The sequence below is a fragment of the Streptomyces sp. A0592 genome, assembly GCF_004795115.1.
Taxonomy (GTDB): domain Bacteria; phylum Actinomycetota; class Actinomycetes; order Streptomycetales; family Streptomycetaceae; genus Streptomyces; species Streptomyces erythrochromogenes.
Genome location: NZ_SSBM01000026.1, coordinates 56,036 through 100,307, shown reverse-complemented (window position 1 = coordinate 100,307; position 44,272 = coordinate 56,036). Strand labels below are relative to the sequence as shown.

The 44,272-nt window shown below is 71.5% G+C and carries 38 protein-coding genes (1 of these 38 only partly in view); 22 read left to right on the top strand and 16 right to left on the bottom strand.

The window, feature by feature from the left end; translation table 11 throughout:
• The 4 genes from E6U81_RS29120 to E6U81_RS29105 form a co-directional block, all read right to left on the bottom strand.
• The coding region (locus tag E6U81_RS29120) for a condensation domain-containing protein (RefSeq protein ID WP_240804068.1) at nt 1–1,537 on the bottom strand (1,537 nt) is incomplete at its 3' end.
• Entirely contained in the window at nt 1,534–2,514 is a 981-nt protein-coding gene (gene sbnA / locus E6U81_RS29115) for a 2,3-diaminopropionate biosynthesis protein SbnA (RefSeq protein WP_136233022.1), read from the bottom strand. The genes sbnA and E6U81_RS29120, both read right to left, overlap by 4 nt.
• 21 nt (nt 2,515–2,535) lie before the next feature.
• Entirely contained in the window at nt 2,536–3,339 is an 804-nt protein-coding gene (locus tag E6U81_RS29110) for an ABC transporter permease (RefSeq protein ID WP_136233021.1), read from the bottom strand.
• On the bottom strand, nt 3,336–4,322 hold the full coding sequence (locus tag E6U81_RS29105; RefSeq protein WP_136233020.1) for an ATP-binding cassette domain-containing protein: 987 nt from the start codon (nt 4,320–4,322) through the stop codon (nt 3,336–3,338). The genes E6U81_RS29110 and E6U81_RS29105 overlap by 4 nt, the downstream gene beginning before the upstream one ends.
• A gap of 359 nt (nt 4,323–4,681) precedes the next feature.
• Between E6U81_RS29105 and E6U81_RS29100 the strand changes: the two genes are divergently transcribed.
• Nucleotides 4,682–6,934 carry an MMPL family transporter gene (locus E6U81_RS29100; protein ID WP_136233019.1) on the top strand — a complete coding sequence of 751 codons (2,253 nt, stop codon included), beginning with the start codon at nt 4,682–4,684 and terminating at the stop codon, nt 6,932–6,934.
• A gap of 56 nt (nt 6,935–6,990) precedes the next feature.
• Entirely contained in the window at nt 6,991–7,998 is a 1,008-nt protein-coding gene (sbnB, locus tag E6U81_RS29095) for a 2,3-diaminopropionate biosynthesis protein SbnB (protein WP_136233018.1), read from the top strand.
• Nucleotides 7,999–8,159: 161 nt separating this feature from the next.
• Here sbnB and E6U81_RS29090 read toward each other — a convergent pair whose 3' ends face one another.
• A complete protein-coding gene (locus tag E6U81_RS29090) occupies nt 8,160–10,085 on the bottom strand; it encodes a serine hydrolase domain-containing protein (protein ID WP_136233017.1) in 1,926 nt (641 codons plus the stop codon).
• A 176-nt stretch (nt 10,086–10,261) separates the two neighbouring features.
• Between E6U81_RS29090 and E6U81_RS29085 the strand changes: the two genes are divergently transcribed.
• The 5 genes from E6U81_RS29085 to E6U81_RS29065 all read left to right on the top strand — a co-directional run bounded on the left by E6U81_RS29085 (nt 10,262) and on the right by E6U81_RS29065 (nt 13,861).
• Nucleotides 10,262–11,509 (top strand): sensor histidine kinase, encoded by a 1,248-nt coding sequence (locus E6U81_RS29085; protein WP_240804067.1) that lies wholly within the window; start codon nt 10,262–10,264, stop codon nt 11,507–11,509.
• A complete protein-coding gene (locus E6U81_RS29080; protein WP_136233016.1) occupies nt 11,494–12,138 on the top strand; it encodes a response regulator transcription factor in 645 nt (214 codons plus the stop codon). Before E6U81_RS29085 ends, E6U81_RS29080 begins: the two co-directional genes overlap by 16 nt.
• Nucleotides 12,139–12,253: 115 nt before the next feature.
• Nucleotides 12,254–12,862: a DUF308 domain-containing protein gene (locus E6U81_RS29075; RefSeq protein WP_136233015.1), complete on the top strand. Its 609-nt coding sequence runs from the start codon at nt 12,254–12,256 to the stop codon at nt 12,860–12,862.
• 64 nt (nt 12,863–12,926) lie between these two features.
• The gene (locus E6U81_RS29070) at nt 12,927–13,307 is read left to right on the top strand and encodes a PadR family transcriptional regulator (protein WP_136233014.1); all 381 of its coding nucleotides are present in this window, start codon (nt 12,927–12,929) and stop codon (nt 13,305–13,307) included.
• Complete coding sequence (locus E6U81_RS29065; RefSeq protein ID WP_136233013.1) at nt 13,304–13,861, top strand: hypothetical protein; 558 nt, start codon at nt 13,304–13,306, stop codon at nt 13,859–13,861. Before E6U81_RS29070 ends, E6U81_RS29065 begins: the two co-directional genes overlap by 4 nt.
• 13 nt (nt 13,862–13,874) lie before the next feature.
• On the opposite strand, the gene E6U81_RS29060 is transcribed toward E6U81_RS29065, so the two are convergent.
• Nucleotides 13,875–14,930 carry an SMP-30/gluconolactonase/LRE family protein gene (locus E6U81_RS29060; RefSeq protein ID WP_136233012.1) on the bottom strand — a complete coding sequence of 352 codons (1,056 nt, stop codon included), beginning with the start codon at nt 14,928–14,930 and terminating at the stop codon, nt 13,875–13,877.
• A 125-nt stretch (nt 14,931–15,055) separates the two neighbouring features.
• Between E6U81_RS29060 and E6U81_RS29055 the strand changes: the two genes are divergently transcribed.
• Nucleotides 15,056–15,493, top strand: a complete 438-nt coding sequence (locus E6U81_RS29055) for a MarR family transcriptional regulator (protein WP_206310038.1) — start codon at nt 15,056–15,058, stop codon at nt 15,491–15,493.
• Nucleotides 15,494–15,600: 107 nt separating this feature from the next.
• Here the strand turns inward: E6U81_RS29055 and E6U81_RS40065 are convergent, their stop codons facing one another.
• Nucleotides 15,601–15,804, bottom strand: coding sequence for a hypothetical protein (locus tag E6U81_RS40065; RefSeq protein WP_168714762.1), 204 nt, complete (start codon nt 15,802–15,804; stop codon nt 15,601–15,603).
• 45 nt (nt 15,805–15,849) lie between these two features.
• Between E6U81_RS40065 and E6U81_RS29050 the strand changes: the two genes are divergently transcribed.
• From E6U81_RS29050 to E6U81_RS29040, 3 genes are all read left to right on the top strand, one after another.
• Nucleotides 15,850–16,884 (top strand): alpha/beta hydrolase-fold protein, encoded by a 1,035-nt coding sequence (locus E6U81_RS29050; RefSeq protein ID WP_240804072.1) that lies wholly within the window; start codon nt 15,850–15,852, stop codon nt 16,882–16,884.
• Between the two features lie 1,626 nt (nt 16,885–18,510).
• Nucleotides 18,511–19,590, top strand: coding sequence for an alpha/beta hydrolase-fold protein (locus E6U81_RS29045; protein ID WP_136233011.1), 1,080 nt, complete (start codon nt 18,511–18,513; stop codon nt 19,588–19,590).
• Entirely contained in the window at nt 19,587–20,378 is a 792-nt protein-coding gene (locus tag E6U81_RS29040) for a trypsin-like peptidase domain-containing protein (protein WP_136233010.1), read from the top strand. The genes E6U81_RS29045 and E6U81_RS29040 overlap by 4 nt, the downstream gene beginning before the upstream one ends.
• Before the next feature lie 58 nt (nt 20,379–20,436).
• Here E6U81_RS29040 and E6U81_RS29035 read toward each other — a convergent pair whose 3' ends face one another.
• From E6U81_RS29035 to E6U81_RS29025, 3 genes are all read right to left on the bottom strand, one after another.
• Complete coding sequence (locus E6U81_RS29035) at nt 20,437–21,375, bottom strand: EamA family transporter (protein ID WP_136233009.1); 939 nt, start codon at nt 21,373–21,375, stop codon at nt 20,437–20,439.
• Between the two features lie 44 nt (nt 21,376–21,419).
• Complete coding sequence (locus tag E6U81_RS29030) at nt 21,420–22,238, bottom strand: isocitrate lyase/phosphoenolpyruvate mutase family protein (RefSeq protein ID WP_136233008.1); 819 nt, start codon at nt 22,236–22,238, stop codon at nt 21,420–21,422.
• 233 nt (nt 22,239–22,471) lie between these two features.
• The gene (locus E6U81_RS29025) at nt 22,472–23,584 is read right to left on the bottom strand and encodes a threonine synthase (RefSeq protein ID WP_136233007.1); all 1,113 of its coding nucleotides are present in this window, start codon (nt 23,582–23,584) and stop codon (nt 22,472–22,474) included.
• Between the two features lie 198 nt (nt 23,585–23,782).
• Here E6U81_RS29025 and E6U81_RS29020 point away from each other — a divergent pair, with 198 nt between their 5' ends.
• From E6U81_RS29020 to E6U81_RS28990, 7 genes are all read left to right on the top strand, one after another.
• The gene (locus E6U81_RS29020; protein ID WP_136233006.1) at nt 23,783–25,360 is read left to right on the top strand and encodes a S8 family peptidase; all 1,578 of its coding nucleotides are present in this window, start codon (nt 23,783–23,785) and stop codon (nt 25,358–25,360) included.
• A 161-nt stretch (nt 25,361–25,521) separates the two neighbouring features.
• Nucleotides 25,522–26,697, top strand: a complete 1,176-nt coding sequence (locus E6U81_RS29015) for a DUF4190 domain-containing protein (protein WP_168714764.1) — start codon at nt 25,522–25,524, stop codon at nt 26,695–26,697.
• Nucleotides 26,698–26,834: 137 nt separating this feature from the next.
• Nucleotides 26,835–27,587, top strand: coding sequence for a GntR family transcriptional regulator (locus E6U81_RS29010; protein ID WP_136233004.1), 753 nt, complete (start codon nt 26,835–26,837; stop codon nt 27,585–27,587).
• Between the two features lie 469 nt (nt 27,588–28,056).
• Nucleotides 28,057–28,242, top strand: coding sequence for an SPOR domain-containing protein (locus E6U81_RS29005; protein ID WP_030664389.1), 186 nt, complete (start codon nt 28,057–28,059; stop codon nt 28,240–28,242).
• Nucleotides 28,243–28,281: 39 nt separating this feature from the next.
• Nucleotides 28,282–28,731 (top strand): (deoxy)nucleoside triphosphate pyrophosphohydrolase, encoded by a 450-nt coding sequence (locus tag E6U81_RS29000; protein ID WP_136233003.1) that lies wholly within the window; start codon nt 28,282–28,284, stop codon nt 28,729–28,731.
• Nucleotides 28,732–28,885: 154 nt separating this feature from the next.
• The gene (locus tag E6U81_RS28995) at nt 28,886–29,326 is read left to right on the top strand and encodes an ATP-binding protein (RefSeq protein WP_136233002.1); all 441 of its coding nucleotides are present in this window, start codon (nt 28,886–28,888) and stop codon (nt 29,324–29,326) included.
• A 197-nt stretch (nt 29,327–29,523) separates the two neighbouring features.
• Nucleotides 29,524–32,154 (top strand): SpoIIE family protein phosphatase, encoded by a 2,631-nt coding sequence (locus E6U81_RS28990; protein ID WP_168714763.1) that lies wholly within the window; start codon nt 29,524–29,526, stop codon nt 32,152–32,154.
• A 66-nt stretch (nt 32,155–32,220) separates the two neighbouring features.
• Here the strand turns inward: E6U81_RS28990 and E6U81_RS28985 are convergent, their stop codons facing one another.
• Nucleotides 32,221–32,937, bottom strand: coding sequence for a PspA/IM30 family protein (locus tag E6U81_RS28985; RefSeq protein ID WP_136233001.1), 717 nt, complete (start codon nt 32,935–32,937; stop codon nt 32,221–32,223).
• 59 nt (nt 32,938–32,996) lie between these two features.
• A complete protein-coding gene (locus E6U81_RS28980) occupies nt 32,997–35,069 on the bottom strand; it encodes a TPM domain-containing protein (protein ID WP_240804071.1) in 2,073 nt (690 codons plus the stop codon).
• Nucleotides 35,070–35,210: 141 nt separating this feature from the next.
• Between E6U81_RS28980 and E6U81_RS28975 the strand changes: the two genes are divergently transcribed.
• Entirely contained in the window at nt 35,211–35,450 is a 240-nt protein-coding gene (locus E6U81_RS28975; protein WP_136233030.1) for a hypothetical protein, read from the top strand.
• 49 nt (nt 35,451–35,499) lie between these two features.
• Here E6U81_RS28975 and E6U81_RS28970 read toward each other — a convergent pair whose 3' ends face one another.
• On the bottom strand, nt 35,500–36,270 hold the full coding sequence (locus tag E6U81_RS28970) for a succinate dehydrogenase/fumarate reductase iron-sulfur subunit (RefSeq protein ID WP_136232999.1): 771 nt from the start codon (nt 36,268–36,270) through the stop codon (nt 35,500–35,502).
• Between the two features lie 218 nt (nt 36,271–36,488).
• On the opposite strand from E6U81_RS28970, the gene E6U81_RS28965 reads away from it, so the two are divergent.
• Nucleotides 36,489–37,634 carry a transposase gene (locus E6U81_RS28965; protein WP_240804070.1) on the top strand — a complete coding sequence of 382 codons (1,146 nt, stop codon included), beginning with the start codon at nt 36,489–36,491 and terminating at the stop codon, nt 37,632–37,634.
• 13 nt (nt 37,635–37,647) lie between these two features.
• Here E6U81_RS28965 and E6U81_RS28960 read toward each other — a convergent pair whose 3' ends face one another.
• The 3 genes from E6U81_RS28960 to E6U81_RS28950 all read right to left on the bottom strand — a co-directional run bounded on the left by E6U81_RS28960 (nt 37,648) and on the right by E6U81_RS28950 (nt 40,725).
• The gene (locus E6U81_RS28960) at nt 37,648–39,564 is read right to left on the bottom strand and encodes a fumarate reductase/succinate dehydrogenase flavoprotein subunit (RefSeq protein WP_136232997.1); all 1,917 of its coding nucleotides are present in this window, start codon (nt 39,562–39,564) and stop codon (nt 37,648–37,650) included.
• Nucleotide 39,565: 1 nt separating this feature from the next.
• A complete protein-coding gene (locus E6U81_RS28955) occupies nt 39,566–40,390 on the bottom strand; it encodes a hypothetical protein (protein ID WP_136232996.1) in 825 nt (274 codons plus the stop codon).
• A gap of 110 nt (nt 40,391–40,500) precedes the next feature.
• Entirely contained in the window at nt 40,501–40,725 is a 225-nt protein-coding gene (locus tag E6U81_RS28950) for a hypothetical protein (protein WP_136232995.1), read from the bottom strand.
• Between the two features lie 348 nt (nt 40,726–41,073).
• On the opposite strand from E6U81_RS28950, the gene E6U81_RS28945 reads away from it, so the two are divergent.
• Both E6U81_RS28945 and typA read left to right on the top strand, forming a co-directional pair.
• Nucleotides 41,074–43,380, top strand: coding sequence for an ABC transporter family substrate-binding protein (locus tag E6U81_RS28945; RefSeq protein ID WP_240804066.1), 2,307 nt, complete (start codon nt 41,074–41,076; stop codon nt 43,378–43,380).
• 335 nt (nt 43,381–43,715) lie between these two features.
• Nucleotides 43,716–44,272: the 5' portion of a translational GTPase TypA gene (gene typA, locus E6U81_RS28940; protein WP_136232994.1), read on the top strand. The gene runs 1,348 nt beyond the window's last position; 557 of the gene's 1,905 nt are visible here — the first part of the coding sequence; its start codon is at nt 43,716–43,718; its stop codon lies beyond the right edge, outside the window.

Sequence of the window (44,272 nt, the reverse complement as noted above, 5' to 3'; positions counted from 1 at the left end):
CGGGTTCGCACAGCATCGCGACGCGTGATCCGGGACGGACCCCGGCCGCGACCAGTCGGCGGCTCAGGGCCGAAGCGAGAGCGACCAGCTCACCGTACGAAACAGAACCCTGCGGATCCTGCACCGCAGTCTTCTCGGGCTCGTCGACAGCCAGTGCCCGTACACGCTCCACCACCCCGGCGTATGTCTCGTCGATCACGGTGGCGTTCCATCCCGCGCGCAGCGCGGCCGACTCCTCCGGCAGCAGGATGTCGAGCTGGTCGACGACTGCGTCCGGCCCCGCCTCGGCCAGCGTCCCCAGCCAGCCGAACAGGCGGCGCTGGTGGAGTTCGAGCTCCTGCTGCGTGTAGCGCGAGGGGTTCGCGTCGAGGCGTACCGCGTAGCCGTCCTCGGCCGAGTCGAGATAGATGATCTGCATGTCCTCGACCGGCCCGGTCGACAGATTGTGCAGGAGTCCGGCGCACTCGCCGAACGCGTAGTCGAAGCCCGATTCGAGGACGTTGACGGTCGGCCCGAGCGAGCGTCCCGCGTCTCCGGTGAAGCCGAGGTCGCGACGGATCCGGTCACCCCGGTAGTTCTGGTGGCGCAGAGTGGCGCGCAGCTCGCCCGCGCTGTCGCGCAGGAAGTCCCCGACCGTACGGCCGGGCAGCACCCGTACGGGATGCGGCACGAAGTTGGCGCGCATCCCCGGAACGGCGCGGGCGGCAGCCGTGGCACGGGCCGGCACCGCGAGGGTGAGCAGGGCGCGGTCCACGCCGGCCGCCCGCTGGACGTACGCGCCGGTCGCGGCGATCAGCAGCGTCTGCCAGGTGATGCGGGAGTCCCAGGCCAGTGCCCGCAGCCGCTCGACCGCGGCCGCGGGCAGTACAGCCTCGCACCGCAGCGAACTGCGGGCAGGCCCGCCGGGGCGCGGCGAGAGGCTCACCGGCTCGGGCTGCTCCTCGAAGCGGCCCCGCCAGAACTCCTGCTCCTTGGCGTACTTGGCGGTCGCGGCGTACGAGGCCTCGTCCTCGGTGAGCGTATGCGGATCGGGGAAGGCGCCCCCGTCGTCCGGGTCCGCGTACAGCGCGGCGAGCCGGTTGTAGATGAGGACGCGGCTGAACCCGTCGACCAGGATGTGGTTGACCCGGATGTAGAACAGCAGGTGGTCCGGGCCGAGCCGCAGGAGTACCGAACGCAGTGTGCCCGCGGTCAGGTCCGGTGGCGTGAGCAGATCCTGGCGCATGAACGCCTCGGCGGCGTCGCGCGGTTGCGGCTCCTGGGACAGGTCGAGCGTCTCGACGGGGAAGTCCCCGACGGCGGCGAGCTCCTGGCGCGGCTCGCCGTCGAGCTCGGTGAACAGGGCACGAAGGGTGCCGGCCTCCCACAGCACCCCCTGCCACGCGGCCGTGAACCGGGCGGTGTCCAGGGGGCCGCGCAGCTCCAGGAAGTCGCCCATGGTGAAGACGGGGTTGCCCGGGTCGGCCTGCTGCCCGTACCACATCTCGCGCTGAGCCTCGGAGAGCGGCAGCTGCCGGGCGGGGGGTGCGGGGATCATGACTGCACTGCTCCAGTGGGAAGTTCGGACGATTCGATGCCGTACACGTCACGCACCCAGCTCGGCTGGTAGACGGTGTCGACGTAGCGCTCGCCCAGGTCCGGGGCGATGGCGACCGCCGTGACGTTCTGGCTCGGACGGTGCTCGGCGAGCCAGCGCAGCGCACCGCTCACCACCGTCCCGGTGGAGCCGCCGAAGAGGAATCCCCCGCGCGCCAGGGTGTTGCAGGCACGCACGGTGTCGACCTCGGGGACGTGCACGACGTCGTCGACGTACGAGGTGTCGAGCAGCGCGGGCCGTACCCCCGTGCCGAGTCCGGGGATCATGCGCGTGCCCTCCGGGCCGCCGAAGGTCACGGAGCCGACGCTGTCGACCGCGACGACCGTCACCGGCCTCGGCAGCTCCTTGAAGTAGCGGGCGCAGCCCATCAGGGTGCCCGTGGTGCCGGCGCCGATGAACAGCAGCTCCAGGTCGGGGAACTGCTTCTCGATCTGCGGGGCGGTGGTGCGGTAGTGCGCCCGCCAGTTGTCCGGGTTGGCGTGCTGGTTCAGCCACACGACCCGCGGGCTGCGGGCGAGCAGCGACCGTACGTACTCGAGCCGCGCCGCCAGGAACCCGCCTTCCGCGGCGGGCTCCGTGACGGTGTGCACCTCACTGCCGAGCGACTCGATGAGCTTGCGCGTCGCGAGGTTGGTCCGCGAGTCGACCACGCAGATGAAGTGGTAGCCCTTGGCCGCGGCGATCACGCTGAGCGCGACCCCGAGATTGCCGGACGAGGACTCCACCAGCGTCGAGCCCTTGGTGAGCCGTCCGCTGCGCTCAGCCGCCTCGATCATGCTCGCCGCAGCTTTGAGCTTGATGGAACCGGCGAAATTGAACCCTTCGCATTTGAGGTGCAGCGGATACCCGTACATCTCCCGGAGATCTACGTAGAGATCCTCGGTGTTGAATTCGTGCGGTGCCGAGATAACCGGCATGATCCCCCCATCAAGACAAGGCTATCGCGTGGCCGATGTGCGGTACACACGCAGGCTCAGAGGTATGAGAATGGCGATGAGCAGCCCGATGCTGGCCAGCGAGACAATCACCGGATGCTCCACCGGGAAACTTCCGGATGCGGCGACGTCGGTATTTCCCCACAGTTGCCGGCAGGCCTCCGACACCGCACTGACGGGATTCCACTCGGCGAGGACCTGCAGCCAGCCCGGAAGCCCGGTCAGCGGCATGAACGAGCTGGAGAGGAAGGAGAACAGGACCAGGAGCAGGGCGGCCACGCCGCTGATCGCCTCAAGGTTGCGCATCACCATGCCGAGGAGCGCGCCGACCCAGAGCATGGCGTAGGCAAAGGCGAGCAGCAGCAGGAAGCCGGCCGCGGTCTCGGCGACCGACCCGTGCACACGCCAGCCGATGGCGAGCCCGGTGACGGCCACGAGCACGATGCTCAGGGCCGCGGCGGCGAGATCGGCGAGCGTATGGCTGACGAGGACGGTGGCCCGGCCCATCGGCAGTGAGCGGAACCGGTCGATCAGCCCCTTCTCCAGGTCGCCGGCCACACCGATCGCGGTGATGCCGATGCAGGAGAGTCCGATCTGCGCGAACACCCCGGCCATGATGTATTCGCGGTAACTGCCGCCGGTGTTCTTCACCTCGACGACGGTCGCGAAGAGATAGCCCAGGATCACGACCATCGCGACGGGCGTCAGCGCCACACCGATGATCTTCTCCGGGGTGCGCCGCAGATGGCGCAGATGCCGGCCGGTGAGGGCCGCGACGTCACCGCCGTGGGCAAGCACCGAGCTCATAGGGACGCCTCCGCTTTCGCTGCGCCGGGGTGCGAGGCCGGCGCGCCAGTCGGCTCGCCGGTCAGATGGAAGAAGACGTCGTCGAGCGAGGGCCGCCGCAGGGCGAACTCCTCGACGGTGACGCCCGCGTATTCGAGCGCGGTCGCGGCGGACGCCAGCGCGCCCATCCCGTCCGGCAGCTGTACGTGGAGGGTGCGCTGCCGCTCGTCCAGCTGCGGCGGGCCAACCGCGAGCGGCGCGAGGACGGAGGCGGCCTGCGCGAGCGCGGCCGCGTCGGCGACGGCAACCTCCAGGCGCTCGCCCCCGACCTTCCGCTTCAGCTCGTCGGAAGTGCCCTCGGCGATCACCCGGCCCCGGTCGACGACCAGGATCCGGTCCGCGAGGAAGTCGGCCTCCTCCAGGTACTGGGTGGTCAGCAGGACCGTGACGCCCTGGTCGACCTGGTCCTGCACCATCCGCCACAGCGTGGCCCGGCTGGCCGGGTCGAGTCCGGTGGTGGGCTCGTCGAGGAACAGCACCTCGGGCGACGAGATCAGGCTCGCGGCCAGGTCGAGGCGGCGCCGCATGCCGCCCGAGTACTCCTTGGCGGGCTTGTCCGCAGCGGCCTCCAGCTCGAACTGCGCGAGGAGTTCGGCGGCGCGAACCCCTGCGCCCCTGCGGCCGAGCCGCAGCAGCCTGCCGAGCAGGATGAGGTTCTCGCGGCCGGTGAGGAGCTCGTCGACGGCGGCGTACTGCCCGGCGAGACCTATCCGGCGGCGCACTTCGCGCCGCTGCCGCACGATGTCGAAGCCCGCGACGCGAGCCGTGCCGGCGTCGGGTTCGAGCAGGGTGGCGAGCATGCGGACCGTGGTGGTCTTGCCCGCGCCGTTGGGCCCGAGCAGACCGAGCACCGTGCCCGCTTCGACCGACAGGTCCACGCCGTCCAGGGCGCGGTGGCTGCCGTACTGTTTCGTCAGGCCGGCGACCTCGATCGCGGTGTTCACGGAATCCCCCCTTTCCTGTCCCAAGTGAATTGGCAAAACATTTGGCTGGTTCCCGATTGGGGAGTTGTTCGGTGGGCAGGCATGCTGCGGGTTGCGTGGTGACTACAACGCAGTCCTTCTCGCCCCGTAACTCCCTACGAGAAGGAACCTAACTGGCGACTTGGCCGGATCGCGTCGTTCCCGGTGGCCACAGACTGCCGCGGCAGCATGCTGCCGACGCCGGTTTTTCCTGCGCGCTGGCAGGATGCTGCAGCCGCATTGAGCTGACATGCCGAGGAGGGGGTTCGTCGGCACCGAATATCTACAGTGAGAGACGTCGCTCATGAACGCTTACCGCAGACGTCCCACTGGGAGAGGCAATGGCAAGGCAACGAAATCTGGCGGCTTCACTGGGAGCCTGGAGCGCCCGGCACCGCAAGACCGCACTTTTCGGATGGCTCTTCGCCGTCATCGCGCTCACAGTCCTCGGAGGTCTGACGGGGCAGAAGAGCCTGACCGAGGCCGACTACGGCACGGGGGAGTCGGGCCGCGCCGCCCGGGTCCTCGTCGACGCCGGCATCAAGACCCCGGCGCCCGAGATGATCCTCGTCCACAGCGACCGACTGGCCGCTGAGGACCCCGAGTTCAAGAAGGCCGTCGCCGCCGCGATCGCGGCCGTGGACGGCACCGGCCTCGCGCAGAACATCGGCGACCCGTACGAGACCGGCGCCTTCTCCGAGGACAAGCACGACGCGCTGGTCCAGTTCGCGGTGAAGGGCGACCCGGACACGGCCGCCGACCGCATCCAGCCCGTCGTCGACGCGCTGGCCAAGGCGGACGAGGCACACACGGACGTCACGTTCGGCCAGTACGGCGCCGCCAGCGGACTCAAGGGCATCAACGACTCGCTCGGCGAGGACTTCACCCGCGCCGAGTTCACCGCCGTGCCCGTCGCGCTCGGCATCCTGCTCGTCGTGTTCGGCGCGCTCCTGTCCGCCGTCCTGCCGCTGGTTCTCGCGATCACCGCGTGCGTCGCCGCCATGGGCCTGCTCGCGCTCTCCAGCCAGCTGGTCCCGGTCGACGCGATGACCAACTCGGTGCTGCTCCTGATGGGCCTCGCCGTCGGCGTCGACTACTGCCTCTTCTACCTCCGCCGCGAGCGCGAGGAGCGCGCCGCCGGCCGCGACAGGGAGAGCGCGCTGCGCATCGCCGCCGCGACCTCCGGCCGCTCGGTGCTGATCTCCGGTCTGACCGTGGCCGTCGCCATGGCCGGCATGTTCCTCTCCGGCCTCACGGTCTTCGAGGGCTTCGCCATCGCCACGATCGAGGTCGTCCTGATCGCGGTGCTCGGCTCCATGACGGTGCTGCCCGCCGTGATGGCGATGCTCGGCGACAAGATCGACGCCGGCCGGATCCCGGGCCTGCGCCGCAAGACGCGTGTACGCACCGTGGGCGAGAAGCCGGGCCGGCTGCTCGGCGCCGTCCTGAAGGCGCCCGCCCTGTCCGCCGTCCTCGGGTTCGCGTTCCTGCTCGCTCTCGCCGCGCCCGCGCTGTCCATGAAGACCGAGAAGCTGGGCTTCGACCAGCTGCTGCCCGCCGACAACGTCACCGCGCAGACCGCCCGGCGGATCGAGAAGGCCTTCCCCGGCGCCCCGGCACCGGCCCAGATCGTCTTCAAGACCGGGAACGTCACCTCGGCCGAGGCCACCGGCGCCATCGCCTCCTTCAAGGAGCAGGCACTCGCCTCCGGCCACGTCAAGAACCCCATCGAGATGACCGTCCACAAGGACGAGAACATCGCGGTCATCAACGCGCCTCTCGCCGGTGACGGCCGCAACGCGACCTCGGTCCGCGCCCTGGAGCAACTGCGCGATGTGATCATCCCGGCCACCCTGGAGAAGGACGGATCCAACCAGGCGCCCGTGGGTGGCGACCTCGCGTTCTCGACCGACTACAACGACCAGCTCAAGTCGTCGATCCTGCCCGTCTTCGCCTTCGTGATGGGCATCAGCTTCCTGCTGATGCTGCTCTGCTTCCGTTCGCCGGTCATCGCGATCACCTCGATCATCCTCAACCTCCTGTCGGTGGCCGCCGCCTACGGGGTGATGACCGCGGTCTTCCAGAAGGGCTGGGGCGACGAGCTGGTCGGCACGACGGCCGTCGGCGCGATCGAGTCCTGGATGCCGCTGTTCGTCTTCGTCGTCCTGTTCGGCCTGTCGATGGACTACCACGTCTTCGTGGTGTCCCGGATCCGTGAGGCCTACGACCAGGGTGTGGGCAACCGGGCGGCCGTCGCCCACGGCGTCCGCTCCACCGCCGGGGTCGTCACCAGCGCCGGCCTGATCATGGTGGCCGTCTTCGCGGTCTTCGGCACCTTGTCCATGCAGGACTTCAAGCAGCTGGGCGTGGGTCTGGCCATCGCGGTCCTCCTCGACGCCACGCTTGTCCGCGCCGTCCTGCTGCCCGCCGTGATGGTGCTGCTCGGCCGGTCCAACTGGTGGCTGCCCTCCTGGCTCAAGTGGCTGCCCGAGCTCTCGCACGGTGCGGACGAGCCGGCTCCGGTACGGCAGCACGCCGCCCCCGCCGGGCACCGGCGGACCGAGCCGTCCCAGCACACCCTCGCCGGCCGCTGAGCGGCCGGAGGCCCTCACCCCCCGCATCCGCTCACGATTGGCAAGGATCCTTCTCCATGTACGAGTTCAGCGTCATCGGCGGCAAGACCGCACGGGAGATCATCTCGGCCTCCCGGCAGGACATCGTCGACGTCGTCCGCGACACCTACCTCGCCCACGAGGCGGGCGACTCGGTGAACCCCGACAGCTACTTCCTCCGCTTCCCCGAGAAGCCCGACGCCCGCATCATCGCGCTTCCCGCGCACCTGGGCGCCGGCGCCGACATCTCCGGGATCAAGTGGATCAGCAGCTTCCCGGCGAACATCGAGCGGGGCATCCCGCGTGCGTCGGCGGCCCTGCTGCTCAATGACCACGAGACCGGTTACCCCTTCGCATGCCTGGAGGCCTCGCAGATCAGCGCCGCCCGTACGGCCGCTTCGGCGGTGCTCGCCGCGGAGCAGCTGACCGGCGGGCGCACCGCGGGAAAGCTGGCGGTCGTCGGCGCGGGCATCATCGCGCGCAACATCCTGGAGTTCTTCACGTCCCGTGACTGGCAGTTCGGTTCGGTCACGGTGCACGACAAGAGCGAGGAGTACGGCTCCGCGCTCGCCGCCCACACCGCGAACGTGCTCGGCTACCCCGCCGACACGGAGCACGACCTCGCCGCGGCCCTCGCCGGCGCCGACGTGGTGGTCCTCGCGACGACCGCCGCCGAGCCGTACATCCTCGACCCGGAGGCCTTCGCACCCGGTCAGACCGTGCTCAACATCTCGCTGCGGGACATCGGCCCGGAGCTGATCGAGGGCGCGTACAACATCCTCGACGACGTCGAGCACTGCATGAAGGCCAACACCTCGCCGCATCTCGCGGAACAGAAGTACGGTGACCGGCACTTCGTCACCGGCACGCTCGCCCAGTTCATCAAGGGCGAGGTGACCACCGGCGGCGACAAGCCGGTGATCTTCTCACCGTTCGGCCTGGGCGTCCTCGACCTGGCGGTCGGCCTGCACGTCTTCCGCGCGGCACGGGCCTCGGGCGGGGCCGTGGAGATCGCGGACTTCTTCGGCGAGACGACCCGCTGGTAGTCGCCGGTCCCAACGAACGCGGCCCGGGCAGGAGGAGCTCCTGCCCGGGCCGCCCCACGTCCGACGGAGGAACGATCGTGACCCCTATGCCGTGGGGCAGCCGCCCCCGGGGCCGACCCCTTCGGATCCTGCCGGTCCCGGCAGGATCCGAGAGGGACGGCCTAACCCACCAGCCGGTACGAGGCGCACACCCCGAGGAAGATCAGTGCGGCCAGCGTGCTGCACGAGTAGTGGAGCCGGCCGGACAGGTGCCACCAGCGCCGCCGCCAGGAAAGGAACGCGCACACGACCATGGCGCCCGTGGTCGCGAGCGCGATGCCGGTCAGAGCCGGCACCGCGGTCAGGAGCGGCGAGTCACCCACGATGATCGTGCGGTTGAGGGCATTGGGGTCGGCGGACAGCAGCAGGAAGCAGACCGTCGCCGCGGTGATCAGCGCGCCGGACGTCCACAGCAGCAGCTTGGCGGCGCGCGCCCCGGCCGTCGCACCCGGCGAGCGGCGGCGCACCAGGGCGAGCACCGGCAGCGCGAGCACCGTCAGGGCGAGGAACGCGAGCGAGCCGAGCAGCACCCGCTGGTGCAGCGTGGGGGAGAGGTACCAGGGCAGCAGCTCGTACGCGACGGAGACCTCCGAGGCTACGGAGAGGCGACCGTCACGGAAGGCGATCCGGTCCTGGCCGCCCTCCTCCTGGAAGAGCCCCGGGCTCAGCTGCACCCAGTGGCGCTCGGTCACGTCCGGGTCGCGCGACAGCCCTGTGGTGGTCAGCGTCGCCCCGTCGCCCGCGCTCACCCGTACCGAACCGGTCAGCGCGCTGACCCGGGTCAGCTCCGAGGAACTGGTGCGCGTGGAGCGGTAGTCGCCCTCGTACTGCCCGACATCGGCGAGCGAGGTGGAGCGCTGCGCGGTGACGGGCCCACCGAAGTGGTCGGCGACGAGGTCGGCCAGCTCCTGCCCCGCGTGGATGGCGCGCCCGTTCTCGCCGTCGCCGTTGTAGACGACGTACACCGCGGCGTTCCGTTCGGGCAGCAGTGCCAGATTGCCGTGGAATCCGGGCAGGTCGCCGTCCTTGACCAGCATCCGCTGTCCGCCGCGGACGCGCTCCTCGAGGATGTAACCAAGGCCGGGCAGCCGGTCGTCGTTGCCGAACTGCCGTGCCAGCAGGGCGGAGTCGGAGCGTTCGCTCAGGATCGGACCGCCGCCGCCGAGCAGGGCGCGCAGCAGCTCCCCCATGTCCGCCGCCGTGGTGACGGCGCCGGCGCCGGTCGGGGACCAGTCGCCGTACTGACCGTCCTGGACGCGCTGGTGCCCACCGTCCGGGCGGTGGCCGCGTGCGAGGCCCTCCTCGATCGCGGGGGCGTGCGGCTGCGCGAAGCTCGTCCGGTCCATGCCGAGGGGCCGCAGGATCGACTGGTCCACGTACGCGGCGAAGGGGGTGCCCGTCACCGTCTCGACGAGGTGACCGGCGAGCGCCACACCGTAGTTGTCGTAGCTGGCGACCTCGCCCGGCGGGCGCACCCGGCGCGGCTGGTGGTCGGCGAGGCTCTCGCCGAGCGGGCGCACGTCCTCGGGCCGGGTGGCGGCCCGCCCGATGATGTTGTTGTCGAAACCCGCCGTGTGCGTGAGGAGATCGCGTACGGTCACCGGGTGTCCCGGATACGTGTCCTTCACCTTGAAGGAGGTGAGGTAGCGGTTGACGTCGGATCCCAGGTCGAGACGTCCCCGCTCGACCTGCTGAAGGACCGCGATCGCCGTGAACAGCTTGGCGTCGGAGGCCATGAAGAAGCCGGTGCTCCGGGGGTCCACCGGTGTCCCCGAGGTGGCGTCCGCGACGCCGTACCCCTGGGTGAGGACCGGCTTGCCGTTCTCGACGACCACCACGGACGCGCCGGGGATGCGGTAGTCGGTGAGCTGCCGGCGCACGAGGGTGTCGACCGCACCCGACAGCCCTGGCAGTTCGGACGGCCCGGCCGCGGAGCGGGCCCCCGTCCGGTGTGCCGGCCCCGCGGAGGCGGCGCTGGTGCCACCCGCCAGGAGCAGCAGGACACACAGCGGAAGGAGCAGGAGCCGCAGTCGCAGTCGCATCGTCATGTATACAGTCAAGTCGCCACGACAGCGCCGAAAAAGACACCTCGGTGGCGTCCGAGGGGGGACCTAGGTACACCACCGCACACGGCACACACGTCCCGTGTGTGCCGGGCCGGCACCGAGAAGACTAGGGACATCACCACGGCAGCGAGCCGTGTGCAGAGGGGAATGGGACGATCGTGAACAACCTGGATGTACGTACTGGCTTCCGCGCCCTCGGCAGAGGGCTGCCCGTTCTCTTCCTCGCGATCGGGGAACTCGTCCTGTTCTGCCTCTTCGTGACGGCGGTCTCCCTGATCGGCATCGGCCTCGGCGTCCTGCTCGTCCCGGCGCTCGCCGTCGCCGTACGGGCCGTGGTGAACAACTCCCGCAGGACCGCCGCACGGTGGTCGGGCCGCGCGGTCGAGGAGCCGTACCTTCCCGCGCCGGCCGCCGAGCCGGGTCTGAAGGGGCAGTGGCAGCGCACGCACTGGGTGCTGACCGACCCGGCGACCTGGCGGGACCTGGCGTGGATGCTGGTCAACCCGGTGGTGGGGGTGGTGCTCGCGCTGTCGCCGCTCGTCCTCGTCGTCGGCGGACTCGGCGGCATGCTGATGCCGGCGATCTACCGGCCCATCGCCGACGCCGGCGAGAACTACTACCTGTGGGTCGAGATCAGCGACCTGACCTCCGCCTGGTACGCCGCCGCCCTCGGCCTCGTGACCCTGCTCGCCGGTCTCGCCGCCGGCCCCGCGCTGCTGCGCGCCCATGCCTCCCTGGCCCGCACGCTGCTCACCCCGAACCGCACCGCCGAGCGCGTCCGCCGCCTCACCGACAGCCGCAGCGACGCGGTCAACAGTTCCGCAGCCGAACTGCGCCGCATCGAGCGGGACCTGCACGACGGCGCGCAGGCCCGTCTGGTGGCCCTCGGGATGAACCTCGGCGTCGCGGAGCAGCTGCTCGCCAAGGACCCGGAGGCCGTACGAGCGATCCTGGCCGACACCCGCAAGGCCTCTGCCGCCGCGCTGACCGAGCTGCGCGACCTCGTCCGCGGCATCCACCCGCCGGTGCTCGCCGACCGGGGCCTCGCCGACGCGGTGCGCGCCCTGGCCCTGGACAGCCCGCTCGACGTCACCGTCAACGCCGACCTGACCGGCCGGCTGGAGGCGCCCGTCGAGTCCGCGATGTACTTCGCGGTCGCCGAAGCCCTCACCAACGCCGCCAAGCACGCCTCGCCGACGACCGTGAGCATCGACCTCTGGCACGAGGGCGGCGCGCTGCGCAGCCAGGTCATCGACGACGGCCAGGGCGGCGCGGACCCCTCGCGCGGCACCGGACTGCGCGGCATCGAGCGCCGCCTGGCCGCTTTCGACGGGCTCCTCGCGATCAACAGCAAGCCGGGCGGACCGACCACCCTCACCATGGAGCTGCCGTGCGCGTTGTCCTAGCCGAGGACCTGTTCCTGCTGCGGGACGGTTTGGTCCGCCTGCTGGAGTCGTACGACTTCGAGGTGGTCGCCGCCGTGGACAACGGGCCCGGACTGCTCCAGGCCCTCCTCGACCACAAGCCGGACGTCGCCGTCGTCGACGTCCGGCTCCCGCCGACGTTCACCGACGAGGGACTGCGGGCCGCCCTCGAGGCCCGGCGCCAGGTCCCCGGCCTGCCGGTCCTGGTCCTCTCCCAGTACGTGGAGCAGCTCTACGCCCGCGAACTCCTCGCCGACGGCAGCGGGGGTATCGGCTACCTGCTCAAGGACAGGGTCTTCGACCCCGACGGCTTCGTGGACGCGGTACGCCGGGTCGCGTCCGGCGGCACCGCCATGGACCCCGACGTCGTCGCCAAGCTCTTCGCCAAGGAACTCCACCGCGACGGCCCCCTCTCCCGCCTCACCCCGCGCGAGCGCGAGGTGCTCGGCCTGATGGCCGAGGGCCGCTCGAACGCCGCGATCGCCCAGGAGCTGGTGATCACCGAACGCGCGGTCATCAAGCACACGTCGAACATCTTCGCCAAGCTCGACCTGCCCCCGTCGGACGCGGACAACCGGAGGGTGCTCGCGGTCATCGCGTACCTCAAGTGAGACGGCGGCCGCCCAGGGCTTCCGAGCCGCCGGGGTACGTCCAGCCGGAGCCGCGCGTTGGTGCGTATCGGCATAAAGTGGGTGTAAAGGTACTCCAGGTGGTCCGGGAGGCGTGATGTCCGTACATCCCGACGCGGCACCGCAGCGCGCGCAGCATGACCCCGAGGACACGCTCAAGCAGCTCGGGAGCTCCTGGCACTGGGCGCTCGGCGTCGCTCTCGCGACCCTGATCCCCGGCATCCTCGTGCTCGTCTGGCCCGACGAGACGCTGCACGTCCTGGCCGTGATCATCGGCTTGCAGCTCCTGGTGGCGGGCGGGTTCCGCTTCGTCGCCGCCTTCTCGCACAGCAACGACGCCGGCGGCAGCAGACTGGCGAGCGTACTGATCGCGATCCTGGCCTTCCTGGCCGGCGTCCTCGTGCTGCGGCACCCCATGCAGACGATCGGCGCACTGTCCCTGATCATCGGCGTGTTCTGGCTGATCACCGGAGTGCTCACGGCCTACGTCGCGATCGCCGACCGGCTCCTCGTCCACCGGGGGCTGCTCTTCGGCCTGGGCGCCCTCGGCGCGGTCGCCGGGATCGTCGTGCTCTGCTTCCCGGTGGATTCCGCGGTCGCCCTGACGCGGCTGCTCGGACTGTGGCTCGTCCTGCTCGGCGTGTTCGAGGTCGTGATGGCCCTGGTGATGCGTTCCGCCACCCGCCGGGTCGCCGCTTCGAGATGACGGGCCACGCCGGCCGCACCCATTGCCTTGCGGCGCAAGGTAGTCCCTGACTATCTTGTGCCGCATGACAAAGGAGCCGCCGGCGACCGGTGACCAACGGCGCAGCCAGCTCCTGCGCGGAGTGCTCGACCTCTGCCTGCTGTCCCTGATCGCCGAACGACCCAGGTACGGCTTCGAGTTCGCCGAGGCGCTCGCCGCCGGCGGCCTGGAACTGGTCAGCGACGGCAGCATCTATCCGCTGCTCGCCAGGATGGAGCGGGCGGGGCTCATCTCCTCGTACCGCGCCCCGTCGCCGAGCGGCGGCGCCCCGCGCAAGTACTACCGGCTGACCGACGCAGGGCACGCCGAGCTCGGCCGCGGCCGGGCCGACTGGCTCGCCTTCGCCGGACCGGTGGGCCGGATCCTGACCGCCACCACGCCATCCACGGGGGAGAACACGGCATGACGAACGCGCAGATACTCGCCGCCTGCCGCAGCAACTGGGAGTACCGCGGGATCGACGACGCGTCCATGCGCGAGATGCTCGACGAGCTCTCCGCGCACCTGGAGGACGCGGAGGCCGCCGGCCGCACCGCACAGGACGTCGTCGGCGGGAACGTACGCACCTTCGCCGCGGCCTGGGCCCGGGCGCGCACCCCGCTCCCGCGCCGCATGCTGCGCTCCGCGTCCATCGGCTGCTATTTCGCCGGCTGGGTCCTGCTGATCCCGTACCTGACCCGGTGGACCACGCAGCTGGACGTGACCCCCGGCAACCTCGCCTTCTGGGTGGTCCTCGCCGCGGTCACCATCGCCTGGAAGCTGCGCCGGGGCAGCCTCGGCTTCCGGCGGAGCTGGGCAGTGGCCCTCTTCGTCGCGCTCCCCGCGGGGATCCTCGTCGACCGGCTGGCCGGTGACGGGCCGCTGTTCACGCTGCCCCTGTGGGCGCCGCCGCTCCTGCTGCTGCCCGGGCTCCCGTACGCCGTCGCCGACCTGCGGGCCCGGAGGAGCGGCGCCGCCTGAAGCGCGCGCCGGGTCAGAGGCCGCGCACCGAGGCCACCGTGAAGGTGGTCGGGGTGCCCGTACCGGGGTTCATGGGGCCGCCCTTGTCGAACTGTGAGCGGACCACCAGGGTGCGTCCCGGTACGTGCGCCAGCGTCGTGGGGATCTGCAGGGACGGGTCCGTGATCGTACGGGTCAGCCCGGCCCGGGTGCCGTCCGCGCAGAGCTGCCACCGGGTCAGCGTGTTGGTGACGTTGTGCGCCACGCGCAGGGTGCCGTCCGGGGCGAGGTCGAGGCCGTCGGCGTCCTTCAGGTCCCCGCCGGTGAGGGCGACGCGGCGGACGGCGCCGGTCCGCAGGTCGACGCGGTAGAGGTCGCCCGCCGTCATGTCGACGGTGAGGAGGTAGCGGCCCGCCCGGTCGGAGGTGATGCCGTTGAGGCTGAAGGTGCCGGCCGGACGGGGGCGCAGGGCCGGGGCGAGGTCGTAGGCCTCGGTCAGGACGCCGCTGCCGGCGGCCAGTTGCCGCGGGGTCACGCGGTAGATCACGCCCCGGATGCTGTCCGTCAGGTACGCGGTGCCGTCCGGCGTGATGGTCAGGTCGTTCACGAAGCGGGCGGAGGCCCCCGCGGCCACCTCGAAGTGGGCCAGCCGGGTCCCGGTCGCGGTGTCGTACACGGCCACGCCCGCGGTGGAGTCCGTGACCCACAGCCGGCCGAGCGCGTCGACCCGCAGGCCGTTGGCCGTGCGGCGGCCGTCGGTACCGGAGGGCAGGAACACCTCGGCCTCGGCCCGGCCCGGCCGGGCCCGGTAGACCGTGCCGTCCGCGTACGAGCCGACGTAGACCGTGCGCGTGCGGGGGTCCGCGGCTATGCCCTCCGGGTAGACCTTCGCCCCGGGCAGGGAGAAGGCGGTGGATATCCGGGCGTCGCCCGACGCGCCCCCCGTCCCGGCCAGGGCCGGGGCCGGAGCCGCCGCACCGAGGGCGAGCGCCCCGGCCAGGGCCGCCACCAGGAACGACTTCTTCGCAGCCGCCTTGTTGGCCGTCTTCGTCGCCGTCTTCGTCGCCGTCTTCGTCTTCGTCGTCTTCATGGCCGTCTCCACCGTCTCCACCGTCCTCCGCGACACCGCATGGCTCACCGGATGTCCTCTACTGATCAAGTGAAAGCGAATGTATGTTAGAGCTCTAATGCATGCAAGGGTCGTAGGATGCCGTCATGACCTCCATGGCCCCCGAGGAGCGCATCGGCTCTCACGTCAAGCGCGCCGAGCAGGCACTCCTCGCGGCGAAGAACGCGGCCTGCAAGCCGGCCGCAGTAACGGTTCCGCAGTACGCCGCGCTGCTCTGGCTCGCCGAGAAGCCCGGCATCTCGGCCGCCGCGCTCGCGCGCCTGTGCGGGGTGACCCCGCCGACCATGAACACCGTGCTGAAGAACCTCCAGGAGCGCGGGCTCATCGAGCGGACCCCGCACGAGTGGCACCGCAACGTGCTGGAGACCCGGCTCACCGTCGAAGGGCGCGCGGTCATGGAACTCGCGGACGCGGGCGCGGTCCGGGTGGAGCGGGCGCTCGCCGCCGCCTTCACCGGGGAGGAGCGGGCACAGCTCATCGAGCTGCTCGGGCGGTGCGCGGAGGTGCTCGACGCCCAGCGGTGAGTCCCCGCCCGCACGCCTCCCCCATGTTTTTGCTCGAATTTGGAACTGTGCGGGTGGTTTGCTCATCAGGACTTAGGGGAGACCAGCCGTTCTGCCCTCGGGGGCAGTCAAGACCGTTCGGAGCGAAGTTCGTGCACCAGTACCCGCAGCGCCCGCGGCCTGACGACCAGCCGTCGTACCAGGACCACCCGCCCCAGGGGCATGGCGGTCACGACCAGCAGTACCCGCAGTACCGGCAGGAGCAGCCGTACCAGGGGGGGTACGGCCGGCCCCCGTACGGCGAGCCGCCCGCCCCCGCCGGGTACCCGCACGACACCGAGCCCCCGCGGCCCGGGCGGTCCCGGCGCCGAATATGGATCAGCGCCGTGGTTGCCGTCGCGCTGCTCCTCGGCGGCGGCGGGTTCGCCGCCTGGAAGCTCGACTGGTTCTCGGGCAACGGCGAGGCCGTGACCTTCGGCAAGAACCCGCCCCCGGCCGCAGGCACGTCGGAGGCGGGCACACCGGCCGCCGAGGCCAAGCCCTCAGGCGACCCCGACGTGCTGATGCCGACCGGACCGAAGTCGGACTTCAAGCAGACCACCAAGCTCGACGACGGCACGATCATCGCGAAGACCCGCCTCACGGGTGCGAAGTCCGGCTTCGAGGGCGATGTGTGGGTGTGGGCGCCCAAGCAGTACGACGACCCGAAGTACGCGAAGAGCGGCTTCCCGGTGCTCATCGCGCTGCCCGGCGGCAACGGCTTCCCGAACAACTACTGGTCCGACCGCAGCCTGGGCCTGCAGAAGGCCATCAGCGAGGGCGCCCAGGCCGGCACCAGCCTGCCGTTCATCGTGATCATGCCGGTGCTCAACCCGGACGCGAAGTACTACTACGACGGCTCCGACATTCCCGGCCAGGCCAAGATGGGGACGTGGATGGCCGAGGACGTCCCGGACTTCGCCAAGGCCAACTTCCGCACCTACAAGTCCCGTGACGGCTGGGCCTTCATGGGCTCGTCCTCGGGTGCGTTCGTCGGTATGAAGACGGTCCTCCAGCACCCGGACAAGTTCAAGGCCGTCATCGCCAGCGGCGGCGAGATCGTCCCCGACTCCCCGCTGTGGAAGGGGCACCAGGCGGAGATGGACGCGAACAACCCGGAGAAGCTCGCCCAGAAGCTGATCGACACCAAGGGCCCCGAGGTCTACATCAACTTCCAGATCGGCACCAAGGAGTCCGGGAAGGAGCGGATGACGAAGTTCCAGCAGCAGTACGGCAAGGGGCCGATCAAGATGACCATCCGCGACATCCAGAACGGCGAGCACAACGGCTGGCACTACGTCCGGGGCATGAAGGAAGGCTCCCTGGAGTGGATCAGCAAGGTCCTGAAGGCGCCGAAGCCCGAGGCGGGGTGATCGGGGGCGGGGTTCCAGCCCCCTCGGCCCCCCACACCGGACCGGTGGTTGCCCACCCGCCTCGACGGCCGTGACCGGCCCGGCCGGAAGCGCGAGGCGGCGGGCACGACAAAGCGCGGAGCCCTCGGCGGGCCGGGGCCGGCAGCACGCGGGGAGGCGTGGGGGAGCGGTGCCTCGGCGGGCCGGGGTCGGCGGCGCGCGGGGTGGTGGTGTGGGGCGGTGTTTCGGTGGGGCGGCATCAGTGACGTGCTGGGGGTTTCCCGTCCGTCCTATCGTCTTCCGTGTCGGGCCGGTCCCTCAAGGGCGCTCCTTCGTCGCGTCGCTTCGCGATGTCGCTGCGCTCCACCCTTGACCGCCCGTCCCGCCCCGGAAAATCGAGGACAGCCGGGAAGCCCCCAGAAGAACGGGCCGGGGGAGAAGACACCATCGGGGCGTCGGAGAGGCCCGGGCAGAGCCCGCGCGCCTCAGATCGCTACACGGTCCTGCCCGACGGCGTCCGCAGGCCTCTTGGGCTGGACATAAGCTGCCATCGATCGTCACGTGCTTCTCCGAGACGGCGTCCGCCCCTTGTTCGGGGCGGGGAAGGGCGGATTCGAGGGACGGGAGGGCCCGTCCATCGGCCCAGCCGATGCCAACCCCCATCAAGACCAAGGCAAGGTCACAACCACACGCCCAAACAAGGGCAATTGGTGCAAATGGAAGCCCCTTTGGGGTCCCTGCCCGCCCAGACCTGGATGGGCATCGCCTCAGCCGTCATCTGACGCCTTTCCTCCCCCCCCAAAAAAACTGCCCGCAGACGCCGTCCAAGGCGGGCGCATCAGAGCGTCTGCGGCTTATGACCAGCCCCAGACGGTCTGCAGTCGCGTGATCCAGAAGCACGTACCGATCTGAGGCGGCCTATGCCCAGCCACAGAGGCCCGCAGACGCCGTCCGGCAGGACCGCGTAGCGATCTGAGGCGTCCCCCCGACCACCCCGCGCCTCGCTGATGTGCCCGTCCCTCTGTCTCTCCCCCGGCCCGTTCTTCTGGGGGCTTCCCGGCTGTCCTCGATTTTCCGGGGCGGGACGGGCGGTCAAGGGTGGAGCGCAGCGACATCGCGAAGCGACGCGAGGAACGAGCGCCCTTGAGGGACCGGCCCGACACGGAAGACGATAGGACGGACGGGAAACCCCCAGCACAACTGTGATGCCGCCCCGCTCAGACACCGCCCACCCGAAGCCCCCGCGCCGCTGTCCACTTCGCCCCGGCTCGGTCGCCCCGGGACGGCCGCCTCGGCCGCCTTGCCCCGCCGTCGGCCGGAACCTCGCCCCGCTCCGCCGTCTGCCCCGCGCCCGCCCGCACCCCGCTCCGCCGTCTGCCCCGCGCCCGCCCGCACCCCGCTCCGCCGTTTGCCCGCGCCCGCCCGCACCCCGCTCCGCCGTCTGCCTCGCGCCCGCCCGCCGCTCGAACCTCGACCCGCCTCACCCCCCCGCCCCCGCGCCCCCGCGCCCCGCGTGGTGCTCGACACGTCACTGCCGTCCCAGGCAACCCGTACCGTCGTTCATACCTCTGTAAAGGGTGTAAGGGGGACCGATCGGTCCGGCCCGCGCTCCGAGGTGAGCGCCGGAGAAGGAACGGGACAACAACCGTGCAGCATGACCAGCAAGGCGACGGCAGCCCCATGACCACGGGCCGCCGCCGCCCCCACCGCCTGCGCCTGCTTCTGATCAGCGGCGGTCTCGCGCTCACCCTCGCCGGGGGCGCGGCAGCGTACAAGTTCGGCCTCTTCTCGGACATAGGGGATCCGGTCTCCTTCGGCAAGGTCCAGGAGAAGACGGCCACCGCCTCCGAGGCCCTGCCGGAGGTGCTCATGCCCACCGGCCCGGCGGCCTCGTTCGTCCGCACCAGCCGGCTGCCCGACGGCACCCAGATCGGCAAGGCCACCCTCACGGGCAAGAAGTCCGGCTTCACGGGTGACGTGTGGGTGTGGGTGCCGAAGGAGTACGACGACCCGAAGTACGCCAAGAGCGGCTTCCCGGTCCTGATCTCCCTGCCCGGCGGCCGCGGCTACCCCACGAACTACTGGGGGACCGGCCCGGGCCTCGGCCTCCAGCAGGCGGTCAGCGACGGGGCCGCGTCGGGCAAGAGCCTGCCCTTCATCCTGATCATGCCGGTGACCAACGCGGACACCAAGCACCACTTCGACGGATCGGACATCCCCGGCCAGCCCAAGATGGGCACCTGGATGGCCGATGACGTCCCCGATTTCGCGAAGGCCAATTTCCGCACCTTCACCTCCCGCGACGGGTGGGCCTTCATGGGCTCCTCGGCCGGCGGATTCAACGGGTTCAAGCAGCTCCTGAAGTACCCCGACCGGTTCAAGGCGGCCATCGCGAGCGGGACCGACATCGTCCCCGACTCCCCGCTCTGGAACGGGAACACGCAGGCCATGGACCAGAACAACCCGGAGAAGCTCGCCGCGAAGCTGATCGACACGGGCGGCCCCGAGGTCTACATCAACTTCCAGATCGGCACCAAGGAGACCGGTCGCGAGCAGGCCGAGAAGTTCATGAAGGAGTACGGCAAGGGCCCCGTGCACACCTCGCTCCAAGTGATCCAGGATGGTGAGCACAACGGAAAGTCGTACGTGCGCGGCATGAGGGAGGGCTCCCTGGAGTGGATCAGCAAGGTGATGAAGGGACCGACACCCGATCCCGGCGTGCGATGAGCACGGTGGTGAAGGGGGCATCGGCGGCCGCCGCCGCGGGCATCGCGGCGGTGTGCGCCATGGCCTTCATGAAGGCGCCCGGCGAGCGGCCGGTGCTCCCCTTCCCCACCGTCGGAGTGCTCATGGCGGGCGGCGAGCACTGGTGCACCGCGAGCGTCGTCGACAGCCCGAAGGGCAATGTCGTCGCCACCGCCGCGCACTGCGTCGCCCCCGCCGGCGAGGACGGACAGCCGGGTGAGGTGGCACACGACGGCCTGGCCATCGGCGAGCTCTCCTTCGCCCCGGCCTTCTCCGGCGAGGGCGACGGCACCCAGCCGCTGGGCGTGTGGAAGGTCAAGGCGATCCACGTGGACGACCGCTGGAGCAAGTGGGGCGAGGACACCGCCGACTTCGCCTTCCTCACCATCGAGCCGGACGAGGACGGGCGCAGCGTCCAGGAGGCCGTCGGCGGTCGCACCGAGGCGCCCAGGCCCGAATGGACCTCCGGCTACGAGCGGGACGTCACCGTCGTCGGCTACCCGGAGTCCGAGCACAACCCGGAGAACAGGCCCGTCTCGTGCACGACGCAGACCCGTCACGACGATGACGACCCGGACATGCTCTACATGAGCTGTGCGGGTTTCTGGACGGGTACGAGCGGCAGTCCCTGGATCGCCGACCGGGGCGGGGCGGATCCCGCCGGGCACCTGATCGGGGTGCTGAGCGGCGGCGACACCGACGTGGACTCAACGGCCGCGCTGTTCGACGAGCGTGCGAAGGCGCTGTACGAGCGGGCCGCCCGGGACTGAGCGTCCCGTCCCGCCTCCTTCTCCGCAGCCCCCCGCCCCCGCCACCGCCCCCGCCCCGCTACCGCTTCCTGCGCTCCGTGCTGACGATCACGACCACCGCCGCCACGACGATCGCGCCGCCGACCAGGATCGGCCAGGTCAGGGCCTCGTCGAGGATCAGCGCGCCGAGGGCTACGGCGACGACCGGGTTGACGTACGCGTACGTGGCCACCAGGGACAGCGGCGCGGCCTGCAGCAGCCACACGTACGCGGTGAAACCGACGAGTGAGCCGAAGACGACCAGGTAGCCCAGGGCCAGCCAGGAGGCGGTGGAGAAGGCGGCCGGGTCCAGGCCGCGGTGCTCGCCGCGCAGTAGGCCGACGACCACGCCCGCGATCCCGCCGGCGAGCATCTGGTAGGCGCTGCCCGTGAAGGGATTGCCGGGCAGCGACAGCTTCGAGGCGGAGAAGGAACCCAGCGACCACAGCACCGACGCCACCACCACCAGCAGCACGCCCGACAACCGCACGGTGCCGCTCAGTCCGGGGCTGGTCAGCACCGCGAGCCCGGCGAGGCCGACGAGCACCCCGGCCAGGGTGCGGGCCGGGGGCCGGTCGCCGGTGGCCGTTCGCAGCACCACCACCCACATGGGCACCGCGGCCACCAGCAGTGCGGCCAGGCCGGACGGCACGGAGGTCTCGGCGAGCACGACCAAGCCGTTGCCGCCGAGGATCAGCAGCAGGCCGACCAGGATCGCCGAGCCGAGCTGCGCACGGGTGGCCCGGAGCGCGGCCGGCCCGTGGCGCCAGGCGACGATGGCGGCCAGCAGCAGGCCTGCGGTGATGAAACGGGCCCCGGCGGAGAGGAAGGGCGGCATCGTCTCGACGACGATCCGGATGCCGAGGTAGGTCGAGCCCCACACGACGTAGACGAGGGCCAGCGCGGTCCAGACCGCTCCGGTGATCCTGCCGTGCGAGGTGGCTGCGGCTCTGCCGTCCACCGGGGTTGAGGTGCTCATGCCCGGATCCTATGGTCGTTGGCCCATGCAGGCATCTGGGTGTCTCAGCCCTTGAGCAGGTTGTTCAGCTCGCCGTACGGGAGCGAGCGCGCGAGCGATCCGTAGGTCCCGTCGGTGACCAGCTCCTCGGCGGCGCGGCGGACGAGCGCGTACGCGGCTTCGGCCACCCACGAGTCGAGGCTGACGCGGGAGACGCCGAGGGCGCCGAGGGCGGCGACGGTCGGGGCGTCGGGGCCGAGGAGGATGTTGAGGGGGGCGTCGATGCCCTTGGCCAGCTCGGCCACGACGGCCGGGTCGAGGACGCCGGGCACGAAGACGCCGGTGGCTCCCGCCCGGAGGTAGGCGGTGGCGCGGGCGAGGGTCTCGTCGAGGCGGTCGGCGGGCTCGCCCAGGCCCTTGAGGAAGGTGTCGATCCGGGCGTTGATGTAGAGCGGGACCCCGGCGGCGTCGGCCGCGGCGCGGGCGGCCGCCAGGCGCTCGGCCTGCTCGGCGGGGGCGCGGGTGCCGTCCTCGATGTTGATCCCGACCGCGCCTGCGGCGACGACCCCCGCGACGGTCTCGCCGACGGCGGCCGGGTCGGCGCCGAAGCCGCCCTCGATGTCGGCGGTGACCGGCACGGACACGGCGGCGGTCACGCGGGCGATCAGGTCGAGGGCGCGGTCGCGGGCGAGCGCGTCGCCGTCCGGGGAGCCGAGGGACCACGCGACGCCCGCGCTGGTGGTGGCGACGGCGGGGGCGCCGGTGGCCTCCACGATGCGGGCGCTCGCGACGTCCCAGGCGTTCGCCAGGGCGAGCGGGGCGGCGGGGGTGTGCAGCGCGGCGAAGGCGGTGGCTTTGGCGGCGAGGCCGATGTGGGTGCTCATGCCGTCAGTTGACCAGATGGGGTGGGGCGGGGGCTCGCGGATTTCCGACCTCTGCCTTTGCGCTGCGCGGGCTCGGCGGATTCGGGGCCTGCCGGTGCGTTGCCGGGTGCGGCCCCCGTTGCGGGGGGCTCTGCCCCCGGACCCCCGCGCCTCAAACGCCGGCGGGGCTGAAAGATCGGGGCTCCGCTCGGACCCCGCGCCTCAAACGTCGGCGGGGCTGCGATTCGGGGTGGTTACGGGGCCAGGCCCGTTTTGGCGCCCGCGCCGCAGAGGGGGATGACGGCCGTGCGGCCCTGCAAGGGGTCGGTCGGGGACGTGGGGCCCACCGCCGCCCAGCAGGCCGCCGCCGTCGGTTCCACGAAGAGGCCGCGCCGGGCCAGGTCCCGCTGGGCCTCACGCAGCCGGTCGTCCGGGACCGTCACGAAGGTGCCGCCGGAGGCGCGGACCGCGGCCAGGATCTGGCGGGCGCGCGGCGGTGCCGGGATCGCGATCCCCTCGGCCAGGGTCGGCCGCTGTTCCACCGGAGCGGCATCCTCGGCGCCCGCCGCGAACGCCTCCGCGAGCGGGGCCACCGCCTCCGACTGGACCGCGATCAGGGCCGGCGGCCTGACGCCCCGTCGGGCCAGCTCCTGCGTCGCCAGCGCGGCCCCGAGCAGCAGCGTGCCGTTGCCCACCGGGACCACCAGCGCCTCGGGCAGCCGTCGGCCCATCTCCTCCCACACCTCGTACACGTAGGTCTTGGTCCCGTGCAGGAAGTACGGGTTGAACACGTGGCTCGCGTAGAAGACGCCGGGGGCGTCGGCCTCCTTGCGGGCGGCCAGGGCCGCGGCCTCGCGGCCGCCGGGGACCACGCGGACGGCCGCCCCGTGTGCCCGCATCTGCTCGGTCTTCTTCTCCGATGTCCCCTCGGGCACGAAGATCTCGCAGTCGAGTCCGGCCCGTGCGCAGTACGCCGCCACCGACGTCCCCGCGTTGCCGCTGCTGTCCGCCACGACGCGCTGCGGCGCGAGCCGGCGGGCGAGCTCCACGAGCATCACGGCGCCCCGGTCCTTGAAGGACAGGGTCGGCATCAGGAAGTCGAGCTTGGCGTGAACCCGTTCCCCCAGCGGGATCAGCGGAGTGTGCCCCTCCGCCAGGGAGAGGGAGAACGCCCCCGGCAGCGGCAGCACCGGCCCGTACCGCCACAGCGAGTTCGGTCCGGCCGACGGTTCGAGCGCCGCGTCCGGGTCCGGCGTGAAATCGAGGTCCCAGGGTCCGCCGCACAGAGGGCACCCCCAAGGCGCGGTCCGGACGTCGGCGCGTGTACCGTCCTCGGAGCAGACGTAACCGGGGGGTGCGTGCGTCATGTGCGGAGCGCCTTTGGTCGGTCATGGCCGGGGTATGGCACGGATGTTACGCGTTCGTTGTCCTCTTGTCGGGTCGCGCCGAGGGTGGGTCAACCTTTCGGAGGCGACCGCCCGTTGGGCCATCTGCGTTGTCATGGCCACGCTTGCGAGGCTTCGCCGCCCCCCCGCAATGCACCACCTAAGAGGAGGACCCGTCACATGCCAGTGATGCGTCACAGACGCCGGAAGATCGCCGGTATCAGCGCGGCCGCGGTCGTGGCCATCGCCCTGGGTTCGGCCGCCGCCGCGCTGCCCGCCTCGGCCGCCGACGGCGGCGCGCGGGGTGTGGTCCAGAACGCCGGGGCCCCCGGGACCGTGCCCAACAGCTACATCGTGACGCTGAAGGACACCGCGCCCCGCTCGACCACGGCGAGCGGCAAGCTCGTCGCCAAGAAGTACGGCGCGAAGATCGACCGGACCTACAGCGCGGCCCTCAACGGCTACTCCGTCGAGGTCTCCCAGGCGCAGGCCGAGAAGATCGCCGGGGACCCGGCGGTCCAGTCGGTCGTGGCCAACCGCACCTTCACCGTCAACGCCACGCAGCCGGGCCCGCCGTCCTGGGGCCTGGACCGCGTCGATCAGCGCGCGCTGCCGCTGAACCAGAGCTACACCTACCCGGACAAGGCGGGCGAGGGCGTCACCGCGTACGTCCTCGACACCGGTGTCCGCATCACGCACCAGGACTTCGGCGGACGCGCCTCCTACGGCTACGACGCCATCGACAACGACAACACCGCCCAGGACGGCCACGGCCACGGCACGCACGTCGCCGGCACCGTCGCGGGCGGGTCGTACGGCGTGGCGAAGAAGGCCAAGATCGTCGGCGTCCGCGTCCTCGACAACGAGGGCTTCGGCACGACCGCCCAGGTCGTCGCGGGCATCGACTGGGTGACGCGCAACGCCGTCAAGCCGGCCGTCGCCAACATGTCGCTCGGCGGCGGCGCCGACACCGCGCTCGACACGGCCGTCCGCAACTCCATAGCCTCCGGCATCACCTACGCCGTGGCCGCGGGCAACGAGTCGGCCAACGCCTCCACCAAGTCCCCGGCGCGTGTCGCCGAGGCCATCACCGTCGGCGCCACCACGAACACCGACGCCAAGGCGAGCTACTCCAACTACGGCCCGGCCCTGGACCTCTTCGCGCCCGGCTCCGCCATCACCTCCGCATGGGGTACGGGCGACTACGCGACCAACACCATCAACGGCACCTCGATGGCCACGCCGCACGTCGCGGGCGCGGCCGCCGTCTACCTGTCGCAGAACCCGGCCAGCACCCCGGCCCAGGTGGCCACGGCACTGATCGGCTCCTCGACCCCGAACGTGGTGGGCGGCCCCGGCACCGGTTCGCCGAACCGCCTGCTCCACGTCACCGCCCTGGGCCCCGTCCCGCCGGGCAAGCGCTTCGAGAACACCACCGATTACGCGATCAACGACCAGGCGACCGTCGAGTCCTCGATCGCCGTCAGCGGCGTGGTGGGCAGCGCCCCGACGACGCTGAAGGTCCCGGTCGACATCAAGCACACGTACATCGGTGACCTGAAGGTCGACCTGGTCGCGCCCGACGGCACCGTCTACACGATGCACAACCGTTCCGGCGAGGGCGCCGGCAACATCATCCGGACCTTCACCGTGAACGCCTCCTCCGAGACGGCGCCGAACGGCACGTGGAAGCTCCGGGTGAACGACAACTCCACCGGCGACACCGGGAAGATCGATTCCTGGGCCCTGCAGTTCTGAGGGGCGAAGCCGGCGGCCGTGACTGAGCCGTGAGGAAACAGCGGGGGCGACCGATTGACGGTCGCCCCCGCTGCGTACTATTCGCGCATCCGTCCGCGCCCGCCGTGGTGCCTCCTGGCACCCCGCGATGCCCTCTGCCACCTGCGATGGAGTCCGACCCCTTGAGCATCCCGCCGAGTCCTCCTCCCGGACCGGGCCACTCCTGGCCCCCGCCGTCGCCGCAGCCGGGGTGGGGATGGGGACCGCCGCTCGGCCAGGGGTCGCAGCCGCCGGCGCTCAACGGCTTCGCCCTCGCCTCGCTCCTCGCCGGACTGCTCTGTTTCCCGCCGCTCGGCATCGCCTTCGGCATCGCGGCGCTCGTGCAGATCGCGAAGAAGGGCGACCGGGGCAGGGTCCTGGCGATCACGGGGCTGGTGGTCTCCGTCGTGATGACCGGTGTGATGGCCCTCGCCCTCGGCCGGCTGGTGCAGGCGGCTCCCGCCCGGTTCGACGGCCTGACCGAATACACCGAAGTCGACGGCGAGCTGCGGGACATCGGCGACCTCAAGGCGGGCGACTGCTTCAACGTCCCCGGCGGGGACCTGTTCGACGAGCGGCCGCTCATGTACGCGGTCGACTGCTCCCGCGTGCACCATGGCGAGGTCACGGCGTCGACGGCGGTGGGAGCCGCGGACGCCCCCGATTCGAGCGAGGGCGACCGGGCGTCGGAGGACGCCTGCTGGAAGGCCCAGGACGAGTACGCGATGGACACCTGGGCTCTGCCCGACTTCGCGGAGATGTTCTACTACGCCCCCTCGTCCGAGTCCTGGCGGGAGGGGGACCGGCAACTGCTCTGCGTGATCGGCACGACGGAGGAGGAGTGGCGCGGCAGCCTGCGCCGGGACGCGGGCATGCTGAAGCCGGAGCAGGCGGCCTTCCTGCGGGCGGCCAACGGCGTGGAGTTCGTCATGAGTCGGCCGCCCGTGGAGGAGGTCGACGACGCGCTCCAGAAGTACCAGGCATGGGCGCGCGAGATGCACGCGGTGCTGGGCGAGGAGGCGAAGGTCCTCCAGCAGGACGCGGCCCGGCCGGGGCTGGAGAAAGCCGTTCCGGCCCAGCTCAAGGAGATCGAGGTGGCCCGCGCGGCCTGGCAGCGCGCCTCCCAGGCGAGGACGGGGACGGAGTTCGACCGGCTGTGGGACCGGGCGCTGGCCGCGATGTCCCTGGAGACGGAGAAGGCGCTGCGCGGCGCGTACGGGCTTTCGACGGAGGTTCCGCGGTGGCTCCAGGACAGCCCGGAGGGCACGGAGGACCCGGAGGCCGGGCCCGCCCGGATGCCCTCGTCGCGGTCGGTGTGACGTCTCCGGGGTAACGCGCGGTAACGGGTTTGAGTGACCTGGCTTCATCACTTCGGGTGAAACTCTGGCCCTTGCTTGCGGTCTTTAACCATCGGTTGCCAGGGTGTAGCTGTCTGTCAACCTGATGGGAGTGGCCAGTGACTTTCGGTGAGCAGCCGGCCTATCTGCGCGTGGCCGGGGATCTTCGACGCCAGATCGTCGACGGTTCTCTGCCCCCGCACGCCCGGCTCCCCTCCCAGGCACGCATCCGCGAGGAGTACGGGGTCTCCGACACCGTGGCCCTGGAGGCGCGCAAGGTCCTCATGGCGGAGGGACTGGTCGAGGGCAGGTCCGGGTCCGGTACGTACGTGCGCGAGCAGCCGGTGCCGCGGCGGGTGGCCCGTTCCGGCTACCGCACGGGCGGCTCCTCGACGCCGTTCCGCCAGGAGCAGGCCGACTCCGGCGCGCGGGGGACGTGGGAGTCGAGCAGCGAACAGGCGGGCGCGCCCGCGGAGATCGCGAAGCGGCTCGGCATCGAGCCGGGCGAGCGGGTGATGAGGACGCGGTACGTCTACCGCGACGCGGGCGAGACGATGATGCTCTCGACCTCCTGGGAGCCCCTGGCGGTGACCGGGCGGACCCCGGTGATGCTGCCCGAGGAGGGCCCGCTGGGCGGCTCCGGGGTCGTCGACCGGATGGCCGCGATCGACGTCGTCGTCGACAACATGGTGGAGGAGGTCGGCGCACGGCCCGGCCTGGCGGAGGAACTCCTCCTGCTCGGCGGGGTCCCGGGGCACGTGGTGCTGGTGATCGGCCGCACCTACTTCGCCTCCGGCCGCGCGGTGGAGACAGCCGACGTGGTCGTCCCGGCCGACCGCTACCGCCTGGCGTACCACCTCCCGGTGCGCTGACAGGCCGACGGCCGTCCGTACGGCCGTCGGCCCCCGACCCGCCGGGGCTTCGCCGGATCCGGCGACCCGGCGGGTTTCGGCGCGATGGTGATCGCCCCCGGCCGCCCCGAACTGCGCCTTCCGCGGGCCGGCCGGGCGGCCGCGCCGTCCCGGGGTGTGCCGTAGCGAAGGCCGGAACCCCCCTCTTCCCGGGCCCTCGGGCCGCCCGGGCGACCGGTCCCCCCGAAGCTACCTGCGGGTATACCCCTCCGTAGGAAGGCCGGGGGCCGTGGTCGCGCTTCCCGGCTGCCCGTATGCGCCCCGGTTCGGACCGGCGCGCGCGGCGCACTCGTACGCATGGCCGGATGCGTACGCCTGCCAGGTACCTCTTCGTGAAAAACCGTATCCGCTCCGTAAAGGTCGGGCGTAAGGTCGGGCATATGCGCAATGCGGTTTCCCGGGCAGATACGTCGGCGGAGGGTGAAACGCGATGAACGACAGCGGTGCACTGCTTCCGTGGCTGGTCATACGTCAGGACGACAACGGCAACCGCTACCGGGTGGGCCGGTACGCCACCCGGGCCGAGGCCCAGAAGGTCGCCGACAGCCTCGACGACCGAGGACACAAGCAGCTCTACTGGGTCGAGCGGATCGGTCAGACCGCCACGATGAACTGAGCTGAGCGGCGCCTCACGGCGCTGGCATAGGCTCCGCCCATGACGGTACGAGTGGTCGTGGGCGGAGCCCTTTGTCATGAGGGGCGCCTGCTGGCCGCCCGCCGCAGCGCACCGCCGGAGCTCGCCGGACGCTGGGAGCTGCCGGGCGGAAAGGCCGAACCGGGTGAGTCCGTCCCCGAGGCGCTGGTGCGCGAACTGCGCGAGGAGCTCGGCGTGGAGACCGAGCCGCTGGAGCGGATCCCGGGGGAGTGGCCGCTGAAACCCGGGCTGGTCCTGCACGTGTGGACGGCGCGGCTGCTCTCCGGGGTGCCGGCGCCGCTGGAGGACCACGACGAACTGCGCTGGCTGGGGCCGGAGGAGCTGGAGTCGGTGGACTGGCTCGACCAGGACCGCCCCGCCGTCGCCGAGGCAGGCCGCCGACTGCGCGACGCGGACGGCGACGGGAGCAGCGGGAACGACGGGAGCGGCGAAGGCGGCGGGGGCGCGTGACGCTCGCGTTCTAGGCCGTCTGCGCCACAGTGCGCCGGTGGGTTCGGGATCGAGTGGTACGACGCCCTGAATATCGGGTATGTCGCTATTAATCCCTATCTCGTCCCCCTTTCGTCCCAGACGAACCGGACTGGGGTCGCTGCTGGCCCGGGAAGTGATCGGCGTGATCGACACAGACGGTGAGTGCGCCGAGTGGGCCTTCCCCGCCGAGCCCGGCGCCGTCCGCACCGCCCGCCACGCCGTCCGCGGAACCCTGCACGAGTGGGGCCTCGAAGCCGTCGGCGATGTGACCGTCCTGCTGGTCAGCGAGCTGGTGACCAATTCCCTGCGCTACGCCTCCGGCCCCATCGGCGTCCGCCTGATACGGCGCAATCCGGCCGCCCAGGGCCCCGCGGACACCCCTGTCGGGGGCCCCGCGCTGCTTGTGGAGATCTCCGATCCGCTTCCGGATCCGCCCCGGGAGCGGGTGGCCGACTCGGAGGACGAGGGGGGCCGCGGACTGCACCTCGTGGCCGCCTCCTCGCAGCGATGGGGAACACGTCACGGGAAAACAGGGAAGACTGTGTGGTTCGAGTTGGCTCTTCCTGGTGAGTAACAAGGTGAGCGGTGGCGGGGGACCCCCCGCGGCGCCTCCCGGCGGTCGCCGGGAGGGGGGCCGGGGGAGATCGCGCGACATGGCTTGAAATCATCGAGACCGTGCTGTGATCGTGAACGCCGTGCCGTCCGGGGTCGTGGTGCTGAATACTGCCGTCATGGCCGGTCCGGTTGCGGTGAGCTGGAGGGGACGGTCGCGTGAGCGAAATACCTGCGCAGGCACATCAGGCCGACGTGCCTCGGGAGACATGGCACGACGCCCTGTGGCACAGCAGTCCGCCTGGCTCGATATATGACTACATAAAGGTCGCATCCTTCTCGATCGGGCCCGACGGGTTCATCGACCAATGGAGCCTGCGTGCCGAGGAGCTCTTCGGACTGACGGCCGCCCAGACCGTCGGGCGCGACCCGGTCGACGCCTTCATGCCCCCCGAGTTGCGCCCGGACGCCCACCGCAAGGTCGCCGAGATCCTCGACGGCAAGGAGTGGACGGGCCTGATCCCCTTCCGGATCCCGGGCGGGAACGGCGCGCACGGCGTGGCCGAGATCTATGTGATGCCCACCCAGACCGAAACCGCGGAACGGGCCGCCCTCTGCGTCGTCGTCGACGTACGGGCGCTGCGCCGCATCGAATCCGACCTTGCCGCTTCACAAGCCATATTCGGCCAATCCCCCTTCGGCTTCCTGCTCTTCGGCACGGACCTCACCGTGCAACGGGCCAACCGCCGCTTCGCCACCGTCTTCGGCGGCACCGCCGAGACGCACCGCGGCCGCACCGTGCACGACTACCTGCCCGCGCACGAGGCGGACCGGATGGCCGATGCCCTGCGCCGGGTGCTGGACACCGGCGACGCGGTCACCGACCTCCGGATCACCGGATCCACCCCGCGCAGCCGGGAGAACCGCCACTGGTCCATCAACCTCTACCGCGTGCACGGCGGCAGCGGTCGCCCGATCGGTGTCGCCGGCATCGGCACGGACGTCACCCGCCGCCACCTCGCCGCCCGCGAGGCCGCCGGGGTCCGGCGCAATCTCGCCCTCCTCAACGAGGCCGGGCACCGCATCGGCAACTCCCTCGACCTGGAGACCACCGCCCGGGAACTCCTCGACGTCACCGTCCCGGGCTTCTGCGACCTGGCCGCAGTCGACCTCTACCAGGGGCTGCTGCTCGGCGACGACGACCGGCCCGCACGGCCCCAGGGGCCCGGCGTGCCCAGCCTGCCCGGCCAGGGCCCGGCCCGCACGCCCTCCGCCGCCCTGCGCCGGGTGGCCTTCGCCTCCGCCGTCTCCGACGCCCCGCTGTCCGGGCCGGGCGCGCTGGTCGCCGTCGGTGACATCCACCGCTATCCGGCGGCCTCGCCGGGCGCGCTGGCCCTGCGTACGGCACGGCCGCGGCTGATCGAGGGCGGCGGGCCGGAAGACCTCGTGCAGTCCACCCTGGTGGTGCCGATGGTCGCCCACGACACGGTGGTCGGACTCGCGCAGTTCTCCCGTACGAAGGGCAGCGAGCCCTTCGGCGAACGGGACCGGGCGGTGGCCGTGGAACTGGCCGCACGCGCCGCGGTGTGCATCGACAACGCACGCCTGTACCGGCGCGAGCACGAGCGGGCGCTGATCCTGCAGCGCAGCCTGCTGCCCCCCGGCGACCCGGAGGCGGCGGGCCTGGACATCGCCTGCCGCTACCTGCCGGGCAACGCGGCCACCGAGGTCGGCGGCGACTGGTTCGACGTCATCGAACTGCCCGGCCACCGCACGGCGCTGGTCGTCGGCGACGTCATGGGCCGGGGCCTGCGGGCCGCCGTCGCCATGGGCGAACTGCGCACCGCCGTACGGACCCTGGCCCTGCTGGACCTCGAACCGGCGGAGGTGCTGACCGCGCTCGACGAGATCGCGCGCGGGCTCGGCGCACCCGGCGGCTCCCAGCAGGCCTCCCGCGCCGCCCTGCACTCCCGGGACTCGGACCGCTCGGAGGTGTACCTCGCCACCTGCGTGTACGCGGTCTACGACCCGGTGACGCGGCGCTGCACCATCGCCAACGCCGGCCACATGCCGCCGGTGCTGGTGTCGCCGAACCAGGCCGGACCGGGCGAGGACCGGGAGCCCATGCCCGCCCTGCTGCTGGAGGTGCCGCCCGGGCTGCCGCTCGGGGTGGGCGGGGAGCCGTTCGAGGAGGTCGAGGTCGAACTCCCCGAAGGCGCCCTGCTCGCCCTGTACACCGACGGGCTCGTGGAGTCCCGGGACCACCCCCTGGAGGAGGGCCTGCGCGGCCTGCGCGCCGCGCTGGCGGATCCGGTCCGCCCCCTGGAGGATGTCTGCGACCACGTGCTGAACACCCTGGACACCCGGCACGGCGAGGACGACATCGCCCTGCTGATGGCCCGGGTGCAGGGGCTGCCCGTGGACGCGGTCGGGGACTGGCAGCTGCCGCGGGAGGCCCGCTCGGTGGGCCGGGCGCGGGAACTGGCCCGGGCCAAGCTGCCGGCGTGGGGCCTGGAGGGCCTGCTGGACACCACCGAGCTGCTGGTCAGCGAACTCGTCACCAACGCCCTGCGCTACGGAGAGGGCGAGATCCGGCTCCGGCTGCTGCTGGACCGGACGCTGGTGTGCGAGGTGTGGGACGCGAACCTGGTCCAGCCGCGGCGCCGGCGCGCCCGCGACACCGACGAGGGCGGCCGGGGCCTGCAGCTGGTGGGCCTGCTGTCCGCCGGGTGGGGCACCCGGCGCACCCACCGGGGCAAGACCGTGTGGTTCGAGCTGCCGCTGCCGGGCGCGGCGGAGGAGGGCGTCACGGAACTCTCGGCGGAGCAGCTCCTCAACATGTACGGCTGACGGGCCCGCGGGGAGCCGGGTTGCCGCCGCACCGCGGCAGCCCGGCCCCGCCCGGTGCCCGGCCGTTCAGGCAGCGCCCTGCTTCAGGGCGGCCAGGCGGGCCTCGATCTCACTGCGGCGGTCCAGGTCGTCCAAGGACTCGAACTGCGCGTCCAGGGAGGACGCGGCCAGCTCCTGCTTGCCCAGGGCCATCGCCTCCTCCCGCCGCACCTTCTCCTCGAAGCGGCTCAGGTCGCTCGTCGGGTCCATGACGTCGATGCTCTTCACCGCGTCCAGCATCGTGTTCTGCGCCTGCGCGGTCCGCGCCCGGGCCACCAGCTCGTCCCGCTTCGCCTGGAGCTCCGCCAGCTTGTTCTTCATCGACTCCAGGCCCGACTTGAGCTTGTCGACGACCTCCGTCTGCGCGGCGATCGTCGGCTCCGCCGTCCTGGCCTCCTTCTCCGACTGCAACTGCCGCCCCAGCGCCACCTTCGCCAGGTTGTCGAACCGGTCGGCCTCCGCAGTGGCCCCCGACGCCCTCAGCTCGTCCGCCTTCCGGCTCGCGGCCAGGGCCTTGGAACCCCACTCGGCCGCCGCGTCCACGTCCTCCTTGTGGTCCGCCTCCAGCATCCGCAGGTTGCCGATCGTCGTCGCGACCGCCTGGTCCGCCTCCGAGATGTTGTTGCTGTAGTCCCGGATCAGCTGATCCAGCATCTTCTGCGGGTCCTCCGCCTGGTCCAGCAGCGCGTTGATGTTGGCCTTGGCGAGCTGGGTGACCCGGCCGAGGATGGTCTGCTTGCTCATGATGGGTCTCTCCTGGTGAGGGATGGTCTGTCCGGTACGGGACCCGCGCCGCGGGAGGTTCAGAAGCGGCCGCCGCCGCCCATGCGGCCCCGGGTGCCACCGCCTCCGAAGGAGCCCGGGCCGCTGCCACCGCCGCCGCTGCCGCCGAATCCGCCGAAGCCCCCACCGCCCCCGCCGAAGCCGCCGCCGAATCCCCCACCGCCCCGGCCGCCCCGCAGGATCTCGCCGAGGATGATCCCGCCCAGTACGGCGCCGCCCTGCCCGCCGCCGCGCCGGCCCGCGTACGGGTCCTGGTACGCCCCCACGTCCTGCTCCGCCAACTGCTGCGCCTGCCGCGCGAGCGCATCCGCCTGCTGGGCCTCCGCCAGCGCCTCCGACGGGTCGCCCGCCGCCAGCGCCCCGGCCCGCTCCAGATGCCGGCCCGCCTCCGCCAGCCGCGTGCGGGCCTGGCTGCCCACCGCGCCCCTGCTCGTGGTGATGTAGTCCGTCGCCGCGCCGATCGCACTGCGCGCCGCGAGCATCGCCTGGTCCAGCAGGGCCGCCGCCCGCTGCCGGCCCGACTCCCGCTGCCGGGCCCCGGCCAGGGCCTCGTCCAGGGCCGCGTCGGCCTCCTCCACGCGGCGCAGGGCGTCGATCGGGTCGTAGCGGCCGGCCGCCTGCTCCTGCCGTACGTCGGCCAGTACGGCCTCGGCCCGGCCGATGCGCCCGCGCAGGTCCGCCGTCGAGGTGCCCTCCGCTGTGCCGGTGAGCAGCCCGCGGGCGTCCGCGAGGTCGGTCTCCGTCTCGGTCAGCGCGCCCGGCAGCTTCCCGGCCGCCTCGGCCAGCTCCTGCGCCCGCCGCTCCACGGCGTCCATCAAGGTCGCCGCCTGGTCCACCGCGCCCTCGGCGGACCGCACGTGTACGGCCGCCGCGCCGTTCCCGCCCGCGTCGACGGCAGCGTGGGCCAGGCCCAGGTTGGTCGCCGCGAACAGCAGCCGGTCCTTGGCCTGCCCGGGGTTGGAGGAGACCGGCGCGGAAGCGGAGTCGGCGTACCGCCGGGCCAGCGCGGTCAGGGTCGCCTCGGCGGTGGTGGTGCGCCCGGTCAGCTCCAGATAGCGCTCCTCCACGGCCGCCAGGGCCTGCGGGGCGTTCTTCTCCAGGTCCCGCAGGCGGTCGAAGTCCGCCGCCTGGGCGTCGAGCCGCCGGTTCGCCTCGGTGCAGCGGGCGACGATCTCGTCCAGCATCCGGCGCCGGGTCGCGTCGTCCTCCGGATAGGCATCGTCGAGCTGCTGGCGCAGCCGGAAGGCGTGCGTCAGCTCACCCTTGGCGTACTCCACGGCCGCGGTGAACGGGGCGGCCGCCTCCTCGCCGAACTGCGCGGTGGCGAAACCGAGTTCCTCGGCGCTGGTGCGGACCGCGTCGTCCGTCTCCACCAGCAGGGACTTCGCCCGGCCGTCCAGCTCCGGCAGCGGGAGGCGGTCCGGCGCGCCCTCGGGCCAGCCCGGCCCGGTCGTCGTACCGCGGCCGCCGGTCGCAGCGTCCTTGCGCCTGCGGCGGGTGTAGGCGTACACGCCGAGCGCCCCGGCCGCGCCGACCGCGACCACCGGGAGCACGTAGTCCCCGGCGCCGCTCCCGCCGCTGCCGCCGCCGGGGTCGGCCGGGCCGGGGGTGATGGTCGGAGCCGGTACGGGCTGACCGCCGAGGACCGCGTTGTAGCCGTTCGCCGCGCCGATCGCCGCGCCCGCCCAGTCGTTCTGCCGCAGGGCGGGCTCGATCGCGGTACGCGCCACCTCCGCCAGCTGCCGCTCGGTGAAACCGGAGTCGACATCGGCCGAATAGGCGTACTGGCGGTCCCCGGTGGCCACCGCCAGCAGGACGTCGTCCCGGCCGAGGCCGTTGCGCTGTGCGGTGGCGTCCGCCCAGCTCTGCGCGGAGCGCCCGGAGAAGTCCTGCACGTACGCCACGAAGAGCTGGATCTTCCGGTCGGCGTACAACTTGTCGAGGGCGGCGGTGACGGCGGACTTCCGCTCGCCGAGCGCGCCGACGAGGTCGGTGATCTGCCCCTGGCGCTCCAAGGCGACGGGGTCCTCGGCCCGCGCGGGCGGAGCCTGCGCGGCGCCCCAGCCGCCGACCGCCAGCAGTCCGGCGGCCAGGGCGAGCCCGGCCCGTGCGAGTGCTCTGCTGCGCGGCTCGGTTCTCGGCGGGATCACATTTGGGAGGGTATGAGTGCTTTTCTGCGCCCGCATCCGGAGGACAGGCCAGTGACCCGGCCAGGGGGCGGTCGTTGGCAGGCCATGAAGAAGATCATGACTGCGGCCGTGCTCACCGTGGCCGCCCTCGCCCTCACCGCCCCCGCACACGCCGACAACGACTCGAACTTCGGGGGAGGGGTGAACGCGGCCAACAACTGGAACTTCACCGCGGCCGCCGTCTGCCTCCAGGAGGTCGCCGTCGTCCCCGTGCTCGGAGACTACGTGTCGGACCACGTCAACAACTGCTCCAACGGAAACGTCATCGACCACTCCGGCCGCTGACCGGCACCGGGCCCGCTTCCCCTGCCGCGGGGGCGGGCCCGGCCCGCCCTCAGGGCCTCCGGCGCCCGATCTTGCTGCCGAGCCAGACCAGCGGGTCGTACTTGCGGTCCACCGCCCGCTCCTTCAGCGGGATCAGCGCATTGTCGGTGATCTTGATGCCCTCGGGGCAGACCTCCGTACAGCACTTGGTGATGTTGCAGTAGCCGAGCCCGTGCTCCTCCTGCGCGGCCCGCTTGCGGTCGAGGCCCGCGTCCGAGGCCGCGTCCAGGGGGTGCATGTCGAGCTCCGCCACCCGCATCAGGAAGCGCGGACCCGCGAAGGCGGGCTTGTTCTCCTCGTGGTCACGCACCACGTGGCAGGTGTCCTGGCACAGGAAGCACTCGATGCACTTGCGGAACTCCTGTGAGCGCTCCACGTCGATCTGCTGCATCCGGTAAGCGCCCGGGGCCACCCCCTCCGGCGGCACGAAGGCCGGGACCTCCCGCGCCTTCTGATAGTTGAAGGACACGTCCGTGACCAGGTCCCGGACCACGGGGAAGGCGCGCAGCGGTGTGATCGTGATCGTCTCGGTCCGCTCGAAGGTGGACATGCGCGTCATGCACATCAGCCGCGGCCGGCCGTTCACCTCGGCGCTGCACGAGCCGCACTTGCCCGCCTTGCAGTTCCAGCGCACCGCCAGGTCGGCCGCCTGGGTGGCCTGGAGGCGGTGGACGATGTCGAGGACCACCTCACCGTCGTGCACCTCGACCGTGAAGTCCGCAAGCGATCCGCCCTCCGCGTCGCCCCGCCAGATCCGGAAGCTCGCGTCGTACGTGCTCATTCGTTCTCCTTGAGTGGGCAGCGGCAGGCTTCAGCCGGGGAGGAACGCATACGCGGCTCGGTACGGCGAATGGGCGGAAATGAGCGCTGCGTGATGCTGCGGCCTGGGCTTGTGTCCGAATATCGGCCGGTTCTAGCGTTCGGGACGTGGGGACTTCCTCTGTGAAGCGGGCGTTCAAGTACCGCTTCTATCCGACGAACGCACAGGCCGCGGAGCTGATGCGGACGTTCGGCTGCGTGCGGAAGGTCTACAACCTTGCTCTGGCAGTCCGCAGCGAGGCGTGGTCGGTGGCAGCAGAGCGGGTCGGCTACGGGCAGACGTCGGCCATGCTCACCGCGTGGAAGAAGACCGAGGAGCTTGCCTACTTGTCCGAGGTGTCCTCGGTTCCGCTCCAGCAGGCCCTTCGGCACCTGCAGAACGCATTCGTTGGATTCTGGTGCAAGCGGTCGCGGTTTCCGAGGTTCAAGTCGAAACGGAAGTCGCGTGCCGCCGCGGAGTACACGCGCAGCGCGTTCCGGTATGCCGACGGTCGGCTGGTGCTGGCGAAAATGGCCGAGCCGCTCGACATCGTGTGGTCCCGGCCGCTTCCCGCAGGCGCCGTGCCGACGACGGTCACAGCGTCTCGGGACAGCGCCGGGCGCTGGTTCGTGTCGCTGCTGTGCGAGGACACGCCCGCCCCGATGCCCGCCTCCACGACAGCGGTCGGTATCGATGTCGGGCTGACGTCCCTGATCACGCTCTCCACCGGGGAGAAAGTGATCAACCCGAAGCATGAAGGACGGGACCGGAAGCGACTGACGCGCGCACAGCGGGTGCTGGCGCGGAAGGAGAAGGGAAGCAAGAACCGGGCCAAAGCCCGCGTTCGTGTGGCAAGGGTTCACGCACGGATCGCGGACCGGCGCAGAGATCACCTGCACAAATTGTCGACTCGACTCGTGCGCGAAAACCAAACGCTCGTGATCGAGGAGCTGGCCATCGACAACCTGCTCAAGAACCACAAGCTCGCCCGCGCCATCAACGATGCCGCATGGCGCGAACTGCGGACCATGCTGGAGTACAAGGCAGCCTGGTACGGACGTGAGCTGATCACCGTTGACCGCTGGTTTCCCAGCACGCGCCTGTGCTCCGCCTGCGGGGTACTCGCCGAGGCCATTTCCCTGGCTGTCCGTGAGTGGACGTGTCAGAGCTGCGGAACGGGTCACGACAGGGACGAGAACGCAGCTGTCAATCTTCTGGCCGCCGGGCTGGCGGTCACTGCCTGTGGAACGGATGCAAGACCTCAACGAGAGTCCTTCTCTCGGTCGGGGCGGTCCGTGTCGAAGCAGGAAACCCCACCCGTGAGGGTGGGAATCCCCTCCATATGAGGAGTGGGAAACGTCAATCGTACAGCTCCTCTTCGGCGAGGTACTTGACCAGCTCTTCCTTGTCGAACAGTGCGAGCAGGTCGGGGCGGATGGGGTCGGTGCGGGTCCGGACCAGCTCGATCCGGTCGGCCGCCGGGTCCGCCGGTACGGGGGCCACCGGCCGGCACAGCAGGTTCACCGGGCGCCAGGTCCGCTCCATCGCCGGGCAGTCCTCGCGGGTGTGCCCGCCCCGGCTCTCGGTGCGCTCCAGGGCCGCGCGGGCCACGCACTCGCTGACCAGCAGCATGTTCCGCAGGTCCAGGGCGAGGTGCCAGCCGGGGTTGAACTGCCGGTGGCCCTCGACGCCGGCCCGGGCGGCCCGTACGCGCAGGGTCGCGAGCCGCTCCAGGGCCTCGGCCATTTCGCCCTCCCGGCGGATGATGCCGACGAGGTCGTTCATGGTCGTCTGGAGTTCCTGGTGGAGGGTGTACGGGTTCTCCGCGCCCTCGGCGGCATGGAACGGGGCCAGCGCCTCCGTGGCGGCCGCGTCGATCTCGGCCTGGGAGACGGCCGGGCGCACGGAGGGGGAGGCCGCGTACGCGGCGGCGTGCAGCCCGGCCCGCCGTCCGAAGACCAGCAGATCGGACAGGGAGTTCCCGCCGAGCCGGTTCGAGCCGTGCATCCCGCCCGCGACCTCACCGGCCGCGAAGAGCCCCGGGACCCCGACGGTGGCCGCGGTCTCGGAGTCGACGGCGATGCCGCCCATCACGTAGTGGCAGGTGGGCCCGACCTCCATCGGCTCCGCCGTGATGTCCACGTCCGCCAGCTCCTTGAACTGGTGGTACATGGACGGCAGCCGCCGCCTGATCCGCTCGGCCGGCATCCGCGTGGACACGTCGAGGAAGACCCCGCCGTGCGGGGAGCCGCGGCCGGCCTTCACCTCCGAGTTGATCGCCCGCGCCACCTCGTCGCGGGGCAGCAGCTCGGGCGGACGCCGGTTGTGGTCCGGGTCCTCGTACCAGCGGTCGCCCTCCTCCTCCGACTCGGCGTACTTCTCCTTGAAGACGTCGGGGACGTAGTCGAACATGAACCGCTTGCCCTCGGAGTTGCGCAGCACCCCGCCGTCGCCGCGCACGGACTCGGTGACGAGGATCCCCTTCACCGACGGCGGCCAGACCATGCCGGTCGGGTGGAACTGCACGAACTCCATGTTGAGCAGGGGAGCACCCGCGAGGAGGGCCAGTGCGTGGCCGTCGCCGGTGTACTCCCAGGAGTTGGAGGTGGTCTTGAAGGACTTGCCGATGCCGCCCGTGGCCAGGACCACGGCCGGGGCCTCCAGCACGAAGAAGCGGCCGGACTCGCGTTCGTAGCAGAAGGCCCCCGAGACCCTCTCCCCGTCCTTCAGGCTGTGGTCCTTCAGAACCCTGGTGACCGTGCACTCCTGGAAGACCTTGAGCCGGGCCTCGTAGTCCCCGTACTCCTTGAAGTCCTCCTGCTGCAGGGCGACGATCTTCTGCTGGAGGGTGCGGATCAGCTCCAGGCCGGTGCGGTCGCCGACGTGCGCGAGGCGGGGGTACTCGTGCCCGCCGAAATTGCGCTGGGAGATCCTGCCGTCGGGGGTGCGGTCGAAGAGCGCGCCCCAGGTCTCCAGCTCCCAGACCCGGTCCGGGGCCTCCCTGGCGTGGAGCTCCGCCATCCGCCACTGATTGAGGAACTTCCCTCCGCGCATGGTGTCGCGGAAGTGCACCTGCCAGTTGTCGCCCTCGTTGACGTTGCCCATGGAGGCGGCGATCCCGCCCTCCGCCATCACCGTATGGGCCTTGCCGAACAGGGATTTGCAGATCACGGCGGTACGCGCGCCCCGCTCGCGGGCCTCGATCGCGGCCCGCAGCCCCGCGCCGCCCGCGCCGACGACGACCACGTCCCACTGCTGCCGTTCCACTTGAGCCATGTCAGAAGAACCTCGGATCGGTGAAGGCGCCGCTCGCCAGCAGGTACACGTAGAAGTCGCACAGGGCCACGCTGATCAGGGAGGCCCAGGCCAGCTGCATGTGGCGGGAGTTGAGCCGGCTGATCCAGCCCCAGAGGCGGTAGCGCACCGGGTGCTTCGAGAAGTGCTTGAGCCGGCCGCCCATGATGTGGCGGCAGGAGTGGCAGGACAGCGTGTAGGCCCAGATCAGCACGATGTTGACCAGGAACAGCAGGGTTCCGAGGCCCATGTGGCCCCACTGGTAGTGCTCGTCGCGGAAGGTCAGCACGGTGTCGTACGTGAGGATGGCCGCCACCGGGATCGCCGCGTAGAAGAAGTACCGGTGGGCGTTCTGGAGGATCAGCGGGAAGCGGGTCTCGCCGGTGTACTTCGCGTGCGGCTCGGCGACGGCGCAGGCGGGCGGCGAGGCCCAGAAGCCCCGGTAGTAGGCCTTGCGGTAGTAGTAGCAGGTCAGCCGGAAGCCGAGCGGGAAGACCAGGATCAGCAGCGCGGGGGATAGGCCCCACCAGCTGCCGAAGAGGTCCCAGTTGGGCCCGCCGCGCATCTCCTCGCAGTTCTCCGCCAGGCACGGGGAGTAGAACGGGGAGACGTAGGGGGCCGCGTAGTAGTCGGCGTTCGCGAAGGCCCGCCAGGTCGAGTAGACGATGAAGGCGAGCAGCCCGGCAGCGGTGCCGGCGGGGGCCAGCCACCACCGGTCGGTCCGCAGGTGCCGGGCCGCGATCGCGGCCCGCGAGGCGTCGTGGACGCCGCCGGGCGGCTGCTGGGGTCGTTCCGTGCCTGTGGCCAAAGAGGACTCCGGTAGGAGTGATGAGGGGACGCTCCCGGGCGGCCGGGCCGCGGGGCGGCCGGGCCGGAGGGGTGCGGGGCGGACGGTGTGCGGATCGCGGAAGGTCGGCGTCAGGGCGCGCGGCGATCGCGGGCGCCGAGGCCCTCGTCGTCGGAGTCCGTCCAGAGCGTGCTGTCGTACGGGGTGTCCGGGACCGTCACCATCTGGGACGGGTCCGGCGCTGCCGGCGCGGGCCTCCCGCGTACGGCCGCGGCCTGCTGCTCCAGCCGCTCGACCTTGCGCGTCAGCTCGTCCAGGTTGCGTCGTACAGCAGTCAGGTCGTCGTGCAGGGACATGATTTGCCCTCATTTCCGCCAGGGTGCGGTGGCAACGCTCATGTGCGCCTGCGAGTGTCGCGCCTCCCGTCCCCGGTTGTGAAGGGACGTGCAGCGATTGCGGGCGCGCAGGCGTGAACTGTGCGCCCCTCCCCCGCCCCCATCCCCATCCCTCTCCCGGGGGACCGCGCTCCTGCCGCGCAAGGGGGATTGGTCCGCACGGGTGGGGTTCGCGGCGTGGCGAGAGGCGGCTGCGAAGGGTGCGGAGCGCCGTCGATTTCAGTGGGTTCCGGCAACCGGTGTGATCAGCTCCATATACCGCCGAACGTGATCATGCTTCCCCCAAGCCCCGCCCCGGAGGTACCACCCATGTCCCAGAGAAGGCGCAGGTCCTTGGCGCTCCTGACCTCGGGAGTCCTCGCACTGCCGCTGCTCACGGGCTGCGGCGCGGGTGACGACGAGGGCGGCCCGGCCGCCGCAGGGCAGGACATCGCCACGACCACCCGCGACAAGGTCGCCGACGGGGGCGTGCTGCGGTGGGCGGTGGACGCCCTTCCGGACACCCTCAACGCCTTCCAGGCCGACGCGGACGCCACCACCAGCAGGATCGCGGGAGCCGTGCTGCCGCAGCTGTTCGTGCTGGATGCCAAGGGACGGCCGGTGGCCAATCCCGACTACCTGGAGAAGGCCGAGGTCATCGAGCGGGAGCCCAAGCAGGTCGTCCTGTACAAGCTGAACCAGCAGGCCGTGTGGAGCGACGGGCGGGAGATCGGCGCCCCCGACTTCGTGGCCCAGTGGCGGGCCCTGAACGGCAAGGACTCGGCGTACTGGACGGCGCGCAACGCCGGCTACGAGCGCATCGAGAAGATCGAGAAGGGCAAGACGGACCTGGAGGTCAGGGTCACCTTCAGCAAGCCGTACGCGGACTGGCGCTCGCTGTTCTCCCCGCTCTACCCCAAGCAGGTCACCGGCACCCCGGACGCCTTCAACGAGGGAGCCCGCGGCGCCCTCAAGGTCACCGCGGGGCCCTTCGCCCTCGGGGCGATCGACAAGAAGACCGGCACCGCGGCCCTGACGCGCAACCCGCGCTGGTGGGGCCGGCAGGCCAAGCTCGACACGCTGGTCCTCACGGCGGTGCCCCGGGCCGAGCGCCCCGCGGCACTGGCCGCGGGGAAGCTCGACCTGGCCGAGATCGACCGCTCGGGGGCCGACCGCATCGCCCTGGCCCGCCGGGACGCCTCCGGCAAGGGCGCCGCGGGCGCGGGCGGGGCCCCGGCGCACGGCCCGGGCGCCGCCATGACCCCGGCGCAGGCCACGCTGTCGTGGGCGACCGCCTTCGGGACGGACGAGGAGAAGGCGGCACAGGAGAAGGAGTCGCGCACCAAGCACACCGAGTCGGTGAAGCGGTACGCCGACGAGCAGAAGGCGCTGCGGGGCTTCACGGTCCGCAAGTCCCTGGAGCCGGCCTACACGCAGCTCGCCATGAACGGGGCGTCCGGCCCGCTCGCGGACGAACGGGTGCGCCGGGCGGTGGCCCGCGCCCTGGACCGCCAGGCGCTGGCCGAACTCGTGCTCAAGCCGCTGGGCCTGCCCGCGAAGCCGGTCGGCAGCCACGTGGCCCTGGCCGGGCAGCAGGCGTACGCCGACAACAGCGACGCCCTCGGCGGCCAGGACGCCAAGGCGGCCCAGGCCCTCCTCGCCGACGCCGGCTGGCGCCGCGGCGGCAAGATCACCGAGCCGGCCGGCGCCAAGGCCGGCCCGGAGAGCGCGCCCCAGGACGACGGCAAGACCCCCGCGGGCCCGGGCACCGGGAACGACGGCCTCTACATCGTCGGCCAGGACGACGGGGCCAACGGCGACCGGGCGGGCACGCAGGAAGAAGGGGCGGCCGGCACCGACACCGCCGTCTCCCCGGCGGACGGCGAGCGGGACCGCGTCTCCCCGGTGCTGGCTCCCGCTCCCTTCGGGGCCCAGCAGCAGGCCTCCCTCCTGGCCCAGGCGGCCATGGCCCGCCCCGTCGACGACGCCAAGCGCAGCGCGGCCCGGGACGGCGACGCGGCCGACCCCGCCAAGGGCTCCCCGGCCCCGGCCAAGCAGGCCCGTACCTCCGGCAACATGCTGGCCAAGGACGGCAAGGCGCTCACCCTGCGCTTCGTCCTCCCGGCCGGACCCGGCTCGGAGTCCCTGCGCACCGTCGGTGAGCGGATCTCCCAGATGCTCCGCAAGCTCGGGGTGAACACCGAGACGACCAAGGTGGCCGACGACAGCTTCTTCAAGGACCACATCGCCTCGGGTCAGTACGACCTGGCGCTGTACTCCTGGCCGGCGACGGCCTTCCCCGCCACCGACGCCCGGCCGATCTTCGCCAAGCCGGAGCCGGCGGCGGACGGCTCGCTCCTCGTCGAACAGAACTACACGCGGGTAGGCACCGACCACATCGACCAGCTCTTCGACCAGGCCCTCGGGGAGCTGGACGAGGCGCAGTCCCGCGAGCTGGTGCGCAAGGCCGACGCCCGGATCTGGGCCGCGGCCGGCTCCATCCCGCTCTTCCAGCGCCCGGAGCTGGTGGCCGTCAAGCCCGGCCTGGTCAACGCCGGCGCCTTCGGGCTCGGCGCCCCCCGCTACCAGGACATCGGCTGGAAGAAGGCGCCGGCCGCCAAGGGGAAGAAGAAGTAGCCGCGGCGAAGATGTGGTGACAAAGCGGTGCCTGTCAGGTTGACCCGCGGATCACAAGCTCAGATGTGACTCAAGTCCCTTGCCCGCCGTCGAGCCCGGCGGGCAAGGTCGTGCCTACCCGTTGACCCGCATGATTTCCCGCAGGAACGGCGGCCCGGGCACCCCACCTCACGCCCGGCCGCGCTCATTCCTCCGGCCTCTTGACAGACCCCCCGGCAGGCGGTTCCCGCCATTCGACGTACCATGGGGTAAGGCCGTGGCAGGTTTTCGCCCGGTCGAGGCGCGCGTGCCAGGCCGTACGCGACGCCATCCACGATCCCGGGAGAAGCGCCGAAGTGCCCACGCGCCACGACATCCGTAACGTCGCCATCGTCGCCCACGTCGACCATGGCAAGACGACCATCGTCGATGCCATGCTCAAGCAGGCCGGTGCCTTCGCCGCCCACCAGCAGCTCGACGACCGCATGATGGACTCGAACGACCTGGAGCGTGAGAAGGGCATCACGATCCTCGCCAAGAACACGGCGGTGAAGTATCACCCCAAGGACGGCGGGGCCCCGATCACGATCAACATCATCGACACCCCCGGCCACGCCGACTTCGGTGGTGAGGTCGAGCGCGGTCTGTCGATGGTCGACGCCGTCGTTCTGCTGGTGGACGCCTCCGAGGGTCCGCTGCCCCAGACCCGCTTCGTCCTGCGCAAGGCCCTCCAGCAGCGGAAGCCGGTCATCCTCTGCATCAACAAGACGGACCGCCCGGACTCCCGGATCGACGAGGTCGTCAACGAGACCTACGACCTGTTCCTGGACCTGGACGCCGACGAGGACCAGATCGAGTTCCCGATCGTCTACGCCTGCGGCCGTGACGGCATCGCCTCGCTGACCAAGCCGGA

Coding starts and splice junctions, on each gene's coding strand:
- sbnA (WP_136233022.1), bottom strand. CDS start 2,514: ATGCCGGTTATCTCGGCACCGCACGAATTCAACACCGAGGATCTCTAC.
- E6U81_RS29110 (WP_136233021.1), bottom strand. CDS start 3,339: ATGAGCTCGGTGCTTGCCCACGGCGGTGACGTCGCGGCCCTCACCGGC.
- E6U81_RS29100 (WP_136233019.1), top strand. CDS start 4,682: ATGGCAAGGCAACGAAATCTGGCGGCTTCACTGGGAGCCTGGAGCGCC.
- sbnB (WP_136233018.1), top strand. CDS start 6,991: ATGTACGAGTTCAGCGTCATCGGCGGCAAGACCGCACGGGAGATCATC.
- E6U81_RS29090 (WP_136233017.1), bottom strand. CDS start 10,085: ATGACGATGCGACTGCGACTGCGGCTCCTGCTCCTTCCGCTGTGTGTC.
- E6U81_RS29075 (WP_136233015.1), top strand. CDS start 12,254: ATGTCCGTACATCCCGACGCGGCACCGCAGCGCGCGCAGCATGACCCC.
- E6U81_RS29070 (WP_136233014.1), top strand. CDS start 12,927: ATGACAAAGGAGCCGCCGGCGACCGGTGACCAACGGCGCAGCCAGCTC.
- E6U81_RS29065 (WP_136233013.1), top strand. CDS start 13,304: ATGACGAACGCGCAGATACTCGCCGCCTGCCGCAGCAACTGGGAGTAC.
- E6U81_RS29060 (WP_136233012.1), bottom strand. CDS start 14,930: ATGAAGACGACGAAGACGAAGACGGCGACGAAGACGGCGACGAAGACG.
- E6U81_RS29055 (WP_206310038.1), top strand. CDS start 15,056: ATGACCTCCATGGCCCCCGAGGAGCGCATCGGCTCTCACGTCAAGCGC.
- E6U81_RS29040 (WP_136233010.1), top strand. CDS start 19,587: ATGAGCACGGTGGTGAAGGGGGCATCGGCGGCCGCCGCCGCGGGCATC.
- E6U81_RS29035 (WP_136233009.1), bottom strand. CDS start 21,375: ATGAGCACCTCAACCCCGGTGGACGGCAGAGCCGCAGCCACCTCGCAC.
- E6U81_RS29030 (WP_136233008.1), bottom strand. CDS start 22,238: ATGAGCACCCACATCGGCCTCGCCGCCAAAGCCACCGCCTTCGCCGCG.
- E6U81_RS29025 (WP_136233007.1), bottom strand. CDS start 23,584: ATGACGCACGCACCCCCCGGTTACGTCTGCTCCGAGGACGGTACACGC.
- E6U81_RS29020 (WP_136233006.1), top strand. CDS start 23,783: ATGCCAGTGATGCGTCACAGACGCCGGAAGATCGCCGGTATCAGCGCG.
- E6U81_RS29005 (WP_030664389.1), top strand. CDS start 28,057: ATGAACGACAGCGGTGCACTGCTTCCGTGGCTGGTCATACGTCAGGAC.
- E6U81_RS29000 (WP_136233003.1), top strand. CDS start 28,282: ATGACGGTACGAGTGGTCGTGGGCGGAGCCCTTTGTCATGAGGGGCGC.
- E6U81_RS28985 (WP_136233001.1), bottom strand. CDS start 32,937: ATGAGCAAGCAGACCATCCTCGGCCGGGTCACCCAGCTCGCCAAGGCC.
- E6U81_RS28975 (WP_136233030.1), top strand. CDS start 35,211: ATGAAGAAGATCATGACTGCGGCCGTGCTCACCGTGGCCGCCCTCGCC.
- E6U81_RS28970 (WP_136232999.1), bottom strand. CDS start 36,270: ATGAGCACGTACGACGCGAGCTTCCGGATCTGGCGGGGCGACGCGGAG.
- E6U81_RS28965 (WP_240804070.1), top strand. CDS start 36,489: ATGCGGACGTTCGGCTGCGTGCGGAAGGTCTACAACCTTGCTCTGGCA.
- E6U81_RS28960 (WP_136232997.1), bottom strand. CDS start 39,564: ATGGCTCAAGTGGAACGGCAGCAGTGGGACGTGGTCGTCGTCGGCGCG.
- E6U81_RS28950 (WP_136232995.1), bottom strand. CDS start 40,725: ATGTCCCTGCACGACGACCTGACTGCTGTACGACGCAACCTGGACGAG.
- E6U81_RS28945 (WP_240804066.1), top strand. CDS start 41,074: ATGTCCCAGAGAAGGCGCAGGTCCTTGGCGCTCCTGACCTCGGGAGTC.